Source organism: Streptomyces sp. NPDC001393 (assembly GCF_053597455.1).
The window spans coordinates 1-55,685 of record NZ_JBSFIH010000044.1 but is presented as its reverse complement, the minus strand read 5'-3'; the positions used below and the strand labels follow the sequence as shown (position 1 = coordinate 55,685).

Genomic DNA, 55,685 nt, shown 5'->3' with positions numbered 1-55,685 from the left:
ACCGTGCTCCGCGAAGATCTGCTCCCCCTTCTTCGCCATCCAGGGCAGGTCGAACAGGTAGGCACGCAGCTCGGGGTGGCGTCGCAGGGCCTGCGCCAGGAAGTAGCCGTCACCGCCGCCCAGGTCGGCGATGCTGGAGAAGCGGCCCAGGTTCCACTGGTCGAGCTCCTCCTCGGCGAACTGCTTGGCCCAGTAGGTCTGGAACTCGTCGCAGAAGCGGTCTGCCTCCGGGTTCTGCTCCAGGTGCTCGTTGAACGTGCCGCCGAAGGCCTCCTTGAAGGCCGGCTCGCCGGTCCGGAGGCTGTGCACCATGTACTCGAAGGGGCGCGAGGTGAGTTCCATGTGGTTGTAGCGGACCAACGGGAACACACCATGGGGGTTGTCCTGGGTGAGCGCCTTCGTGACCGGTGTGGAACGGAAGACCCCGGTCGGCCCCTCGGCGAAGATGCCGAGCATCGCGGTGGCCCGCAGCACTCGCTGCAGCGCCTGCTCGTGGGCACCGGCCCGCTCGGCCAGCTCCGCGATGGGCAGCGGGCCGCCTTCGAGGATGTCGGCGACGCCTAGTTCCGCGAGCGCGTTGACGATCTGGAAGAGCCGGCCGCCCGAGGCGAGCAGGACCAACTGCAGACCGTACAGATCGTTCGGCAGGAACTGCTCCGTGGCACTCTTCTCGGCCTCACTCACGACGAAACCTTCTTTCGCTCGTCACCTTTGGAACCTATTACTGCGTTGACCTTTTCGATGACCGCTCGCGGGGTTCTCAGCGCTTCCACGGCGTCATCCGCGAGATCGATGCCGTAGCGGTGCTTGATCTGGCTGAGGATCTCCATCAACGCAACCGAGTCATAGCCGAGGTGGGTGAACAGGACATCGACGATGTCCCCGTCCAGAACGCCTTCTTCGGACTCCCCGGCATGGGCCCGGGTGAGATTCACCAGGTCCTCAAGAGTGAATTCCTGCACTCTTACCTCCCCTCAGCAGATCTGTTCCCTGCTTTTCCGCAGCTCTGCTTCGCACGAGCCTGGCAAGAGCGCCTGAAGAAACCCTCACGGTGCGGTGAAGACCGATGAAGTCCGCAAGGCAGCGGGGCAGATGCCATCCGGCTCAAGGTCCTCGTCGCCCGGCTGCTGGTCGACGAACATGCGGATGAGCTCCAGCAGTCCGTAGCGCGGCGCGGCGCCGTCCTGGCCGGCCTGGATGACGACGAACCGTGCGTCGTACAGCCGGTCCAGCGCGTTCTCGGCATCGCTCTCGGCCAGGTCGAGCAGCCGCGCGATGGTGCCGGCCGTGCAGCCGTCGCCGGGATCGCGGGACAGGGTCCGCAGGACGCGGCGTGCGACGGGGTCGAGGCGCTCGTAGGCGTGCTCCAGGCGTCCGCAGAGGTTGGCGTTGCCGCTCCTGAGCAGCTGCAGCCGCTGGCGCCGGTCCGCCATCCGCTCCGCCGCCCGGTGCAGCGGCAGGCGCGAGGGCAGAGCCAGGAGGGAGCCGACGGCCCGCACAGCGAGCGGCAGGTGCTCGCAGTTGTCGGCGATCGAGCGGGCCATCGTGCGAGCGCGGCTGTCCCAGGAGCAGCCGGAGACACGGGACAACAGCTCCACGGCGTCTGTCGCGGGCAGCGTGCCGACCTCGATGCTCCGGGCACCGGCGAGGTCGTAGAGGGGGGCGCGGCTGGTCACCAGGACGGAGCACCACGGGCCGGCCGGCAGAAGGGGGCGTACCTGCTCCTCGGTGCGGACATCGTCGATCAGGATCAGTACGCGGCGGTCCGCGCACCAGCTGCGGAACAGCTGGCTGCGCCCCGCCAGGTCGTCGGGGATCTGCTGCGGCAGGAAGCCGATACCGCGCAGGAAGGAGCCGATGACCGAGTACGGATCCGGCGGCAGACCGCTGCGCACTGCCAAGCTGCCCTGGAAGCAGGCGAAGAACTGCCCATCGGGGTACCGCTTGCGCATCCGGTGCGCCACGTGCACCGCGAGCGCGGTCTTTCCTGCGCCGGCCATGCCGCTGAGCGCCGCGATGCGTGGACCGGGGCGGCCGGAGGAGGTGAAGATCTGCTCCAGCTGCGCCAGCTCCGCCTGCCGACCGCAGAAGTCACCGACATCGGGCGGAAGCTGGGCCGGCACCACCATCGGTGTCCGATCGGCCGTGCCGCCGATGTGGTCGAGTTCGACGTCTCCGGCGAGCAGCGAGCGGTGGAGGCGCTGGAGCGCGGCACAGGGTTCCAGCCCGAGCTCCCGCGACAATGCCTCCCGCAGCCTCCGGTAGGTCTCCAGGGCTTCGTGGCGTCGGCCCGCCCGGTGCAGGGCGAGCATCAGCCGGCTGTGCAGGCCTTCGTGCAGCGGGTGGTTGACGGCGAGCGCCCGGAGTTCGGGTAACACGTCCATCTCCCGGCCGAGCTCCAGGTAGGCCTCGATGCGCAGCTCGATGGCCTGCATCCGCGCCTCCTCCAGCTGGACGGCGTACGCCTCCAGGAAGGGGCCCTTGGGCACGTCGGCGAGTGCCGTCGTCGAGCGCCAGACGGCCAGCGCCCGGCCGAAGCACTCGATGGCCTGCTCGTGGTCTCCGGCCTTCATGGCCGCCTTGCCCGCATCGAAGCACGACTCGAAGACGTGCACGTCGACGTCCTCCACGGAGCCCTTGAAGGCGTAGCCCGCGGAGTCCGTGGCCAGACATGCGGCGACCGCCTCGCCGCCCATCGCCGCCAGCAGCTTGCGCAGCTGGTAGATATAGGTCTGCATCGTGGCGGAGACCGTGGCCGGCGGCCGGTCCAGCCAGAGTTCCTCGACGAACTGGCTGATGGGCACGGTGTGTCCCCGGGAGATGAGCAACAAAGCAAGTACGGAACGAAGTTTTGGTGCGAGTACCAGCGGTTTACCACGCCCATCAGACGTCGCTTCGAGATTTCCCAGTAACCGGAACTTCACTCGACCACCTCGGCTGTATCACCGGATTTTCGATCTGATGCCGGGACCGCATACTGAGAACACCTCAGATGTGTCGTTCAGCCCCCGTCGTCCCCATGGTGCCGAACGTCGCTATACGAAATTGGTTCAGCGCTATACAACGGCTGGAGACCTTTGGCGGTGCGGGTTATGGGGGACCGTGACTCCGGCCGGCCGGCCGTCTGCCGGCTGCCGCTCCCACCGTCCTACGCGGTACGGAAGTGCAAGGCCCTGGGAAGCGCCGGAGTTTCCGTTCGGTCCCGCCCGGCATGCTGTTCCCTCAGGTACAGGCCCAGGAATCCCGGGACGCTGTACCAGGCGTCGCCCGGCCTGCATCCGGCGGCGAAGTCCAGGGCGTGGACCTCGACCAGGGCCTCCAGCACGTCCTCAGCCGCACGCTCTGGCAAGCGGAGGGCGCGAGCCGCCTCTCGCAGCGAGATACGGGGGCTGCACAGCAGGGCCAGCCGGGTCAGCGTTTGCTGGGACGCCGCTGACAGCTGCGCACAGGCCTCAGCCAGTCTCTGACGCAGATCCAGGTCGCCCACGCACAGCTCGTCGAGCCGGTTGCGGGTGGGATCGGCGAGCCGGGTGGCGAGCCGGCCCAGTGTCCAGTGGGGGCGCGCCGCCAGCCGGGCGCCTGCCGCGCGAACCGCCGCCGGAAGGTACTCGCACAGGGCCACCAGGCGCTGCGCCGCCTCGCGTTCCGCCGCGATCCGGCGCTCGCCGACGATCAGGCCCAGTAGTTCCACCGCCTCCCGGAGGTTGAAGCCGGCGAGGTCGGTGCGGTAGGTGTCACCGAGCGCGGCGAGCCGGGCGCGCGACGTCACGAGGGTCCGCGCGGGCCCCGGTCCCGGCAGCAGCGGCCGCACCTGCGCCTCGTCGGCAGCCGTGTCGATCAGCACCAGGATCCGCCGGCCGGTGAGGGAGGTGCGGTAGACCGCGCTGAGTTCCTCGACGGAGTCGGGCAGCGCTCGTTCCGGGGCGAGTGCCTCGATCAGGCGGCCCAGCGCTGCGCGGACACGTTCCCGGCCCGGGGGCATCATGGTGAGGTCGACGTACAGCCGGCCATCGGGGAAGACGTCCGAGCACCGGTGAGCGAGACGGACCGCCAGCGCGCTCTTGCCCACTCCGACGCCGCCCGAGATCACCAAAGTGCCCGGGCCCGCGGACCGCAGGCGGGCTTCGAGCCGGTCCACCTGGCCCGCGCGGCCCGCGAAGTCCGCGAGGTCGGGGGGCAGGAGACTCGGAGTGCCGACGGGCTGCCGCCCGGTGAGTACGGGGGCGGCCGGCCCGGTCGGCCGTGCCTCGAGGACGGGATCGGCGCGGAGAATGGCATGGAAGACGTGGTCCAGGACAGGTCCGGGGCGTGCTCCCACCGTCAGCAGTTCGTCGCGTCCCGATTGATAGACCTCCAGCGCTTCCGCCTGCCTGCCGCACCGGTACAGTGCCGTCATCAGCTGAGCCCGCAGCCGTTCGCGCAGGGGGTGCTTGTCCACCAACGCGTCCAGCTCCGTGAGGACCTGGCTGTGCCTGCCCTGAGCCAGGTCGGCGGTGATCCGCTCTTCCAGCGCGGCCAGCCGAGCCTCCTCCAGCCGCGGTCGTTCTTCCTCGAGGAAGGTGTCCGTGGTACCCCCGAGTGCGGGGCCGCGCCACATGGCCAGTGCCGCGGCAATGTGGCTGGAGGCGGATGCGTGCCGCTCGAACCGCACGTCCTCATGCCCCATCTGCACGAGTCGGCGGAACTCGGTCAGGTCGAGGGTTCCCGTCGGAGCGCGCAGCGCGTAACCATGACGGGTCCGCAGGACATCGGCGCCGTAGGGGGTGAGCAGTTTGCGCAGCCGGGAGACGTAGGTGTGGATCTGGGCCCGGCGTGTTGTGGGCGGTCTGCTGTCCCACAGCGCGGCGCTGAGCCGGTTCTCGGACACCGGCCGGCCATCGGCGAGGAGCAGGGCTGCCAGGACTGTTCTGGGTTTGCTGCCCCCGATCGGGAGACGCTGTCCGTCGTGTACGACCTCGACCGGCCCGAGCAGCCTGAATTCCATCTCTTACGCTTCCTTGGGGTGGAGACTTGCGATGTGGTGCAGCGGCGCACGGCCGGCGGCGGCTCAGGCCGCGAACAGGTCGAACGTCGACGTGTGCCGTGGCCCGGCGGTGATGTTCAGCGCCGGGTCGGCGGCAAGGACCGCCCGGTGAAGATGTTGCAGTTGCGGCGATGGTTCGACACCCAGCCGGTCCACGAGCAACTGGCGCAGCGTGCGGTAGACGCCGACGGCGGCTGCCGGCCGGCCGGACCGGTACAGGGCGACCATGGCCTGCGCGTGCAGCGCTTCGTGCAGGGGGTGGCGAACGACGAGCCCGGCGAGTTCGGACAGCAACCGGGTGTGCCGCCCCAGGCGCAGGTCCGTGTCGATGCGGCGTTCGAGAACGAGCAGCCGGGCGTCCTCCAGGCGCCGTTGTTCCGCCTGGAGAACGGGACCGCACGGCACATCCTCCAGCGCGGCCCCCGTCCACAGAGTCAGCGCCGCTCGGTACACAGCCGCCGCTTTGTCGTCGTTCCCAGCGGCAAAGGCTCTGTCACCGATGGTGACGAGTCGCTCGTGCTCGTAGACGTCGACCGCGCACAGCGGGGTCTGCAGCATGTAGCCGTCAGGGCAGGTGACAAGGATGTCCTTGCCTCGTCGCCGCGTGTCGCGGCCCAGCGCGATGTCCAACTTCCTGCGCAGCTGCGATATGTAGGTCTGCAGGGTGGTCGGGGCGCTCTGTGGAGGCTCGGCCGACCAGAGCTCCTCGATGAGCGTGGGTACCGGGACCGGCTGCCCGGCGTTGAGAGTCAACACAGCCAGGATCTGCCGGGGTTTGGCCGCCGTCGGCATGAACGATGTCCTGTTCGCTTCGGCGCTGAAGGGACCCAAGACACGGATCCTCATGCTGTCCTCCCGTTCTGACTACTACCAGCAGTACGTGGTTCGGTTCTGGGCGGTAACCGGCAGTGCGTTCGCCCCGCTCTCAAGAGCGCCCTTCGAGCAGGCGTGCATCGGTCTCCCGGACCTGCGGAGGGTACGAGCATCAGCCGATGCCCCGTACGATGTGCGCCTCGTCGTCGTCCTCATCGGTCCCCGCGAGGTGCATCGCGGGAGCTCCTTCTGCAGCGGTTCCGCGACGACTGCGGTCCGCCTGAGACGGGTGGTCGGCATCGAGCCCGGTGAGCAGCGCCCCGATTTCCTCGGCGGCTGCGCGGCCGTACGTCTGGTCGATGCGGGCCAGAAGGTCGGCCTGCACCAGCTTGTACTCCTGCGGGCCCGGGGATTCCAGGGCCAGGGTCGCCAGCGCGCAGCCGAGGCGCGCCGCGCTCTCGGGTGCGAGTCCGTTGACGACTCCGGCGAGGAAGCCCGCCCGGAAGGCATCGCCGGCGCCGGTCGGGTCGGCGATCATTCCGGATGGCACCGCCGGAATGTGCAGGCTGTCCGACCCGGCGGAATCGATCGTCACGCCCTCGCTTCCCCGCGTGGTGACCCAGGCCCCGACCCGACGCAGGAGCTCGCGCCTGCTCCAGCCGGTGCGTTCCTGAAGCAGCCCGGATTCGTATGTGTTGGTGAACAGCCAACGGGCCCTGTCGACGAGAGCTCTGGTCTGCCCGGTGCCGAGGACCGCGAGTTGCTGGGACGGGTCGGCTGCGACATCGATGTCGAGAGCGTGAGCGGTCGTCGTATGACGGACCATGGCCTGCGGATCGTCGGCGCCGACGATCACGAGGTCCAGTCCTCCGGTGGCCCGCTCCACGTCGGCGAGGTCGATCCTCCTGGCCTCGGACATGGCGCCCGCATAGAAGGTGGCGATCTGGTTTTGCTCGCTGTCCGTGGTGCACACGAAGCGAGCGGTGTACTGGGTGTCGCTGATGCTCACCCAGGTGGTGTCCACACCGGCGCCGCGCAGCAGTGCACCGTACTCCCCGAAGTCGAGGCCGGCGGCGCCCACGAGCACCGGTCGCAGACCGAGTCTGCCGAGGCCGACGGCGACATTGGCGCCGACGCCTCCGCGCCGGATGTCAAGCCGGTCGGCCAGGAAGGACAGGGAGACCTGATCGAGCCGGTTGGCCAGGAATTGCTCCGAGAAGCGTCCGGAAAAGGCCATTAAATGATCTGTCGCGATCGAGCCTGTGACAGCGATACGCATGATCTCTCCTTGAACCCTCGGTCGCAGTGGCGGACCGGTGACGGTTGCACAGTCGCGGGGCGGCGGTTCCACGCCTTCCCGTAACGGCAGTCACAGTGACGTGCGCGGCTGAGGAGTCTCTGGAGAGTTCCTGTCGTTCCCGGTGGGCTTGGTGGCTCGCGTCACCACCTGGATGACCGGCATGCGGATGATCCGCTCCGGCGATGCGGGCCGCCGGGGCTGATCGCGAGCGTGCAGCGCGTGAGGATTGCGCCGGCGGGCCCTGTTGAGGAGAACCCTCGTTCGTTCAACCTCGACACGTGGGAACTGTTCGAGCCGGAGAGCAGGCTGGAGCGCCGGAGCTTTCGGAGCCGGGTCGAAGCCTCTCCATGACGTCCTTCATGGGCGGGGCAGCGCTCGACCAGTATGGTCAGTTCGGCCTTGATGCGTGGGTCGAACGCCCTCGGTCTCATCTCTTCCGGGTCTTTGATCTCGGCCTCCAGGCGTCGTCCCGCCTGGACGCCGACAGGCGCGGCCCCGCGCCGGAGGGCAAGTGCCTCGCGCAGGCACCGTGCGGCTTTCCGGCAGTCACCGGCGTCCAGGGCCTGGCGTCCCGGGCCCGGCAGTGGTCCGGACGTGCGGACATCGCTGGTGCCGAGCGCCGTTCGCGGCCTTCCGGCTTCTCAGGTGCCGTGGTGGTCAGTCCACGGAACGTGAGGACGCATCGGTGTGTACGTACCGCGAGGAGTGCGAGAGCCTGCGGTGCCGCGGGCGCCGTAGGCGAGGCCGATAACGGTCCCGGAATGCCACTGCGCACTTCATGTCCCCCAGTCATAGATGGCTCCTGGGTGCCCGATGAACACAAGCCCCAGTGATCACACCATCGAAAGATAGTCAGAACACTCTGTCAACCTGCTTACTCTTCGGTTGACAGCAGTATTCAGACATCCGTTTGCCACGGTGGATGCGGATATACCCGGACAAGACCTTGCCGAAGACCGTCAACTCCTCGGCGAACGGGGCTTGATGCTCGTCCTGCCCGGGTGGCCGGCGTTGCCGTCATCAGAGGTGACGCCCCGGGGTGTGGTCGGTTGCCCCACCTGGGGTGGTGCCGTTAGCGTTCCACTCAGGTGCATCAGACGCCGTTCAGAGGCACCCGAGTGCCGGCGTCCGCGTTCGGGGCGGTGTCGTGCTCGTCGGCCGTCCGCAGCTTGCACTCGGGATGAAGGTAGGGCGCTTCGGCTTGGCGGCCGGGTCTGTCGCGGGGGTGTTCCAGCTGATCACGCAGGGGCGTTTCCACAGGGGCCCAGCCACTGCCGCTCCGCTGCTCCTGCGGTACCGGGACCGGGCGGCGCGGCCCGCACATCCCCCGGAACACCTGGGACGACAGGTTCGAGAAGGTCTCAGTCGGTGCTCCCCGCAAGTGGCGCCACCGCACGGAGCGGCTCCGCATTCCAGACCACCCCGTCATTCCACGACAGATCCTGCCGGCCCCATGGTTCCCGCGCTGAACGCCACGGGAGTGTTCCGATGATCGAGGCGATCCTGCCCGCCGTGGTGGCCGTTGAGGAGACGTTCACCGACCCGCCCGGTGTGACGCTGTTTCCTGCGGAGGAGGCGGTCATCGCCAAGGCCGTCGAGGGGCGGCGCCGCGAGTTCACGACCGCCCGGGCCTGCGCGCGGGCCGCGCTGGCCCGGATCGGGCTGCCGCCGACCCCGATCGTGCCCGGCGCGCGCGGCGCCCCCCAGTGGCCGGCCGGCGTGGTCGGGAGCATGACGCACTGTGCCGGTTACCGCGCGTGCGCCGTGGCGCGCCGCCAGGAGATCGCCGCCATCGGCCTGGACGCCGAACCTCACGACAAGCTCTCCGACGCAGTCCTCAGCTCGGTCGCCTCGGCCGATGAGCAACACCGGCTGGCGGCGCTGGCCGCGTTGGTGCCGGGGCGGCATTGGGACCGGATCCTGTTCAGCGCCAAGGAGTCGGTGTACAAGGCGTGGTTCCCACTGACCCGGCGCAGGCTCACGTTCAAGGACGCCTCGATCACCATTGATCCCGCCAATGGCACCTTCATCGCGAAACTGCTCGTCGACGCGCCGCAGGTGAACGGGGCCGCGCTCACCGAGTTTGATGGCCGCTGGCTGGTCGACGGCGGCTTCATCGCTACGGCTGTCGCCCTTCCCACCGCAGCTGTTGACTGAGCAGAGCTGCACACGTGATCGGTGTGTTGCCGGTCGGCGGTGTGGGTGGACCAGACGGCGGCGCCATCACGCGGGCGGTACGGGATGACATGGCCCGCCGCGACCGGCACCTTGTGACGTCGCCGGACCTGGTCGCCGGTCGGGACCGTCCGCCCCTTCCCGGCGCGCTCTACGCCGCTCCGGCGTTGTCCCGCTCCAGTGCCGCACGCAGCCAGTCGTCCGCGGAGCCCGGGGTCGGCTCCGGCCGGCCGCCCGGCGGCGTGAGCACTACGGCTGTCAGCTCCCAGTACCGGTCCAGGCGGGGCCCGGCCGCGAGCCGCGCGGCCAGCAGGCGGCGGAACTCCCGGGTGTCCCCTCTGCCGTACGCGCTCGCGTACGCGGCCACATAGGCGTCCAGCGCCTCACCCGGGTACGGATGCCGTGCCCGGCGCAGTTGCGGGCCCGCGAGCTCGTACGCCTCAGCGAGGCCCGCGTACAGCTTGGCCGCCCCGCGGGCCCCGGCCACCCCATGCACCTCCGGCTGGGGCTGCCGGCCGCCCGGGCAGGGAGCCGTCGTCATCGCGTGCAGCCGGGCGAAGGCGAGCGCCTGCTCCGGGTCCGGGTCGTCGGGCGGTTGCGGAACGGCCACCTCCAAGAACGCCGACCTGGCCCGGGCCGGCATCCGCGGCGGCAGCCAGGCACGCCAGAACCGGGCCAGCGGAGCCGTGTTCGGCGGGATGCTCACCGCGCCGATCAGCCGCAGCCGGTCTGCCTGTTCCGCGGGCGGGCAGTCCCGCACCAGCCGCAGCGCCGCCTCCCGCCAGCGCAACGCCTTCAGTTCACCGCCGAGCTCACGCAGGCGGCCCGCGACGGCGTCCTGCAGCACACGTCCCGCTGCGGGCTCGTCGTCCTCGATGACCCGCCGCACTTCGGCCAGCGGGAGGTCGAGGACGCGCAGGGAGCGGATCAGCCGCAGCCGCTCCAACGCCTCGGGGCCGTAACGGCGGTGCCCGCCGCTGCTGCGGGAGGCCTCAGGCAGCAGGCCCTGGTCGGAGTAGAAGCGGACGGTTTTCACGGTGGCCCCGGCGCGCTCGGCGAGCTCGCCGATGCTCCAGACAACCTCGTGCGACGACAGTTGAACCTCCCTGTGGGGGAGTTCCTACGGTACCGGCACGCGCAGGCCGGGACACACCTCCGGTCCGCGGACCGCGGCGTACGCGACCGGTGTGACGCCATGTGACGGAACGAGGAGAGAGCAATGACCGTGTTCATCATGGTGGCGGGCGTGTTCACCGGCGCCCATGTGTGGCAGGAGACGGCCGCGTGCCTGACAGCGGCGGGCGCCGAGGTGCATGCGGTGCGGCTCACCGGAGTCGATACGGGCCGTCCCGCCGCATCAGCCCCCGTCGATCTGGAGACGCACATCGCGGACGTGATCGCGGTGATCGACGCAGTGGGCGCGGTGCCCGGCAGACAGATCGTGCTCGTCGGTCACGAGTACGGCATCCATCCGGTGCTCGGCGCGGCTGACCGGCGGTCACAGCGCGTCGCCCGCGTCGTGTACCTGGACTGCGGTATGCCGCAGAACGGGGTCCCGGCTCTGGCCGTGCTACCGGACCAGGCCCTGCGCGCGCAGCTGGCCGATCGGGTCCAAGATGAGCCAGACGAGGGCGAGTTGGCGCCGCCCACCCGTGACGAGTGGCAGCGCTGGGGCAGTACCGAAGGCGTCTGTGACGCGGCGCTGGACCGGCTCACCACCCTTGCGGCGCCGCAGCCGCTGGGCACCCTGCTGCAGCCGCTGCGGCTGACCGGAGCGGCCAGCACCGTGCCCACCACAGGGGTGTTGTGCACCCGTAACGGCGTCAGCATCGACCTGGTGCAACGGCTCATCGACCTCGGTGACCCCGCCTTGGCGATCCTGACGCGACCTCAGGTCACCTGTTTCGAACTGCCCACCGGTCACTGGCCGATGCTGTCCTGCCCCGCCGCGCTGGCGGACGTCCTGCTGCGCGCCGCGGCCGGCGAGGGGCGCCGCCTGCGACCGGCCGGCCTCGGCACACCGCCCGCCCACCTGCGCCCGTTCCCGCTGGACGTACCCGAGCTACCCCGGTCCCGCAGGGGGCATGTCGACCTGTACTTCCCCGACGTCGAGGGCCCGCGACCGGCCGTGGTCTTCGTGCACGGCGGCCCGGTGCCGGTCGGGGCCCGGCCGACCCCGCGCGACTGGCCGACGCTGGTGGGGTACGCCCGCCTGGCGGCAGCGGAGGGGGTGGTCGGCGTGACCCTCGACCACCGGCTGCACGACGTCGCCGACTACGAGCGCGCGGCGGCGGACGTCACCGCCGCCGTGGAACTGGTGCGAGCCGATCCCCGGGTGGACGCCGGCCGGGTCGCCCTGTGGTTCTTCTCCGGTGGCGGCCTGCTCACCGCGGACTGGCTGAGACAGCCTCCGGCCTGGCTGCGCTGCCTGGTTGCCTCCTACCCGATCCTGGCACCGCTGCCCAACTGGGGGCTGAGCGACGGACGGTTCCACCCGCTCCGGGCGGTCGCGCACGCGGGCGACCTGCCCCTCGTCCTTCTCCGCGCGGGGCGAGAGACACCCGAGATCGCCGCCACCGTGGAGGCGTTTGTGACCGCGGCCGAGGACTGCGGGGCGCACCTGGAAGTGGTCGACGTCCCGAACGGCCACCATGGCTTCGAGACCGTCGATGCACCTGAGGAGATCCGTCCGGCCCTGCGCCACGCGATGGGTTCGGTGGTGGCCCACCTGACCGGCTGACGAGGCGCGCGCCGGGCCGCGCCCCGTCGACAAAGGCCCCGAGGGCGTCGAGCACGTCCCCGTGGCAGGCCGAGGAATCAGGCCGCTTCCAGCTTCAGGGGCAGGATCTGACGGGTTTCCAAGGCGAGCCGGTCACGCCGCGGTGAGCTGGCCGGTGGCCACCGAGAACAGGGCCGTTTACAGCCAGCCGCGTTGGGCGGCCTTGAGGCCTGCCTCGAAGCGGCTGCTGGCGCCGAGACGTTCCATGAGGGTGGCCATCTGGCGGCGGACGGTGCGCAGTCCGATGCCGAGTCGTTTGGCGGCGGCTTCGTCGGTCATACCGCGAGCCAGGAGAGTGAGAAGTTCGCGTTCGGCGGGTGTCAGGCCAGTGTGGGTGTCGCGGGTGGTTGCGGCACCAAGGGGGACCGCGGTTGCCCAGGCCTGTTCGTAGACGGCGACGAGGGAGGCGACGATCCCCGGCTCGCGGGTGCACAGCGCACCGGCCTTCGTGTCCGTGGGATCGATCGGGACGATCGCGATCTCGCGGTCGAAGATCAGCATCCGAGGCGGCAGCAGCGGCGCGGTGCGGACCTCTCCGCCGCTCTCGGTCAGCCAGTGCGCGTAGTCGTGGGTGGCCTGGTCGTTGCGGACGCTGTCCTGGTAGAGCGTGAGGATCGCGATGCCTCGGCCAAGCGCGTCGGCGTCCAGCGGGCGTGAGGCGTCCAGGCTGGCCTGCGACTGGGCACCGCCCGGCATCACCGACAGGCACTCGCGCCGCAACTCCTTGGCGAGGATCTCCAGTCTGCCTTCGATGGCGTCCATCCCGACCAAGCGTTCCGCTCCGTCCACTGGCGTGTTGGGGGCGAGGGTCCCGAACGCCGCGACGGCCTCGGCGGCTGCGACCTTGCTTGCGGCCAGTTCCTGGGCCCGTCGCGCCAGGTCTGCTTCTTGCCGGCGGACCATCAGATCGAGGGCCACCTGCGGACTGACGACACGCAAGCCCCCTGGGATGTCCCGCGAGGGGCGCAGGAATGCGCGGTCGGCCAGGTCGTCAAGGGCTGCCCGTACTTGTTGTTCCGTCATGTCTGTGACGGCCTGGAGGTCGGAAAGGGTCGACTGCGGGTGCCGCAGCAAGGCCGAGTAGACCGTCTCGACCACCGGTTCCAGCCCCAGAACACCGAGCACCATGATTGCCGCACCCCCCGTGCGTCGTGACGCCTGCAGACCACCGTGCAGCCGATGATCCTCTCAGTGCCAGGCCTGCCGCGCAACGCCTGGCGGGTGAACGGCTTCGGGTGCCGGGGCGGGCACCAAGGTGCCCGGCACGTTGGTGCCGCTCTGAAGGAATTCCCGGCGGCCTGGCGCGGGCGGCATTGTCTTCTCAGGACGCCGGCGGCAACCAAACCGCCTGGCGGATAGACCAGAAGGTGAATTCCATTCACTTCCTCTAACCGTTTCGGGGGCTGCCATGTCGAAGATGACCCGCACTGCCGCTGCCGCGCTGCTGCTGGCCCTGTCCGCGTTCGCCACCGCGACCGGCGTGACGACAGGCCTCCTGGCCGACGGCATCGGTCGGGACCACGCTCCGGCGGCCGCGGTAGCGGCGGCCGCAGAGGCGACGACTGTGGCCGACGGCGCGGGCCTGGCCAACGGCATCGGCTGGGACTGAGCGATATGCACCTGGTTCACCTGGTCCTGACCAGCCCTGAGACGCCGCAGCCGGCACCCGGTGACGCCGAGCGGATCCTCGACATCTTGTGGGCCCGCATGGACCCGGGGCTCGGCATCGAGCACATGCGCGCCCGCTCCGGGCCGGCCTGGATCGATCTCGGACTGTTCTTCCGCAGCGACGTGTCCGACTGCCAAGACCAGGTGGCCACTGCGCTCGAACACCTGCTGCCCTGCATTCCCGAATGGACTCCCAAAGTCCCCGGCTGAGATCGCGGAATTCCGCCTCGGCCCCGGCTTTCGCGTTACGCCAATCCTCTCAATCGCCCAGAGATTGCGCGGCCCGACTTTCCCATCGGTTGGCGGGGTCCTTCGATCGCGCGGCTCCCGAGCGCCCCCTGGCGAGGCAGCTGTTCCTGCAGGACAGCTGACGCCGCAGCCCTGTCGCACAGTACGAGCCTTCACCCCCAGAACCCTCGAAAGGGACTACTTGCCATGCCGACGCTTCGCCGACGCGCCCTGGCCATCACGGCCGTACCCGTCATCGCGGCCGCCGCCTTCGCCGCCGCACACCTCAGTTCAGCGGCCGCCGCGACCGCACCCGCCGCCACCGGGCCCGTCCACGCCGCCCCCGCCGCACTCGCGCCCAGAGGCGCCACGAGCAGCACGGCTTCCCCGGGCGCGCACCCCGTCGTGCCCCCGCCCGCCCCCGCAGCCGGGCCGACGACGAGCACCGCCGCACGGCCCGCGGCCCCGCTGGCCGCCGCGCAGCTGCCCGACAACGCCAAGGCACTGTGGAAACCGATCGGCGCGCCGGTATCGCGCCCGACCGGCCACCGCGTCGGCCTCAACGAGTGCGCCGCCATCAGCGGCACCACCGCCTGGCTCCAGCAGGGCTGGGCCAGCGCCGCGAACACCCCCGCCATCCAGGACACGTTCACCTTCGCCACCCCCGCCGACGCCGCCCACGCCCTCCAGCAGGCCGAAACCGGCCTCCAGTCCTGCCAGACCCCGTTGCGCGCCCTGCAGACCCAGCACGGCCTGCGCCCGGACGCGACCGTCACCCGCACCGCAACCGGCAGCGACGCCACCGCCTGGCAGTACCAGTGGAACGCCGTCCCCGGCATGTCGGCCCCGGGCCGGCAGACCCACCACGTCTACCTCTCCGCGTACGGCAACGAGCTGACGGTCCTGCAGTACACCGACCTCGCCTCAGCCGGCCAGACCGAGTCGGCCACCCCGAACAGTGATCAGAAGGTGCTGGCCACCTTGGCCACCCACCTGCGCGCCGCCCGATAGCCCACAGTCCCCGCGCAACCCCGGCATCTCCAGCACCACCACGCACATTCCCGAACTCAGTCACCATTCAAGGAGCCCGCCATGGCCCGCACCAAGCGCAGAGCCCTCGCATCCCTCGCATCCCTCGCCGCCCTGACCGCCGCCACGACCGTGACCGGTGTGGCCGCCTCGACCAGCGCGTCCGCGACGAGCTCCGTCGGAGGCGCGATCACCCCGGGCGAGATGATGTCCCGGGCCCAGTTCTGGGTGGCCAACCACGTCCCCTACAACCAGAGCGCCTACACCGCCGACCCGGAGGGCACCACCTACCGCGAGGACTGCTCCGGGTTCGTGTCCATGGCCTGGCACCTGGGCACCAGCCTCGTCGTCACCGACGGCGGCCCGTCCTTCACCAACTCCGACGGCAGCCCCAACACCGCCTACGACACCGGGGTCGGCGCGTTCACCAACCTGCAGCAGGGCGACGCGATGGCCTACCCCCACGACCACATATTCCTGTTCGACAACTGGACCAACAAGGCCACCGGCGACTTCACCTACTACGCGGAGAGCAACCCGAGCGACCCCACGCACGGCCCGACCCCGGCCAACATCAACAACTCCACCCTGGAGGGCTGGGCGACCAGCGGCTACGTCGGCCTGCGCTACAAGAACGTCGACACCACCCCCGTCACGATCAACAGCGGCAACACCTCGGACAGCACCTGGTCGGTCTACAACCCCGACACCAAGACCATGACCTTGTTCGGCCTCGGCGGCGGCGGTCACCTCGGCTTCACCAAGAGCACGAACGGCGGAGCCAGCTGGTCAAACTGGGCCGAGGCCAACGCTTACTGGACACTGCAAGGAAACCCGAACGCGATCTACGACCCGGACACCAAGACGACCATGCTCTTCGCCCGCGGCTCGGCCAACGGCGCCATGGGCATCAGCACCAGCAACAACAACGGCGCCAGCTGGTCGAACTGGACCCAGGTCAACGCCTACTGGAGCAACTTCAAGGGCGACGCCTCCGCGGTGTACAACCCCGACACCAAGAAGGTCACCGTGTTCGCCCGCGGCGGCGACGGCAAGATCGGCTACACCCAGAGCAGCAACGGCGGGGCCAGCTGGAGCAACTGGGCCGAAGTCAACGCCTACTGGAACAACTTCGCCGGCGACCCCCACGCGATCTACAACCCCAACACCAAGCAGATCACCGTGTTCGCCCGCGGCGGCGACGGCAAGATCGGCTACACCCAGAGCGCCAACGACGGAGCCAGCTGGAGCAACTGGGCCGAAGTCAACGCCTACTGGAACAATTTCGCCGGCGACCCCCACATTCTCCTCAATCCCGACACCAAGCAGATCACCGTCTTCGCCCGCGGCGGCGACGGCAAGATCGGCTACACCCAGAGCAGCAACGACGGAGCCAGCTGGAGCAACTGGGCCGAAGTCAACGCCTACTGGAACAACTTCGCCGGCGACCCCCACCCGGTCTACAACGCCGCCACGAAGACGATCTCGCTGCTCGCGCGCGGCGGCGACGGCAGGATCGGCTACACCCAGAGCGGCAACGGCGGGGCCAGCTGGAGCAACTGGGCCGAAGTCAACGCCTACTGGAACAACTTCGCCTCCGACCCCGTCGAGACCTACGACCCGGACACCAGCCAGAACACGGCCTTCGCCCTCGGCGGTGGCGGCCACATGGGCTACACCCAGAGCAACGGAAGCGGCTGGACGAACTGGTCCGAAGTCAACGCCTACTGGACTCTGGTCAACCCCTGATCGAACCACGGCGGCCATACGACCTTCCGCGTGAATGCAAGCCCCCTCCGGTGTCCTGTGGCTCCCGAACCGGGAGCCACAGGACACGCGTTTCTACAGCTCATCCCTGCGACGGGCGAGGAACTCTCACTGCGCCGGATGACCCAGAAGACCCACCGAAGCAGCGGCGGCGTCCCCCTGGGCGCCCGTCGTCCCCGGCCTACGCGGGCAACGCCAGCGCTCTCGGACGGCCCGCTCGTGCCGGTCCCACCATGCCGCGTCTCCCGGCCATGCACCCCTGCCTCGGCCCCCGACCCAAGCACACCGGGTGTCGGCAAACGAAAGGCGCCCTCAAGTGATCAACACACCACTTTCGGATGATCATGTGATCATGGAGGCACAGGTGCGTGACTACGGGTTTTCGCCGGCTCAGCAGGACGAGATCTGGAGACGCTGGCGTGAGGGTGAGTCGTTCAGCTTGATCGGGCGGGCACTCGGGGCGCCAATGCAGCCCGCCCGTCGCTTCCTGTACCAGAGCGGCGGGGTCCGCCTCACCCCCGCAAACGCGGTCAGAGCGGCATCTGAGTGGCAGCGAGCGCGAGGAGATATCCCGCGGCATCGCCGCTGGGGAATCGGCCCGGCAGCTGGCCAAGCGGCTGGGCCGATCCCCTTCGACCGTCTCCCGCGAGATCGCCCGCAACGGCGGCCGGGACCGCTACCGAGCCGCCTCGGACGATGCAGCCGCCTACGCGCGTGGGCGCCGCCCCAAGCAGGCCAAGCTCGCCCAACGGCCTGCCCTGCGCGCCCTGGTGGAAGCCGAGCTGGCACTGTGCTGGTCACCCGAGCAGATCGCGGGATGGCTGAGACGGCAGTTCCCTGGTGACGCCTCCATGCAGATCTCGCACGAAGCGATCTACCTGTCGCTATACGACCCTCGCCGGCGTCAGGCGATCGACCGCAGCCTCACCCAGCGGCTGCGGTCAGGCAGGCCCATGCGCCGTCCGAAGGTCGCCCGCCGGCCCACCGGGTGGGGCATCATCCGCGGCATGGTGTCCATCACCGCCCGCCCCGCCGAGGCCGAGGAAGTGGCGGGCCCGCGCGCCCCAGTCGTGATCCGTCGTACCGAAGTGCTGCAGGACGTCCAGCAGCTGATGCGCCTCCGTCAGCGTGAACAGCGGCAGGCGCGGCTCGTACGGCTCCGGCATGCGAACGTCAGTGCGGTGCGCAAGGGGCGGAGAGGGCAGGATTCGAACCTGCGTGGACCCCCAAAGGGGTCCGACCTTGAGGCGTGCTCGCTGGTCCCCGATCAACCACTCCGGGCACCTCTCCTCGTTCCCGGCCTCGGTAGTGTCCCGTGCCGTTCACGTGAAAGAGAGTGACAGGCGGCCCTGACAGGGGACTGATGTGTCCCTGACGGGGTTTGCTGCGACCGACGCCCACGACGATCGGACCCAGCCGCGATGCTCTGAGTGCTTCGCTACGACGCGGGAGCGGCCGGCTCGCTGGACGGGCCGGACACGCTGGCCAATTGTCGCTCAAAGTGACGGCGTGGTATCACGTTGGCTGACATCATCAACTCCACTCGCGGCAGCTGGCGACGACAGGTGGGCAGCGAGAGGGCTGAGCGCTGGTGTGACACGTGCCGAGAGGGAGGCATCTTGGCATCCGCATGTCCGAGGCGGTCCGGCCTGTCCGTGGAACGTCTTGGGGGCGGCTGTCGATGAGTTGGCTTCACCACACCTGGCTGGCTGTCTACGCCTTACCTGCTGCCGTGAGCGCGGCCATCGCGTGGGTGGGTCTGGCCCGCGAGTTCTCCGGCAAGGGTCGACTGCTGGGCAGCTGGGCGTCGTCCTCCCTGATGCTGCTCGTGCTGGCGCTGATGGGCGGGGTGGCGGCCGGCGCGGTGGTGCTGCTGCCGCACGCGGCGTCGATTCCTCCGGTGATCGCGGGCGCCGCGACGGGGGCGACCGCGCTGCCCCGACGCAAACAGGACGAGACGGCACAGCCGTACATCAAGTTCATGACCCTGGGCATCGCCCTGGTCAGGGAGCGGCTGGTGCAGCGTGTGCACCTGGACGCCTGTACCTGGGCCGACCGTTTTCTCGCCGGTATCGACACCTCCGCCCAGCTCAGGGTGTTCGTCCACGACCTCAAGCTGTACCTGCTGGAACGGCATCCCCTCACCGCCGAGACCAAGACGATCAACGCCATCTACACGGAGGTGGAGGCGGCGATCGACACGGCGCTGGACGTGGCGACAAGCATCGACGAGGCGTGCCGCCAGGCCGAGCGCGAGCCGACCGATGACGAACTCGTCGCCCGCCGCCAGGCGTTCGGCACCGCCCTCGCCCAGTGCGGACACCTGCTGCGCTTCGCCTACGCCCACGGCCGCCGCAGTGATGGCGAAGAGCTCAAGTCCCTGCGGGCGAAGGCGGCGTCCAACGACGCGTTCCACCATCCGGCTCTGCCGCCACAGCGCCGCTGGTTCGAGCGCTGGCTCACCCGCTGACAACAGAGGGGTGAGCCCTGGGGCGGGACGACTGAGCGGCACACTGCCGAGCCCGAGGCTCAGTGACGGGCCGACAGCCCACTGCTCCTGACGCGCGACGCGTCCGTGCCGGCACAGGCCTTGGCGTCCGCCGACTGCCCTCTTGGGCAGAACGTGATCTGGACGTCGGCATCCAGCGCCTCCGCCACGGCGGCCAGGGTGCGCACGGTCAGGTTCGCATCGCCGGACATGATCTGACTGACCCGGCCCGGGCTGACACCCATGGCCGCCGCCAGGTCGGAGCGGGTCTTGCCCTGCCCCGCCAGCACGCCGGCCAGGGAGGCCGTCGCCTGTCGCGCTATCCGGGAAGCCGCTGAGGTCGTCCGGCTCTCGTCACGGGCAAAAATGCCCATGATTCACCCCCAACTCATGGAGAGACAACACTCGTTGCCACTCCATCAGCATGCCACCTTTAGCTAGGGCTAAAAACTCAGTTGGTGAAGAATCTACGCCTGCTACTCCCCATCCAGGGGGCTGACCTGCAGTGGTCCACCACGAAACTGATCCAAAGTCACCCGATTGGGGCAAGGGTCGACGCATGCCACAACTGGGTTGGTGAGCGCCGGCGGAGGCGGGTGGCCGACGGCGCGGCAGGAACTGGGGTCGCGGGCCAGGCTGTTCCCTGGAGAGCGGTGACAGGTGAAAACGCGAGCCCATCAGTACAAGACGGTCGTCCTACTGTTGGCGGATGCGCGCACACCGTGTCGACCGCCCGGCCGATCTCGACGTGGTCCGTGAGTCCTATGACCGTGTGGCCGACAACTACGCCCACTGCGTGCGCCGCGTGTGCCGGGACCGTTTGCGGCAGGCGGGAGAGCAGTACGTTGCCGAGGCAGGACGTTCGACGCCGACCGTCCACGACGTTCCGCACTCCGGCAGCTGGCCGTCACACCGGCCTGCACCGCCTCGGTCCTCGCCCGCGCCCGCCGCATCCGCCGCCAGTGCCTGGACCGGCAGGCAGACGCGCGGAACACCGCCGTCGCCATCGCTGACGGCATGAGCGGACCACCGCACCCGCGGCACAACCGCGGCCCCGCGTCGTCGTTCGCGAAGGGCGACCGGCCGCAGCCGGGGAACACCGTCCCTGCCCATGCGGCCACCGTGGGGAGCGAAGAGGCCCAGGGAATCCCTCATCGCACTGGCGATCAACTGTCCCCAGTGTCATGTACGGACAGTGGCCTCGCCATCCTGGTCAGGCGAGATCTGTCAGGTCCTCCGCGAACACCTGAGACAGAGGCTGCGGTCCCACGTACTGCTGGCAGTTGCACTGACCAGCCTCGTAACGCAGCGGCTTCTTGTTCTCATCCCAGGCCACTGGCACCTCGACGCGCTCGTGGCACCGGCCCTGCTTGTCGTGTTTGGCGAGATGGTGCGTGCATCCGCACACCGGCTCCGGGGGCTTGTTCGCTGCTTCGACGGCCAAGCGCTCCTGTCTCGCCGCCTCCAGCAACTGCAACTTGCGCTCATGCCGATTACGCAGTGCGGTGCGGACGTTGTCAGCTGCCCACGCGAAGCCACCCGTCCAAAAGACGATGAGAACCCACCAGAACCAGTCCATCCGCTATCCCCCCTGTGATGCTGTGGACCAGCATAGATGGCTCATCGGAAGGGCGTTCGCATCCGCCTGCGGGTGGCAAAACCCACGCCTCACGCTCGCGGACAGGACGTTCCACTGCACCGACTGCACCCTCACGATCGACCGGGGCCCTGACGCCGCACGCAACATCGCGGCTCACGCCGGCAGATCGGCGCGCTGGTGATCGAGCGGGCCTGGGAAAATCCGGCCGCCGGCGCGCCGCTGCGGGAGCTTCTCTGCACCAACCGATTGCAGAGGTGTCTGCAACCGGGGCAGCAGCCGGCCCAAATCGGCTTGTGCCATCAAACCGAATCACCCCAAGGTGAGATCACTTCGACGAGACATTCCCCAGAAGCACGCCGCAGAGCGGGAACGTCCCACCTCTCTGAGGTGCCGGAGGGGCGGCAGCACTCTTTGTCGACCCTTCCCTTCGGAGTCTCCTTCATGAACGTCGGTATCGGCCTGCCCATCGCCGACCCTGCCATCTTGCTCACCTGGGCCCAGCGCGCCGACGACGGGCCTTTCAGCACGCTCGGCCTGCTCGACCGGCTCGTCTACCACAACCCCGAACCCCTGGTCGCACTCGCCATCCTCGCGGGCGCCACCTCCCGCATCCGCGTCCAGACCGAGGTGCTGCTCGCTCCCCTGCGCGACACCGCCCTCCTCGCCAAGCAGACCGCCACCTTGGATCGTATGACCGGAGGCCGCCTGATCCTCGGCCTGGGCGTCGGCGGCCGGGACGACGACCACCAGGTCACAGGCATCGACATGCGCACCCGAGGCCGACGCCTCGACGAGCAGATCGAGGTGATGCGCCGCCTGTGGTCCGGCGAGCCGTATGGAGACAGCATCGGCCCGATCGGGCCTGCGCCTGCCCGGCCCGGCGGCCCCGAGGTGCTCTTCGGCGGCTTCAAGCCCGCTGCAATCGAACGCGTCGCACGCTGGGGTGACGGCTTCCTCGCAGCCGCGGCGCCCTCCTGGGCAGGCGGCCTGTTCGACACCGCCCGCAGGTTCTGGAAGGAGTACGACCGCGACGGCGAACCGCGCATTGTCGCGCAGGCCAACGTCGCGCTCAGCCCTGAAGACGTGGTCCACAACGCCCAAGCCAACATGCATGCGTACTACGCATTCACCGGCATGGCCGACCGGATGGTGGCCGGAATGCTCACCACGCCGACCGAGATCCGCAGTGCGATCGCCGACTTCGCGAACCTCGGTGCCGACGAGGTCATGCTCTACTGCTATGGCCTTGACCCGAACCAGGTGGACCGCCTCGCCGAGGTCTTGTGACGCGGCATTCATATGACCGCGATGCCCACGCTCAGACAGCACTGCTGTCATTGCGCTTCTGATCACCCGTCCGTGATCTGTGGCTTTCTGACGAAGGGATAGCAGGAATCCCCAGGGCCACGGGGCTGTTCCGCTCGAACCGTCGGGCCTGTTCCCGCTTGCTGCGCAGGAACGTCAGGGTGAGGCCGAGTCCTTCGGCCTCACCCCGCCAGCCCTCTTCGAAGACATGGCTATGTATGCGACTGTCTCATCTTCCCCGATCCCCGCTGTGTTGGCCAAGCTGGCCCCTTTCCACCCGATCGATGTGCCTGACCTGCGCGTCTTCCTGGAAACGGTTCCCGATCCGCGCTCCCGGCGGGGCCGCTGGTACTCGCTGGCCTCGATCCTGCTGGTCTGCGCAGCAGCCGCGGCAAAGCCTGGTGAAGAGCACGTGTCCGAAGGCGCCGCATTCCCCGCCGAATGGTGATCAGCACCGTTGTCGACTGGGCATACGGGCAGGATCGCGCACTATGCGGTCGCAACGCCCAGGAAGCGCAGCACCGCCAGGACGCGGCGGTGGTCGGCGTCGGCCTTGGGCAGGTCGAGCTTGGTGAAGATGCTGTTGATGTGCTTGGCGACCGCGCTCTCGCTCACGACCAGCTCGGCGGCGATGCCGGAGTTGGACCGGCCGCCCGCCATCAGCTCCAGCACCTCCCGCTCGCGCGGCGTCAGCCGGTCGAGCGGATCGCTGTGCCGGCGCACCAGCAGCTGCGCGACGACCTGCGGGTCGAGCGCGGTGCCGCCGGCCGCCACCCGGCGTACCGCCTCGGCGAACTCCTCGACGTCGGCGACGCGTTGCTTGAGCAGATAACCGACGCCCGAGGTGTTGGCGGCGAGCAGATCGGCGGCGTACCGCTCCTCCACGTACTGCGACAGCAGGAGCACGGCGGTACGCGGGTACTGGCGGCGGATCACCAGCGCGGCGCGTACTCCCTCGTCGGTGAAGCCGGGCGGCATGCGCACGTCGACCACGGCGATGTCGGGCCGGTGCTCCTCGACGGCTGCCAGCAGCCCTTCTGCGTCGGCGACCTGCGCGCACATCTCGAAGCCGGCCGCCTCCAGCACCTTGACCACGCCGATGCGCAGCAAGAGGGAATCCTCGGCGATCACGGCGCGCACGGCAGCTCCACGGTGATGACGGTCGGGCCCCCGGCGGGGCTGCGGCAGGAGAACGTGCCGTCGACGGACGCGACGCGCTTGGCGAGCCCGGCGAGCCCGGTGCCATCGCCGGCCGCCGCGAGATCCGCGCCGCCCGCGCCGTCGTCAGCGACGACCACCAGCAGTGTCTCCCCGATCCGCTCCACGGTCACGTCCGCCCGGGTCGCCTGGGCGTGTTTGACCACGTTCGTCAGGGCTTCGGAGACCACGAAGTACGCGACGGCCTCGACCGTGGGTGAGGGGCGCTGCGGCAGGTCCACCGCCACGCGCACCGGGATCGGGAGGCGGGCGGCGACCCCGGACAGCGCGGCGTCGAGGCCGCGGTCCTCAAGGACGGCCGGATGCAGGCCGCGCACCAGGTTGTTCAGCTCGGCGATCGCCTCCTTCGCCTCGCGGTGCGCCTCGTCGATCACCTTGCGGGCATCCGCCGGCAGGTCGCCGAGGGTGGCCCTGGCCAGGCCCAGGTTGACGGCGAGTGAGACGAGGCGCTGCTGCGCGCCGTCGTGCAGGTCGCGCTCGATCCGCCGCCGCTCGGCGTCGGCGGCGTCGAGCACACCGGCCCGGCTCTCGGCGAGGTCGGCGACCCGGCGGGCCAGCTTCTCCGTGCGGCTGGGGCCGAGCAGGACCTCGGCCGCCCGGGTCTCCAGCCGCACCAGAGCGCCGGTCAGCCGGGGCCCGAGGAACAGCAGGGCGAGGCCGCCGGCGGTGATGTACGCGGCCTGCGTGGTGTGCCCGAGGTCGGTGACCCGCCATTGCGGGGGCAGCGCCCAGATCCACACGTAGATGGAGGCGGCCACGAGAGCGGCGGCCCAGACGGCGAGGACGGCGAGGTCCAGGACGGCGAGCAGCGGACCCGCCACGGCGTGGTAGCAGACCTGCCGCCACAAGGCCCGCGTGGTCAGCCGGCGCACCGCCGACTTCCAGTTGCGTCCCGGCCCGGGTACGGCGGGGCGCGGGAGGTCCTTGCCGGCGAGCGCCCGGTAGCGCCGCCGCTGCCCGACGGTCAGCAGGGGTGTCACCACGAGCGTGAGCAGCACGGGCAGCGGAGTCACGGCCGGCACCAACGCCGCCATCGTGCCGAGCAGCCAGAGCCACAGTGGCACCACGGCGAGGTGGAGCGGCAGGCCGGCGGCGACGAGCGCGGTCCGGTGTCCCGCCCTGCGGAACGGCCGGCCCAGCACCAGCTGCAGCCACGTCGTGAGTTGCATGCGTCAAACGGTAAAGCCGCAGGCCATCCCCGTGCCATGACGCTCCCGCCCGGTTCGGGGGTGCACTTGTCTCCACCCCGGGTCGGAACCCTGCGTGACTGACGGCGCCCTGGTGTGCGGCGGAGGGTGGAGCACGTGAAGGGGAGAGCCGGCGGGGAGCGGGGGAAGACGATGCGTCAACTGGCCTTGTGTGATGAGGAAGTGGCCGGTGCCGAGGGCTTCGACCGCGCCGAGGTCATCCCGCTCCACGAAGCGGCGGAGGAGCCGCGCCCGGCGCGGGGCATGCGGCGGGCCGGGTGGCTGCTGGTCGCCTGCGGGCTCGCCCTGCTGCCGTGGCTGTACGTGCTGGCCACCGGCCTGCCGGCCACCGCGACCGCGGCGCACTGGTCGGTTGCCTGGGCCGGGCTCGACGCGCTGGAGGCGCTCGGCCTGATCGCCACCGGCCTCCTCGCCGCCCGCAGCGACCGGCGGCACGCCCTGGCAGCCGCCGCGACCGCGACGCTGCTTGTGGTGGACGCCTGGTTCGACACCACGACCGCGGCCCCGGGCGGCGACTTCGCCACCGCGGTCGCCATGGCGCTCGGCGCCGAGCTGCCGCTCGCCGCGCTGTGCGGCCGGCTGGCGCTGCGGACGCTGAGCCGGCCCGCGTGACGCCGACCGCCCGACTACGTACCACGGACCGAATCGATCCACCGGAGAACACCATGCACCGCATCACCACCGCCCCCGTCGCCCCGATCCCGGCCCGGACCCGCTGGGCGGTCGCCGCCGGCGCGGGCGCCGCGTTGGCCGCCGCCTGGTGGCTGGGCGACACCGCGCCCTATCCGTACGCCCAACGCGGCCTGCTCGACGTGCCGTTGCCGTTCCTGACCGCCGGCCGGATGGACGCCGTACTGCAACCGCGGCCGGGGGAGCGGATGCTGGAGATCGGCCCGGGGACCGGACTGCAGTCGCTGCACGTCGCCCCGCAGCTCGGGCCGGAGGGACGGCTCGATGTGCTCGACATCCAGCAGGAGATGCTCGACCACGTGATGTGCCGCGCCGAGCGCGACGGCCTGGCGACGATCACGCCCACCCGCTCGGACGCACGTGAACTGCCTTACGCCGACGGGACATTCGACGCCGTATACGCCGTGACCGCGCTCGGCGAGATCCCGGAGCCGGATCGGGTACTGCGCGAGGCGGCACGGGTGCTGGCACCAGGCGGGCGACTGGTGATCGGCGAGTTCTTCGACCGGCACTGGATCCCCTTCGGCCGGCTGCACCGGCTCGCCGACGCCGCCGGCCTCCATCTGACCGAGCGCCGCGGCCCAAGCCCGGCATACCTCGCCCGCTTCCGACCCTGCGGAGCCCACGCGCCCGTTCGCCAGGGCGAGCACCTCGCCGACGGCGACCGGGAAAGCGACGACGGGAAAGCGTGAGCACCACACCCAGGGACCGCGATCACCGAGCTGAACAACCTGGTGCGCGGTAGGCCAGGGATTGATCAAGTTCCGTTGGGGTCGGGCGGAGAACAAGGTGCACCGCTGAGCCCGGGCACGGGTGGAACACGTGCTGTCCCGGTTGAAGAACTGGAAGATCCTTCGTGACTGCCGCCTTAAAGGCGATGGCATCCATCAGGCCATGCTGGGCATCGCCCGCCTGCATAACCTCGCCGTCACCGGCTGACGCATACCCATCAAAGTGGCTGCCGACCGAAATCTCGCGGCGGTTGACCGCTGACTATTACGGGGCGTCACGGTCCCGCAGGGCGCTGACGCCGTTGACATCAGCGAAATGTTGATAGGCATGAGCCTGGCGGCGTGCATCGCGAAGCCCGCGGGTAGCTGCCGCTTCGATCCGATGCGCTTCGGGATTGAGCGGTATGCGCCGGCGTTCTCGGCGTACAAGCACGGTCATCGGGACGGCCAGAATTGCCACCACGGCCGTCAGCGCCACTACCACGTAACCCATCTTTCCCCCTTTCCCCACAATCGCCTTATACCACCAACATGATCGGCGGACCGGCTGCGCTCATCGAGGACCGTCGGAACAACGTAGCCGCCTGGTTGCCCGACGTGAACGGCATGTTCCGGCATCAGACTCGGCCGATCTCTGCCGCCTTCCGGCAACGAGCAGCCGAACGACCCTGTTTCGCTCGTGGTGCGGGCGCCGAGCTGACGGGTCAGCCTTTAGGGGGTTTGTTTCGCATCGCGCTGGTGCATGGCCACGTGTCGGCCGAAGGACTCGGCGGACGGGGAGATCGCGGGCAGCGGCGCGGCGCCTTCGGGACGCAGTCCGTGCAGGTAGACCGCCACATGTCGGACGGCCAGCGCCGCGCTCACTTCGCCGGGCAGGTGGGGCATGGGGCGGCACGCCATGGCGGCGGCGGTGATCAGGTCTTCCGGGGTGACGTCGGAGCGTACGACCCCGGCGGCCCGGCCGGCCGCGAGGATCTCCTCCACGCCGTCGCGGATGGCGTGCTGGAGTTCCTGGACCTGCGGGTCACGCAGGACCGGTCCGCCGGTCAGGGGGAGTACGAGGCGTTCACGCTGTTCCACCACGCGCCCGAAAAGCCGCTCCAACGCGCGTGCAGGATCGGCCAGTTCCCGCTGGGCGGCCCGTACCGCCGCCAGGCAGATCTCGAAGCCGTCCACGATGACCTGGCGGATCAGCGCGTCGCGGTCGGGGAACCGGCGGTAGAGGGTACCGGCGCCCACGCCGGCGCGGCGCGCGATGTCGTCGAGGGCCACAGCGGTGCCCCGCTCCTGAAAGAGCTCGCGCGCGGCGGCGAGGATGCGGTCGCGGTTGCGCTGGGCGTCGGCGCGCAGGGGCGGCTCGGGGGTCATGGGGTGATCGTAAGCGGTCACCGGATAACTGGAGAATTTTCTCCGGTTAGTGGGTAGGGTGAGAGCTGTCCATCGGGATCACCTGACCGGTAGGAAGGGATCACTCATGTCCGCTGACCGTTTCGTTCTGCTGGAGCCCGGACAGACCCGGCCGACCCGGGCCCCGCTACCGCCCGGCTTCGGCGTCAAGGTCTCCACCGCTGACAGTGAAGGCCGGCTCGCCGTCCTGGAGAACCGCCTGGACGTCGACATCCCGCTCCATGTGCACGAGCTCATGGACGAGTTCGTCTATGTCCTGGAAGGCGAGATGGAGATCGACTTCCAAGGGCAGACCTACCGCTTGACCCCCGGGATGTGCGCGCTGCTGCCTCACGGCATCCCCCACGCCATGCGCAACGCCTCCCAGCCTCCGGCGCGAGCACTGCAGGTCTCCACACCGGGCGGTTGGGACAACTTCCTGGAGGACCTCTTCGCGGCCGGCCCCGCGACCAGGGCCGCGGACGGCGCGATGGACCTGGAGAAGGTCAACGTGATCGGCGAGAAGTACGGCATGCGCTACACCCACGGCACGATGACCTTGGACTAGGGCCCGTCCGACGGGTCGCAAGAATCTCGTGCCAGCTCCGCGGCTCGCTCGCCCGTGATCGAGCGGTGGCGGAGGTACTTCGGTACCGCCTCGTATTCCGGCCGGAGGCCCCAGGCGGCCGTGACAGGGTGGCGATCGACGTGGCAGAACATGGAGCGTTCTGATGGGTGGAGCAGGGCGAGAGGTGGTGGTCAGCGGTGGCGGCACCGGCATCGGGCTGGCTGTCGCCACGCGGGGTCCGCGCGGCGGCGCCGGACGCAGCCGGCGGTAGTGGGGGGCCCGGGAGCGGCCCAGCCGGCAGGCCGCCGTGATACCGAGCTTGCCCTCGATGCCGGTGAACGCGTCGTCGACCACCGGGTCGACGGCAGCGTTCAGTCCGCGCCCTCGGAGATCATTCCCACGAGCGCGGAAGCTTTTCCCATGACCCCCAACGCGGCCTTGTTCCGGGCCAGTTCCTTCTCCAGCCGGTCCACCTGACGGCGCAGGATCACGCCCTTCTCGTTCTTGGGCGCGGCGTCGTATTCGGCCACGATCCGCAGCTTCTACTCGGGACTGAAGGTGCGGCGCTTCGGCCCGTGAGCCGGATCGGATCCGGCGGGGGTGGTGCTGGTCATAAGGGGGTGGTGCTCCTGTCGTGCCCTCTCTGGCTGACCCGACGAAGCGGGACGTCTCACCCAAGGCGCGGCACCTGCGGGCTCAGCTCAGCAGCGTTCAGATGGGTGACTGCTGTCGCTGTACCCACTGCCGAAGTTGTGATAGTTGCCGTGGAAATCGTGGTTGGTCAGGCACTTGGGGTACACGAATGGCGGAAAATGCAGTACGCCATGTGCCCAGGACAGATACACGTGCGGCATCGAGTAGCTGTAGCCGGGGCCGTCGATCGGAACCAGGTCGGAGGTCCAGAAGTCTCCGCTGATTTGCTGGTAGGGGCTGCTGTAATACCTCTTTCCAGGCTGCTTGCGATTGGCGTCTTCGATGCGCCGGCGCCGCGCCCAGCAGAACCTTCGCCATCCAGGCGGGCTTGCGAACGAGATGGCAGGGGTCGAACTTACGTTGGAAGCTGTGCCGGGTTTCATCGGAAACCCTTTCAGTAAAGGGTTGGAGAGGAATAGAGGCCGACGCGAATCTGGTGTCTGTTTTGTGGGCCGCGCCGTAGTGACCGGTAACCGTGCGTACGCGGGCTCGGCTTGAGGCAGGCGGTATCGAGACACCTGGATCCACGCAGATACGCAGCGATCACTCCCGTTCGCCTGGGCTGCTCATCACTTGGGTCCGGCTACCTCCCCTGGTCGCCTCAAGCGCGGACTGTGAAAGCACGCTCCGCACGCATTGCCCGCCTACTGATCTTCGGCGAGCCCCGCTACGGCGACGATATGGACACGCGTTCGTCGGCCGTCCTAGATTCGTCCTAGTGCCAGGTCAGCGAGGTGACCAACGCTGATCATGAAGTACCTGGGGGGAAGATGAGATTCGGCGTACTGGGGCCGTTACATGCCCAGATCACCGGACGAGAGGTCCGATTAGACGGACCGCGGCAGGCCAAGATGCTGGCCGCGCTTCTGATCGACGCCAACAACATCGTCGCCATGGAACGGCTCTTGGCCGTGATGTGGGACGGGAAACCGCCAGCCACTGCGGTCCGTCAGGTCCAGGACGCCGTCTCCGGGCTGCGCCGCAACCTCGCTGCGTGCGGAGCACCAGGCTCCCTGATCAGTACGCGGCGCGGCGGTTACGAGATCCACCTGTCCCCGGATCAGCTCGACCTGCTGGAGTTCGACCACGAGCGGCGCCTCGCCGAACGGCACACGGACCCGTCCGAGACAGCTGTAGCACTTCGGAGGGCGCTGGCCTGCTGGCGCGGGCATGCCCTGACCGACATCTCCAGCCGGGTCCTGGAGCTCGATGCGGCACGGCTGAACGAGAAACGCGCGGACACACTCAAACAGTGTCTGGTCATCGAACTCGGTCTGGGGCGTCATCGAGAGGTCATTGACGAGCTGACCGCCCTGCTCCGCGCGCACCCCTACGACGAGCATGTCGCCGAACACCTGATAGTCGCTCTCTGCCGGTGCCGGCGACAAGGCGAGGCGCTGCACGTGTACGAGCGGCTGCGCCGCACACTGGCCGACGAACTCGGCGTCGACCCCACCCCGCCGCTCCAGGCGCTGCACCAACGCATACTCACCGCGGATCCCACCTTGACGGCCCCGGTCGCAGCCAGCAGGCCCTTGGACATACCACCGCAGAGCCCTGACGCGGCGGCCGCCGGGCCGGCCATGGCGATGCCGGTGCGTCAACTACCCTTTGACATACCGGACTTCGTGGGCCGGGCCGAGGCACTGGCCGAGATTGCCGGACTGCTCGTCGGGCCGGCGCCGAACCGGGCCCGGGTGGCCGTCATCGTGGGCGGTCCCGGCGTCGGCAAGTCCTGCCTGGTGACGCACGCTGCGCGGCTGGCGAGCGGCGCCTTCCCCGACGGCCAGCTCTACCTCAACCTCGCGGCGACGTCCGATGAGCCGCGGGACCCGGGGCTGATGCTGGCCGAGGCACTGCGCGCGCTTTCGATCGCCGGCAGTGCGATCCCGAAGGGCCTGGCCGAGCGGGCTGCGCTCTACCGGTCGTTGCTGGCGGACCGTCGCATGCTGGTGGTGCTGGACGATGCCGGTCACGCCGATCAGGTGCTGCCCTTGCTGCCCGCTGCCAACGGCTGTGCCGTGTTGATCACCAGCCGCACTCTGCTGACGCAGCTTCCCGGCGCTCTGCACCTCGACCTGGACGTGCTGAGCCCGGCAGAGGCGCGGGAGTTGTTCACGGGAATCGTCGGGCGGTGGCGGGTCGAGCGGGAACCGGAGGAGGCCGACGCGATCCTCGACTGCTGCGGCAATCTGCCGCTGGCGATCCGGATCGCAAGCGGCAAGCTCACGGGCCGTCCGGCCTGGTCGCTGCGGGTGCTGCGGGAACGGATCGAGGACGAGTCCCGGCGGCTGGCCGAGCTGAGGATCGGGGACCTCAGTGTGCGAGCCAGCGTCGAACTGAGCTTACGGCTGCTGCCCGCCGACGCGGTGCGCGCGCTGAGCCTGCTGGGTCTGCTCGGCGCCTACACCCTGCCCGGCTGGGTGGTCGGCCCGCTGCTGGACCGCTCGGACGCAGAGGAGGTGCTGGACACCCTCGTCGACGCCAGCCTGGTGCGGCTGACCGCCACCGACGCCATCGGCCAGCCGCGCTACCGGCTGCACGATCTGATCAGGACCTGTGCCGTGGAGATCGCCGCCCCGCTGCCCACGGCGGACAAGAGGGACGCGATCATCCGAGTGCTGTCCGTTTGGCTCGACCTGATCGGGCGCGGCACCGATCGGCTGCCGGCGGCGGGGCTGCTGGCAGCCCCGCCCGGTGCGGCACCGCGCCGATCGCTGCCTGATGCGGTCGTGGACCGGCTGATGGCCGACCCGGTCGGCTGGTTCGACGCGGAACGCGACAACCTGCTCGGCGCGGTGAAAATGGCCGTGGACTGGGGCCTGGACGAATTGGCCTGGGAGCTGGCGGCCGGCGCAACAACCTACTACGACCACCGGTGTCTCTATCAGGACTGGCAGCACGGGCACCGGCTCGCGCTGGACGCGGCCGAGGCCGCCGGCAACGTGCGCGGCGCATCGGTGCTGCTACGCGGTCTTGGCCAACTGCACATCTACCAGGACGAGTTCGATCGGGCCACCCGGGCCCTGGAGTCCTCCCTCGGGCTGTGCCGGGACGGTGGGGACAAGCGCGGCGAGGCGTTGTCGCTGGCGATGCTGGGTACGGTCAGCCGGGTGCAGGACCGTGACGACGAAGCCCTCGAACGTGTCGAGCAGGCGCTGAGCATCGCGGTCGGTGAGGGCGACCGGCACATCGAAGCGCAGCTGTCCTGCTCCATGGCCGTGATGAAGCTCATGCAGGGCAAGCTCGGCGAGGCGGAGTTCTGGTTCGACGAGGCCTTGAGTCTCGCCAGGGCCGTGGGCGACGGGCATCGCGTGGCCGTGGTGCTGCGACGGTTCAGCCGGCTGCACGATCGGCGCGGTGAGCCGGACGAGGCGCTGCGCTGCCTGTGGCAGGCGTTGGCCACCTTCGAGGAACTGGCCGACGAGCGGTGCGCCGCGTACACGCTTCTGGAAGTCGGCCGCGTGTACGCCGGCCAGCACGACCGGGACCGGGCAAGCCCGGCGTTGGAGCGCGCGGCGCACCTGTTCCAGCGGCACGGCGACCGTCAGGACGAGGCCACGTGCTGGCAACTGATCGGCGACCTGGACGCCGCCGCCGGCGTCCACCACCTGGCGCACCAACACCGCGGGCGGGCACAGCGGTTATGGCAGACGATCGGCGACATGAACCAGACGAAATCCCCAGCGCGACCATCGTCGCCTTGACCGACTGACGCTGCGCATGCGCAAGCAGTGCGAGGAGCGAGCCGCCCTCGACACGGACACGGGGATGGGACCCGATACGTTTGTCGGGTAGCCCCGGTCCAGCAATGGACCGGGGCTACCCGACAAACGGGCCTGGATGCCCATGCTCGCGCTGACCGACACCGCCCGCAGGTGGGAACCCCGCCGCATGCGATTGCGAGTGTCCTCCGCCATCGCCCAGCTCGTGACGACCGGCCGCCACCGCATCCTCCGCCTCGCCAGACACTGGCCCTGGACCGACGTGGTCACAGACGCCCTGACACGACTCGAAGCCCTCCCCAACCCCGGCTGACCAGGAACTTCCCGCTCCCACGAGCAGCCTCATCCCCACCGGAGCCGTGGAACCCAGCCGAGCCACCAACCTGCCCGAACACCGAAACCACAACACCAAAAACCCGAAGAGGAGCCGTCAGCAAGCCGACGACCCCTCGCGAAAGATCGAGGCCTAGGACGAATCCAGGACGGACCAAGGACTCGTGACCGTAGCGTCACGGTCCGGCAGTCGGGGGCAATAGCCCGAAGCCGAGGCCGACGACATCCGCCGCGAGTCCGGACGTCCCACTAGCACGAGAGAACGACCAACTGCCCCGGTCAGGGGCACCAACGACAGGGGAGACCTCGCCCAAATGCCGCGGACAGGCTGGTTGTGCCGCTCAGCGGGGCCGGCCCCAGCCGCGGCTCGACTCGGATCCACTTCACAGTCAGGAATCACCATGCGTCTTCGCGCCATCGCCGCCGCCACCGCGGCCGCTTCCGCCCTCGCGTTGGCCGCCGCCGGCACCTCCCAGGCGGCCAACGCGGCGAGGCACCACACGCCCATCAGTAACACCAGCAGCCACACGAGCGTCACCTACAACACCGCCGGGCGGGCGATCCTGCGCTCGGGCATCAAGGGCATGCACACCAACGCCGCAGCGTCCTGCGGCCTGGAGAACATCGGCGCCCCCGGCAGCTTCGGCTACCAGGGCACCTACGCGGGCCAGGTCGAGCAGATGTGGGACACCTGCTCGGGTCGGGTGGTCGCGCACTGGCAGTTCGCGGACGGGTTCATCAACTCCGGCTACAACGGGACACCCGTCTCCCTGGCGGTCGGCGACCCCTACGGCAGTACGTTCTGGGCGGACAACGCGGGCTACGCGATCTCCTCGGAGAAGGACGTCTACTTCTGGGGACCGAAGTGGAACATCTACAGCCCGGATGCCTGGCGCGTGGGTGCTGAGGTGAACGACTGCCAGTGGATCTCCTGGGGCACCCTGCACAACTACGCGGGCTACGACCAGAACGGCCCGGTCGTTACCAGCGGGCAGGGAACCTTCCCGGCTGCCCCGTTCTGATGAACTGAACCGCCGCTGCCGCAGCTGCTCGGCATCCGCCCGGGCGTCGGCAGACTGGTCCTCGGGTTCGCAGTTCGTGGCCGGGAAAGCGTCTTGGGCGTGCGACGGGTTCGCGGACCGGCAGCGGCAACTCCTGGCGGGAGGCGTCAGCGTTCGCTGACGCCTCCCGCCACGGCTGGAATTGGTCCTGTTGCGCCTAACGTGCGCGTTTCGTCTGCGGCGGTGTCCGGATCATGATCGGGAACGCGAAAGTGCCTTCTGAACTGGGATGATGAGGCTTGTCTAAGGTCTCTGTCAGCCCAGCAGGAAGGCACTTTCTACGTGCACACTACCGGGTCACGTCCCCGGCTCGTCGTCTCGACCGACGGGCGGGGGGCAACCATGCAGGGTCGCGGCTGCTGGCCGATCTCGCCGACGCGACCGGCCTCACGTACGCCTTCGGCGATGCCCTGCGCCGCCTGCGTCCGCGGGGCACCGGCCACGATCCAGGCCGGATCGTGGTCGACCTGGCGGTGATGCACGCTGTCGGCGGCGAGGCGATCGCCGACCTGGCCCTCCTGCGAGACCAGCCCGAGGTATTCGGGGCGGTCGCCTCCACTCCCACCGCCTGGCGGCTGCTGTCCGGCATCGACCCGGCCGCGCTCGGCGCCCTGCGCGCGGCCCGTGCCGCCGCCCGCGATCCTGGCTACAGGCCGACCAGACCCGGGACGGCCGGCCTCGCGCGCGGGCGGATGTGAACTGCCCGGCCTGGTCCTGGACATCGACGTGTGGCGCAACGGCCCCTTGAGGAAATGGCACGTCGGGCGCCGCTACCTACATCCGGCGGCCCGGGTTCGCCGAGTCGTCGTCGGTGGTCACGAGCCGCAGCCGGGGGCACTCCCCCTGCCTATGCCTCCACCCTCCGACTGGCGCGGGTGGCTGCCGACCACCCGATGACCTCAGCGAAGCGGGTCTCAGCGTGCACCACGGGAAGGCCCGACGAGCGTCGCGGTCAGCGGGTGCCGGCCTCGGCGCGCGCGTAGAACGCGGCGAGCTCGTGGGGGTTCTTGGTGTAGACGTCGACCTTGCGCACCATGCCGTCCTCGACCTGGTGGATCTCAACCATGGTCAGCGGGAACCTCTCACCGGTGGTGTGTGCCGTGAGCATTCCAGTGAGCGTTCCGATAACGCCGGCCGGGCCCTCGAACACCTCGGCGTCAGTGATAGCAACGTCGGCGTAGCCCATCATCGCGCCCAGGATCGACTGCACGAACACCTCGCGGCCCTGGTGCACGCCGCCGTAGGGGAGATGGTTCGGCTCGTCGACGATCACCTCGGGGGCGAGCCTGGCCAGGACACCCGGCAGGTCGCCCTTGCTCAGCGCGTCATACAGCCCTCGCACGACATCCGCGGGGCTCTCCGTCACCGTCTCGATCTGGTTGCTCATTTTGTGTGTCCTGTCAGTGCTCAGGTGCTGCCGACCGGGGCGCGTACGTCCTCGCACCGGTCGGGCTCCGGGGATCGGGGCACGCACCATGCATCGGGAGACGGCCGCAACGAGGGAGTCTTTGCTGTGAGGGGTACTGGCATGGCCCCTCCCCCATCGCGCCGCCTGCCTGCCCTGTCCTCATGGACAACCGGGAAGCAGTCAGGGCATTCCTCCGCTCCCGACGCGACAAGATCACCCCAGAGCAGGCCGGTCTGCTGACGTATGGTCAGCGACGGGGGCCCGGACTGCGCTGGTCCGCGCCGCCCTCTACAGCGAGGACGTCGATCCCGCGTTCCGTCGCCTCGTCGAGAACGCCGCCCGCGCCGAGGTGGGCAGCGTCCCTGATGCAGCGGACCAAGGCGAAGGGGTCCGGACCGCAGCAGAGTTCGTCAGGGCGGTCGAGGACGTCCTCGACGCGGGCGACCAGTCCCGTCCTCGCGACCCCCGATTGATCTGGCCTTCCAACGCCTGAAGAGCTTCGTCGCCGACTACACCGCCTGGGCTCACGCAGCACGCACGGTGTGACACCCCCCGACTTGCCGCAACGGAGCCGGACACGAGGGCGGGCCGCACAAGTTGGTGCGGCCCGCCCTCGTTCGTCGTGCCGGGGGATTGCAGGCAGCAGCGGAGAAGGTCCGGGTCATCGAAGCAGCAGGGTCGAAAATCAGCCATCCTCTACGGTCGACCTATGCCATCGCCTCAGCCGCACACACAGAAAGTCCACAGAAAGTGCAGAGGATTTCCATGATAGTGGAGGGTTGAGGAGCTCGCCGACGGGTGAGCAGTGGAAGCTTTCAGGCCAGCGTCCTGCGGCGCCCCGAAGCGAACGTCTATGCGGGCCGATCTGTGTATGCCTAAGGTGTCGCCGCGCATGACCGGCACCTGACCAGTCCGTCTCTGCGCGCGTCCATCAGCGACCGGGGGAACACCGTCGCTCACGGGGAAGGGTTGCTTCACCATGCCGTCGTACCTGCCGTCGAGGCGTACTGCGCGCCCGTAGGCGTTGATTCGTACGTGCTGCAGCCATCCTGACACGCTGCCGGCAGCAACGTTCGGGCTGCTGCTCCCTGTTCTTCGGCGTTCTTACGGCCAGTCACCCCCCATGCATGAAGAAAGGGATGCACCTTGCACCCCAGATCATGGTTTCGCCTGCCCGGATCACGAAGATCACGGAAGTTCACCGCTGCCGTCACCTCGGTGGCCGCGCTGTCCGTCCTGGCAGGTCTGGCGGTTCAGCCAGGCCTGAGCAGCCTCGGTGGCGATCCGGTCGATGATTCCTACCCCTGGTACAAGGACACCGCCGCAGAGCAGTTGCGCCAGGACCAGTGCCTGATGGCCGACGTGCTGCGCCTGGGCGGTCCGTCGATGGCCGCGACCGCGCAGGACGGTCTCAACCAGAGCGCGGACAAGCTGCATACCCTGGCCAACCGGGACCACTGGGATCAGACGCCGCTCGCCGGCGCGTACCAGAAGGACCGGGATGCGGCGAGCAAGGACCTCGACGCCCTTTCCACGCTCCTGCAGGGGTGGGAAAAGCCCCTGGAGGGCCTCAATACCCCGGCCGGGTTCACCGATACGGACTTCCACTGGCCGCCCGGTACCAGCAACAACGGCCAGAAGACCTTCTATGAACAGACCGGCCTGACGCCCTGGGTCGCCGATCGGTTCTGGAAGAACGACGGCGACTTCTACCAGGACGACACTCCGAAGACGGACGACAAGATGCTCAGGGCCGTCGACGACATAGGCACCTCCCACTACGGCAAGGACCCCGACCCGTCCGGGACCACTCAGCAGGAGTTCAACCGGGCGCTCGCCGAGCACAACGCGTTTGAGTGGATGCACGGCGTGCCCGGGAGCAACGCGGGCGCCGACGACGCGCGTATCTTCCTCTCCTCCGGCGGCTTCCCGCGCACGGCCCCGCAGCCGGACACACCGGAGTTCCGCATCGCGGTGGAGGATGTGAAGTCCCGTTTCGCGGCGTGTGGTTGGCGTGATCCGCTCGACCCGGACAATGTGCTGGGCGATGTCACCTCCACCGCGGCTGGCGAGTGGCAGCAGGAGATATCCTCCCAGGCCGCCCAGCGCAACCAGATCCTGGACGCAAACAGGACCGCGGTCGACGCGCTCACCAAGGGCGCGAAGGCCCTGGGCGAGATGCTGGGGCACTCCTGGATCGCCGACCACCTCACGCGCTGGCAGGACTACTGGCAGCCGGGCGGCATCGGCTGGGTCGGCGACTCCGCCCTGGTCATGCACGTCGAGGCCGCGCAGGGCAAGTGCCTTGACGTACAGGGCAGCGGGACGGCCAACGGCACCCCGGTGCAGATCTACACCTGCAACAACAGCGCCGCCCAGGAGTGGAAGCTCGGGGGCCTGTACGACGGCGGCTACGCCCTGTACAACACCAACGCGCGCAAGTGCCTCGATGTGAGCAGCGGCGACAACGCCAACGGTACGAAGATCCAGCTGTGGTCGTGCAACGGCAGCTCGGCGCAGCAGTGGCAGTTCGACCTCCGCACCGCTGGTGAGCTGCGCAATGCCGCCACGAACAAGTGCCTTGACCTGCACACGTTCACCAACGGCAACGACGCCCAGCTCTACACGTGCAACGGCACCGACGCGCAGAAGATCCGTATCATCCCTCAGGGACATGACGGCGCGGGCCAGCTGTCCTACCCGGACAAAGCCCAGTTCACCAAGGCTTCGGCCGGCATCACCGCGGCCCAGGCCGGGGCGAAGAAGCAACTGGCTGTTCTCCAGACGCAGCTGGCGGCCGTGCAGAAAGCCGCGACCGCCTCGGACACGGCGCTCCAGGCCGCGTACGGCATCGCAGACGCCAACGGCGCACCGCGCGGCCGCGGTCTTCTGGTGGGTCAGCAGAAGGCGCAGGTGACCCGGGGTGCCGTCGCCGCGCTCGCGGCGATGGAGAAGGCCGGCGAGACGGCCGAGGCCGCCACCCGTGCCTCCGCCGGGGACAGCGCGACCATCGCCCAGCGCGCGCTCGCGCAGGCCGCGCAGGTCAAGGCCGAGTTCCGCAAGGAGGCCGCGAAGGCCGCCGAGGAGCAGGCCAAGGCCGCAGCTGACGCGGCGAAGGTGCACCGGGACAACGCCAAGGCGGACAAGGAGACCGCGGAGGCCAAGCTCGCCGACGCGCTGAAGGCCGAGGGCGATGCGAAGGCGGCTGCCGCCGACGCCCACGCCAAGCGGCTCGCGGCCGAGGCCGAGGAGACGACGGCCAAGGCCGAGAAGGAGACCGCCGCCGCCAAGCAGGCCGAGGCCGCCCAGGATCAGAAAGACGCCGACGCCCAGGCGACCAAGGCCAAGGACGCCAAGGACAAGGCCGACACCGCCGAGCAGAACGCCCAGGGCAAGCGGGACGCGGCGGTCAAGGCCAGCGACCACGCCAAGGCCATGCGCGACGACGCCTGGGACGCCGAGCAGAAGGCCGATGCGGCCCGCGCCAAGGCCGACGCCAAGGACGCCTACGCCGACTCCCTGGACTCCGGCGACGCGGCGACCGCCGCCCGCGCCGACGCGAACGACGCGGACAAGGCCGCCGACGACGCCGAAGCCGCCGCCACCAAGGACCGCGCAGACGCGGACGCCGCCACCCAGGCGGCAGCCGACGCCGACGCCGCGGCCACCCGCGCCGAAGCCGCGGCCAAGCGGGCCCGCTCCGACGCGGACGTCGCACAGGCGGACAAGGTGACAGCGGACGCGGCGGTCAAGACCGCCACCAGCGACGCCGCCGACGCTATCAAGGCCTCCCAGGACGCCGCCGACCAGGCCAAGATGGCCGTCAAACTCGCGGACGAGGCCGAAGGGCACGCCAAGGACGCCAAGGCCCAGGCCGACACGGCGAACACGGAGGCCGGCAAAGCCCTGGCGGCCTCGGCGAAGGCTGCCGGCTACGCCCACGTCACCGCCCAGGCCGCCGTGGACGCGGGCAAGGCGGCCAAGCAGGTCGCCGACCCCGCCAACGACGCCGTCCAGCTCGGCGCCCGGTACGTCGACACCGACTCCGCCGCCGGCTTGGTGGTGCTGACCGGGCAGGCGTCGAAGTCCATCGCCGACCAGCAGCAGGCCGTCGCCGACGCCCACGCCAAGAACGCCCAGGCAGAGGCCGACGCCGCCAAGAACCTCGCCGACCAGGCCAAGGGAGATGCCAAGGAGGCCTACCAGCACGCGGCCAACGCCGCCCAGTACGCGGCGGATGCCCGCACCTACTCCAAGCAGGCCCTCGGCTACGCCGCGGACGCCGCCAAGGCCGCAGCAGCCGCCTCAGCGTCCCTGGCCCGCACCATCGACTATGACAAACAGGCCTCCGACGACGCCACAGCCGCTGACACCGCGGCCGGCAATGCCGAAGGCTACGCCAAGGACGCCCGCAACTCGGCCGACGCTGCCGCACTCGACGCCGACGCCGCCCGCGCCGCAGCCGCCCAGGCCGAACAGGACGCCAAGGACGCCCGCGCCGCCGCCAACCGCGCCGATGCGGCCGCGACCGAAGCCGAACAGGACGCCAAGGACGCCGACAAATATGCCAAGGAGGCCCAGGACGCGGCCGACAAGGCCGAAAAGGCGGAGGCCAATAAGCAACGCTCCGAGGGGGCCGGGACGGGCATTCCCGGTGTGTTCGCCGTCCCGGACGAGTCCACCGTCGAGATCGTCAGCTCCAAGCAGATCGGCACATGCCCGGGCATGCCGGAGGCGGCCATCCAGGGCTGCAACGCGATGTACGACCTGGTCGTCACCTACCAGGCCGACTTCTACCTGTGCGCCGACGACCAGGCCCAGGCCACGGCCGACGGGTGCCCGAAGGCGGCGTGGCAGTTCCTTAAGCGGGCGACGCTGAAGAACATCGAGATTGACGGCTGGACGCACAAGTCCTCCGGCAAGGACATCGTCCGCGCCGGATGGCAGAGCCTCTTCGGCGATGTGGCCGGATCGATCCTATTCTCCTTCTTCGCCGAAGACCTGATGGACTGCTTGCACGGCAACAAGACCGCGTGCGCCTGGAGCATCGCCACGTATCTGCCGCTCGAGAAGCCTCTGGCTGCGCTCGCCGACGCGGTCAAAGCAGTGGACGCCTCCATGCGTACCGGCATCGGAGTCGCCGACGCGCTGAAGGCGCTGCGCACGCTGAACGTCGACGCGGAGGCGCTGGCAGGTGTCGAGCGGTCGGCGAGGCTCTCGGAGGAGATGCGGACCGCCTGCGAAACCAACAGTTTCCCCGGCACCACCGAGGTGCTCATGGCAGACGGCTCACACCGGCCCATCAGCCAGGTGGGTGTGGGGGACCTCGTCAGGTCCATGAATCCGGCCACCGGCCAGTTGCAGACCCGGCAGGTCACCGACACCTTCAAGCATGACACCCAGCGGCTGGTGGACATCACCGTTGCCGACGGGGGGAGGCTGACCAGCACCGCCGGCCACAGGTTCTACGTGGTGGACCGCGGGTGGACGCTGGTTTCCGACCTGCACGTCGGCGACCGCCTGCGCACCCCGGACGGTTCCGTCCGCCCGGTGACCGCCCTCCTCGACCGCTCGGGCCTGTCTCCGCGTACGGTTTACGACCTCACGGTCGGCGATCTGCACACGTTCTTCGTGCTCGCGGGCGCCACCCCGATTCTTGTCCACAACTGCAAGGTCGCCTTGGGGTGGCAGAACAACGGGAAGCTCGACGAGTGGGCCGGGCTTCCCGAGAATAAGTTCACCACCTTCTCCAACGTGTCCCCGAAGGACTTCGGGCGGTTGGCGGAAATGGCCATCGCCGACCCGAGCGTGGAGCTGCACGTCAACATGACGGGGCTGGACAAACTCGGAGGCTTCATGGATGCTGCCGAGCGCGGCCTGAAGGCTGGTGAGGCCGGACATGCCACGGACTACGAAATGTCCATGATCGCGAGAGCAGTCGCCAATGGTCAACGCCCGTGGAGTTCGGTGAAGTTCTATTCCCCGTCGGGTCCTGATGGCGCCATGCGGCTGGACCCACCGACCGATATGCCGGATCTGTCGAAGCTGGGGAAACTTGCCCCCGTGAAGGGCTCGGTCATCGGATACTGTCACTGTTGAGGGAACCAACGAGTATGAACACCCCTGGGAAGGACCTGTACCCGGACGTGACCGCATTGGGTGGCCTGGCGCCAGCCATGAGAGAGACAGCGAAGTCGCGCGGATGCGACATCGGGCTTGGGCCCTGGGCCGCCGACGTCGTCAGTATCGAAACAGCGAGGGGTTTCCTGTCGGTCGATATTGCGACCGAGGAACGTCTCTTCCGGTTGAGTGTCCACATTCCCGGGTTCGCCTGGGAGATCGGCTCGACGAGGGATCTCGGATTGCTCGTCGAGGCCGTCGCTGCATGGCGAGAAGGCACACCGCTCGAAGAGTTGGAGGAGAGATTCGAGTTCATGGAGCTCGACGAGTTCGCCAGGGCGCTCGAAAATGGAGAACCGACCTCCTCTCAGTGGTCCGACCTTCTGTCGTCCGAATTCCACCGGCGACAATGGAACCTTCTGCGCCGCCTCCGTGCGGATGAGGTACTGCGGAACATGTTCCCGACGATCACGCACGGTGCCGTGCGCCTGCGCGTTGATCCATTGGACGGAACGAGCCGCCAGGTTCTGGTGCACGAGGTGGACGGGGAACGATATGAGGTCCTGCGCGTCGGGATGTCCGAGGCCGCCTGGGCCGAGGTTCCGACCGGTGATCTGATCGCTTACCTGCGAGCTGCCTTGAACGAAGAGTGATCTCGGCAGACCAATGAGGTCGAACCCCGCCAGGTGATCCCTGGCGGGGTTTCGTCGTGTGAGCTGCCTCGCGAGGGTGGCTGCCCGCCGGACTACGGGCAGCGTTCGCTGCAGGGAGGTTGGGCCCGCTCAGCTGTCAGGAAACTCGGTACTCGGACGGCACGACTGATTCAGTCGCGGGGCCATTGGCCCAAAGCGGCAGGCCGACCCGGTAAAGCCATCCGGCCTTCTCGAACTGCTGACGGTGGAGTCGTCCCTGAATGACCTGGCCATCAGACAGCAGCACCTTGACGGGTACCGGGGTCAGGTCACCAGAGGGCATGCCGCCACGGGAGGCGGCTCGTGGGTCGGCGTAGGCCTGGCCCGACTCGGCTGCCCGGAGTCGTAGCCGCTTCTTCGACGCCCCGCCCGTCCGCCTCACGGTGGCGCCATGTTCTACGGAAGCCAGGACACTCCGGCGGCCGACGGAACATCGTCGTAGCCCTGGCCGGTCCACACCGCCCCGGTGACGGTGGTATCGGGGTCGGCCAGAACTGGCCGGCAGGACTCGTACGACGCTCCGGGCCGGAAGTGCTTGGTTTTGGCCAGCGAGTCGCACTTGTCGAAGGCGCCGATGACATCGAGCCCGTTGGCCTCTGTGCCGTCCTCTAGGAGTCCGGTTGGCGGATCGATGGGGGCGTGGGAGAGGTCGGTTGTGCCGACGTTCTTGATGACGGAGTGCACGTAATACGGTGTGGCCTTGAGCGCGTCCTTGCTCAGCCCAGACAAAACCTTCAGGTCTACCTGGCTTCCCTTCTCTGCGGGTGACCGTCACCTGAAGGGTGCCCTTCATGTCACCGGTGTCGTACTTGAGCAGCGCCGCTTGCCCCAGTTTCACCTTGGTCCCGCCCTTGAGCGTGCCGTCCGCGCTGGTACTCGAAGTCGGTGATGGAGAAGCGGACGAGGGAGCAGCTCCCCCCGTCTTCGTCGGGGAACTGGGGCTGTCGTCGGATCCGCATGCCGCGAGGGTGGCGACGAGGCCTATGGAAAGGGCGAACACGGCCGTGCGGCGCTTGTGAGACATCAAATCCCGTCCTACTGCGGTGGTTTTAAGGAGTTGTTGACAAGCACCATCGCTCGCATCCATGATCACCCATCCGGTGATCACCGCAGCCAGAGGACGCCGCGATCACCTCCGCACCGGTCCGACGATCCGGCCTATGTGCCCGGCCCATGCGAGACGGCGCCCGCCGTCTGAGTCAACGGCGGAGGACGCTGACGACTCGTTCCCTGCCCAGGACGGGAGCATCCTCGCAGCCGGCGGGGGTGACGAGGTAGGGGCCGACCCACTTGCGGGAGTAGCCCGTCGGGTCGGTTGCGTCGGGGTAGGTGTGGCGGTGCGGCCGGACGAACCACTGGTGCCGGTAGATGCGGCCGGCGGTCTCGCGTGCTCCGTGGCCGTCTTCCGGGGCGGGGCGGACGGACTGCCGGAGGGTGATGTAGCAGACCGGTGCGTCGGGGTGCTGGGCGCCTACCCGGCGCAGGCGGCCGCTCGCCGAGGCGCTGCTGCGCTCCGCTGCCCCGGCCGCACAGCTCACACGGGCTGCGCACGGGCCCGAACGGATCACCATGGGGTATACGGCGGAAATCATCGTCACCCCGGCCGTGCGGGAGGTACGCCTCCGACGCTTTGACGCGGAGGTGGGAACGCTGCATCTGGCCTGGAACGAACCGCGCGCTCCTCGCAGGCCATTGACGCATCAGGGAGTTGGTTCCCAGCTCGTACACCCTGTGGTCGGCAGTCGTCAGTTCTTGCGCGTGGGACTGCTGTCGGGGTGGAGCCTGCCGGCTTCATCGAGGTTGTTGAGTACCGCGGGCAGGCCGACGCGCAGCATCTTGCGCCGGACGTGGCCCAGGATCTGGGTCATGAAGAAGCCGCCGGCTCCTTGGAAGCCGGTGTGGTCGTAGGTGAAGCGCGTGCCTGCGGCATGAGGCTCGATCCGGTAGGTGACCTCGGTGGTTTCGCCGCCGCCGTGGTCGGTCCAGGAGTAGCGCAGCAGCCGCGGCTCGTCCGCCTCCAGCACGACGCAGTCGACGATGCCGCTCCAGCCCGGCTTCGGCTTCGCGATGAACTGGAACTCGGTGCCGACGGTGGTGGCGAATCCTTCCGGTCGTGCCCCGGCTCCGGTCGCCGTCCACAGGGGAATGAGCGCCGGGTCGGTGACGGCGCGCCAGACCTTCGTCGCGGAGTGCGGGTAGTCGTGGACGATGTGGATGGCGCTCATGGGCCCCCCAAGGGCGGTGCGGACGTCTCATCCGAGAAGAAAATTACAGCAACTGAAAACATATAGTAACAGTAATAATCTTGTCACTGGACTAGGCTGTCCTGCGTGAGCACGGTGGACTGGACGGGTTGGCGCAGGCAGGCCGGGGAGCCGGCGGCCGAGGGATTGCGGGAGCGGAAGAAGCGTCTGATGCGGCAACGCCTGACGGACACCGCGACCGAGATGTTCCTGGAGCGCGGCTTCGACGGCGTTCGCGTAGCGGAGATCGCCCAGGCGTGCGGAGTCTCGGAGAAGACGGTTTTCAACTACTTCCCCACCAAGGAATCGCTCATCCTGGACCTCGGTGAGACCACGATGGCCGCCCTGCGCACCAGCCTGGCCGAGCCTGGCCGCTGCCCGGTCGAGGCGGTGCTGCGGGTCCTGTCCGACGAGTTGCACGGCATGACGTCCTGGATCGCCGCACAGGACGACCCGGACAAGGCCGCCGCCGTGATCAGGCGCTTTCGGGAACTGACCCGCTCCACGCCCTCACTGCGGGCCTACCACCGCGAGATGACCGACCGGCTCATCGGCGTCGCGGCCGAGGCGCTGGCCCAGCGCACCGGGATGAGCCCGGATGATCCCGAGCCGCAGATCGCGGCAACGGCTCTGCTCGGGCTGTGGCCCATCCAGTTCCGGAGCCTGGGAAAACACCTGCAGAGCGCTCGCACACCTGAGCAGATGCACAAGGCGGTGACCGCCGACGTCCGCCGCGCAGCCAAGGTCATCGAGGCCGGCCTGGCCTCCTGCAAGGCCCTGAGAAAACCGCCGATACACATGCCTTCAACGCACTCTGTACAAGAGCAAGGCGAAGGCATACCGACTCGTTGACACGCGCAGCCACGCCCCCGCCCAGGAGGCTGAGGAACGAACGCAAGCATCTTTGGCAATCCCCGAGCAAGAGGCGAAGCCGGCCGACGGGCCGGTCGTCTTCCCGCGCACCTCATGCGAGCGTCGAGGGTGTCATGTCTTGCGTGCCGATGACGGAGAGCAGGCTCAGTTGGGCCTCGCCCTCTGTGCCGGGTGGGGCACTGAACCACAGCAGGCGCTGGCGTCCGTCCTCGCTGAACAGGCTGTGGCAATCGAGCTCGATGACGCCCAGGGCGGGATGGACGATGCGTTTGTGATCCGTTCGCCGCAGGGCGACGTCGTGGGTGTCCCAGAGGGTGGCGAACTCCTGGCTGTGTCCGCGCAGCGCGGCCACCATTCGGCTCACCTCTCTGTCGCTGCCGCGCCGGGCGGAAACTGCCTGGAGATCGGCAACGAAGACCCGGGAGTGGTGGGGGTGGTCCTCGGGCGGATACAGGCTCCGGGCCGTGGGATCGGTGAACCAGCGGTAGACGAAGCTCGCCTCAGGACCGCGCGGCGCCGGGTGCCGGCCGATGAGGGCGGCGGCCAGCTGATTTTGAACGAGGGTTTCGTGCAGGTCGGTGATGACCTGGGCAGGGGTTGCAGTGAGCTGGTCCAGCAGGCCGAGCAGACCGGGCTGGACATGTGCGGTGGTGCCGTGCGCCGCCGGGGGAAGGGGCCGGTCGGCGAGGTGGAACAGATGGTCGCGTTCGTCGCCGTTCAGCCGCAGCGCCCGGGCCAGCGCGGCCAGGACCTGGGCCGAGGGCTGGGCGCCGCGTCCGCGCTCCGGCTCGGTGTAGTAATCCGCGGACAGCCCGGCCAGGTGGGCGACCTCCTCGCGCCGCAGACCAGGCACCCGGCGCCGCGGGCCGGTAGGCAGGCCGACGTCCAACGGACGGATCCGGTCGCGCCGGGACTTGAGGAACGCAGCGAGTGCGGATTGGTTCACGTCTCCTATCGTCGCGCGCACCGGTGGACGCAAGCCAGGGGATGGCAACCCCTGGGTGGGGACAGCCCTGGCTGGGGCGCGCACACCGAACCACTCTGGAGCCACGAACGGGGCACCGCACCGGCGCCCCCTGGCCGTGATCCATCCGTCGTGGCCTCGAACTGGTACCTATAGCAGGAGTGTTCATGTCTGCCCAGGGATCCGCGGACCACCACACCACCTCCGCACCCCCACCGAGCGACCACGCGTCGCCGTGGTCACGGGCGGCTCCCGCGAGATCGGCCGCGAGACGGCGCGCAGGCTCGCGGCCGACCAATTCGCCGTCCTGATCGGCTGCTGCGCGGCCAACCGTGAACTGGCCGGGGCCGCCGTCAAAACCGTCACCTCCGCCGGCAGCAGAGCGATTGCCGTCCAGGCCGACGTCGCCAACGAGCAACGGGTCACCGCACTGTTCGCCACCACGGGCGTCCGAGTTCGGGGGCGTCGACGTCGTCGTCCATGCCGCCGGGCGGGCTCTGCCGCGGGACCTTCCTCGTCGCCCAGCAAGCCGCGCGGAAGATCTGCAGCCCTGGCGCGTTCGTCACCTTTCCACCTCCGTGGTGGGCCTGGCCTTCCCCGGATACGCTGCCTACAGCGTCGGCAAGGCAGCGTCGAAGCACTCAGCTGATCCTCGCGCGGGAGCTGCGCGGCCGGCACATCACCGTCAACGCCGTGGCCCCCGGCCCCCGCCAACGCTCTGTTCCGCGAGGGCAACGACGAACAGACCAATCGCCCGACTGGGCGGCCCAGCCCCCAACTGGAACGCCTCGGAAACTCCGCCGACATCGCCGAAGTCGTCCAACGGCTGCGGCTCGGCGCCCGGTGCCGACACCCACCGCTACGCCCCCCACAGACATCAGCCCCGACGGCGGTGAAGTCCTCTGCGCGCTGGCCGCCGATGTCCGCGCCGAGTTCTTCCGCCGTGTCGGGCTGGACGACCTGCTCACCGCAGGCAGCTTCCCGTAACCACAGATCGAAAGAGATCCATCATGCCGTTCGCGAACTTCAAGGTCCCTGCCGGAAGCCTCGACGAGAAGCAGAAGGAGATGATCGTCACCCGTACCACCGAGCTGTATGTCGAGATCTACGGCGAACGCGCCCGCGCGAACACCATGGTCCTGGTCGAGGAGGTCATCGACGGCGGCTGGGGCATAGGCGGCAACGTCCTGACGTTGGCCATGCTCCAGCAGCCCACCGGAGACTGACGACTTGTCGATGAATTAGGAGCTGTCCGGTCGATCACCTGACTGTGCACTGAAGAGTGATCAGGGAACCCTGGATCTCGGTCGGACGGCTCGTCGTAGGCTGCGCCCTATGAGTTCGTGGGACGTCTTGCCGGACAGCGAACGGCAACAGTGGACGTTCGATCCGTTCGTGAGCGTGGGTCCACTGCGGTTCGGAATGGGTTCGGGCGAGACCTCTGCTGTGCTCGGCGGCATCCGCGCGACCGTGCGCCACCACGACCCGCATTGGAACATCGCGTGCCACAGCTACCCCAAGGTGATGGCAATTTCACGGCTGTCGCGGCCTGGAGTTCGACGCGAACGTCGTCGTCGCCCCGGAGGAGATCGCCGCAGCCCGCCCCGGCGGTGAGCGCGACCTGTATGTCGCCCTCACACGTGCAACCAAGAGACTGTGCACGATCGCCGTGAATACGGCGTCACAGAACCCCTCATGACGCCTGTGATGGACGCTCGGAGCGGGTACCTCGAGGGGCTGATATGGCGGGACATCCCCACGCCCCGCTGACGCCAGAAGGGCGTCGCCGGTTATGTGAGCGCGTGGACGCCGGGCGTCCGGTCGCGCACGTCGCGGCGGAGGCCGGGCCGGGCCGGTGGGACGGCGTGCTGCCGAGGTGCGGCTGCTGGCCGAGTGGCCCGACGGCGAGGGTGAACCGACCCGCTTCTGGCTGTCCGACCTGCCCGATGACACCCCGATCCCGGACCTGGCCCGCCTGGCGAAGATCCGCTGGCGCATCGAGCACGACTACCGCGAACTCAAGCACGGCCTGGACCACTTCGAAGGCCGCTCCTGGAACGGCTGGCACCGGCCACGTCCGACGCCGTGCATCGGCGGCAGGCTGAATCATGTGCCCCCGACTTGGGAGGGAGATCAGCGCTCAGGCGTAGGTGCAGGCACGTCGTCGCTCTGAGGGATCGGCGATGACCCCTGTGCGGCTGCGGCGAGACCCTGCCGTAGGTGTGTGAGGCGTGTGATCTCTGCGTCCAGGGCCGCAAGGCGATCGGCCACGACGTCACTGAACTCGCCGGGGCGGCCACCGCAGGAGGCAGACGGCTGTTCCCGGACGAGGAGGTCCAGTCGGTGGGCGCGGCGGCGGATGTCCTCCAGGGTCAGGCCCAGCCCCAGGAGGCTGCGGATGACGCGGATGCGGGCCACCTCGGCGACGCCGTATTCGCGCTGGCCGGACGGGGTGCGTGGCGGAGGCGGAAGCAGACCGCGGGCCTCGTACAGGCGCAGAGCGCGCGGGGTGGTTCCGGCGGCTTCCGCTGCCTCGCCGATCCGCATGTCCGCTCCCGTCCCGTCCTGTCTTACAACTCCACGATGGACGCCCCGAAGGAGCGGCCGGCGATCAGTTCGGGCAACGCGCCCGGGGTGCGCTCCATTCCGCGGACCGCCGTGTACGGGAAGTGGATGTCGCCCGCCCGCAGCCAGTCCCCGAAGCGGGTCTCCCACTCGTCCTCGACGTCCGGGTGGTCCACACCGTTGTAGCCGGCGATCGTGATGCCCCTGGTCAGTAGACGGTAGGTGTCGAGCACGGCAGGTGCACTCCCACCCCTTCGGTCCGGGGACAGCTGACCGGCCAACGCACCCACCAGGGCGATCCGGGCGCCGCGGTTTGCTGCCTGGACGGCGGCCGTCAGCAATTCGCCGCCCACGGTGTCCAGGACGACGTCGATGCCGTCCGGCGCCACCTGGGCCAGTCGCCTGCTGACCGGGACTGCGCCGCGTAACACGGAGGCGTCATAGCCGAGTTCCCGCTCCAGCCGCCGGGCCTTGTGCGGTGAGCCGGTGCTGCCGATCACCCGGGTGGCGCCCAGCAGCCGGGCGATCTGGCCGGCCATGGTGCCCACGGCTCCGGCGGCGCCGGTCACGAACACGGTGTCTCCCTCCTGGACCCCGGCCAGCCGGGTCAGCGCGCCGTACGCTGCGGAGCCCTGGGCGAGATGGCCCACCGGGTCGGGCAGGGCGCCGTCCAGCAGTCGGCACTCGGTGGCGGCAGGCGTCGCGTACTCCCGCCAGCCCTGAAGGTGCAGTACCAGCCGCCCCTTCTCCAGCGGCCCGTCGACCACCTCGCCGATCGCGGGGCCGAACAGGGTGTCGCCAGGGTGCAGGGGCGGCAGCGGGACATCGCGTGTCTCGCCCCCGATGAGGGTGCGCAAGCCCGGGAAGACGAGAAAATGGGTGTTGCGGACGAGTACCTGGCCGTCCTCAGGACGGGATATGGGCGCTTGTACCAGGGTGAAGTCGTCCGGAGTCGGCAATCCATCGGGGCGGCGGACCAGGCGTACGAGACGGTGAGTCGCATTCATGGTCGGACGCTAAGCCCTGCCCCATGGGGCAGGGGCAAGGCCCAGCGCCACGAGGTTTCCGAACACCGGCCACACAGCTCTACTGCCGGTCTGTGTTCCAAAACCCCTGTGCACCGCGGATGTGACCAGAGGGAATGGAGATACCGCCCCGCGATCGAACCTCGGAGGTCAAAACTCAAGCTGGGGCGTGATGTGAAAGTGCTGGTCACAGCGTCTCGTTGAGGACTTTGACCAGCACGGTCGCCTCTATGGCGGCGAGTGGCTGGTCAGTGCACCAGCAGGTCGATCACGCCCGTCAGGTCCTCCTCGCCGCTGCCCTCGGCCAGGCGGCGACGCATCAGCTCGAAGTAGGGGCTGAGCAGTTCCGGGCTGACACCCTGCTGCTCGGCGGTGCTCAGGAAGGTCGGCGTGCCGGCCACCTGCATGGCGAGGTTGGAGACGACACCCTTGGTGTAGTCGCCGCTCCGCAGCTGGTCGGCAGTCTGGTGAACCGCCGGGGCCATCGCGACGAGCCAGTCGGCGAGCAGTGGGGCGAGCGCCGCGGGGTCGATGTCCTCCCTGCGGATCAGGGCGAAGGCGTGCGCGGCACCGGCGAACATCCCGTACATGGCGCTGAGCAGGGCCACGTCGTGCAGGGCCGCGAAGCCCGCGTCCTCGCCGACGTAGGTGGTGCCCGCCGGGACGGCCAGGGTCTCCTGGTGCCGCTCGTACAGCTCCCGCGAGCCGCTGTAGAAGACGTAGCCGCCGGCCTCCGGGACGCCGATCATCGGCGGGACGGCCATGATCCCGCCGTCCAGGCAGCGGGCGCCGCGCTCGCGGGCCCACTCGGCGCGGGCGCGGGCCTGGGCAGGGGTGCCGGTGGTCAGGTTGACCAGGTCCCGGCCGGCCAGGTCTGTGCCGGCCAGCACCTCCTCGACCGAGGCGTCGTCCAACAGACAAACGATGACCAGGGGGTTCGCCGCGACCGCCTCAGCGGCGCTGTCCGCGACCCGTGCCCCCTCGGCGGCGAGTGCCGCGGCGCGGGCCGGGGTGCGGTTCCACACGGTGAGCGGGTGGCCGGCGGCAAGCCAGGTACGGGCCAGCGCGCTGCCCATCGCGCCGAGGCCCAGCAGCGTGACGGAAGGCTTCTCAACAGTGTTGTGTGCCATGCGGATTAGGCTGGTCACAGGCCCGCAAGTGATCAAGTACGCACTTCGGAGTGGGTGGTTACCCCGGGGTGAGCGAGCACGTCGGAAGGGTGGGGCATGACGACGCTGAACCGACCGAGCGCACCAGACGGACACGTCTGCGGGATCGACACCGCAATGGAGGTGATCGGCGGCAAGTGGAAGGTGCTGATCCTCTGGGCGCTCCACGAGCACCCCTACCGCCGCTTCGGCGAGCTGCGCCGGCTGCTTCCCGGAATCACCGAGAAGGTGCTGGCCTCTCACCTACGGGAGCTGGAAGCGGACGGCGTCGTGCGCCGCGTCGCCTACGACGAGGTGCCGCCCCGCGTCGAGTACTCGCTGACCGAGGACGGTATGCGCCTCAACGACGCACTCCAGCCGCTGGCCGCCTGGGGACGCGAGCGGCCGACCACTCGAGGGCTGGAGGAGAAGGCGGGCCAGGCTCTGTTGTGAACGTGCTGGTCACAGCCATTCGTTGATGGCCGTGACCAGCACGGTCGCCTCGTAGCGGACCGCGAGTTTGATGCCCCTACGGATGTCAAGCTGCCAGGACCTGGTCCCGGGGCTGAGCATGCGCTTGCATGATGATCGCGTAGAGCTCTCGGGCGACGCAGCGTTTCAGGCAACCGCCGAGACGGTACCGCCATCCTCGCAGTCGTATCGCGTGGCCACCGCCCGGTGGCGTTTCAGCCGGTTGATGTTCCAGGATCCGCTTCCATGTTCCGTTGCCCTGCCGTCGCCGGGACAGGTCGTACACCCGGTCCCACGGGCCGTATCGCTCGGGCACGTCCCGCCAGGGCGTTCCGGCGCGGGTGCGCCACCGTATGCCTCGATCAGCTGCTGCCTGTGTCCAGGTATTCGTCTGAGTGCACCACCGAGTACGAAGCCGGCCCGTGCGCCGAAACCCTCAACGCCCGGCCCTGGACGACCACTTGGCTCCAAGAGCTGCATCACGCGGCTTGCCGGCCCGTGCGTAATGGTGATTCATCCGTCGAGGTTCCGTGAATATCTCATGAAGATGGTCACGTTGCCTTCACGTCTTTCACCGCATTAGCGTCGCACCCGACCACTTATTTTTGTTTTACATCTGTGCAGGGGGGACCGCAGATGTTGTTCCGTCATGCCGTCGCCCGTGCCTGGAAAGGAATTCGGGTGACTCCTCGTATGCGCAGGATGCTCCCGGTCGCGGGGGTTGCTGCCGTCCTGGCGCTCGCCGGCACGCCGATGCTCGCGTCCGCCGACCCGCAGCCGACCGGGGGAACTGCCGGGGCCACGCCGCCGTCCGCGGTGGAGGACTACGCCTACCCGAACGCGGATCAGATCCAGCGGGACAAGGGCATCAAGCTGATCAAGGGCGATGGACACATCACCCTCGCCGCGTGCGACGACTCCGCTCAGCAGATCAAGGTTCTGACCGTGCAGGGACAGAGCGGGGATGCTCAGGGCGCGTACTGCTTCAAGGCTTCCGCGAAGTCGGGGTATCTGACGCTGGAACTGCCGCGGGTGTTCGCGCTGGAGACCGCCGACCACCCCATCAGCGCCGACTTGCGGCCGCAGGCGGATCCCTCGGCGCCGGTGAAGACGGTGACCGTGGACAAGAACGGCTACCAGAGCGTGGGTGAGGGCGCGGCCGGTGGTGCGCCGTCCGTGCTGCTGGAGTTGCGGGTCACCGGCTGACCGGCCCGCCTTCCGCTGCCTCTTTCACCCCTTCTCGCACGACAGCAAGGAATATGTTCATGTCTGGCTTTCGTCCGCGCACCGCGTGGACCGGCGGCCTGATCGCCGCCACCTCGCTGGCCGCCGCCGCTCTGAGCGCCGCACCCGCCACCGCCGTGTCCGGCCCGACCGCTTCTGCCACGGTCTCGGCCGCCACCGCCCGCCTCGATGTCGGCGGCCAGCACGGCTGTTCGGCCACCCTCGTCGCCCCGCAGTGGCTGCTGACCGCCGCGAGCTGCTTCACCGACACCCCCGGCGGCGCCCTCGCCTCGGGTGCGCCGAAGCTGAAGACGACCGCCACCATCGGTGGCAGTGCCCAGCAGGTGGTGAACCTGGTGCCGCGCACGGACCGGGACGTGGTGATGGCCCAACTGGCCAAGCCCGTCAGCGGTATCACCCCGATCCCGGTAGCGGCGGCTGCGCCTGCCGCCGGGGACGAGGTCCAGGCCGCGGGGCTGGGGCGTACCCGGGACGAGTGGGTGCCCGACCAGGTCCACGCGGCCGCGTTCACCGTCCAGAACGGCGCCGCCGCCACGCTCGATCTGGCCGCAAAGTCGGACGGTGCGGCGATCTGCAAGGGGGACACCGGCGGTGGGGTGCTGAGCACCACCGGAGCGCTCGTGGGTGTCAGCAGCCGGTCCTGGCAGGGCGGTTGTCTGGGCACCGACCCGGCCGAGACCCGCACCGGCGCGGTGGCCGCCCGGGTCGACGATCTGGCCTCCTGGGTGCAGCAGGTCGCCTACGCTCCCGTCTTCGCGGCCGCCCCGTGGAAGCACGCCGTGCAGATCACGGCCGGCTACTACGCGGGCGACTCCGCGAACGGCACCCGCCACATGGACCTGATCGTCGTCTGGGACGACGGCAAGGTCACCCTCTACCAGGGCGGCTACGGCAACGACCCCGCCCGCCCCTTCGCCGCCGAACACCAGCTCATGCCCACGAAGAGCATCTGGACCCACGCCGTCAATGTGACCGGCACCAACACCGGCGGCGGCACCGACGGAGTCGTGGTGCGCTGGTCCGACGGTGAGATGACCCTCTACACCACGGTCGATGCCAAGGGCTTCCACGGCGAGAAGCAGCTCGCCCCGCCCCACACCGCCGAATGGCAGAACGATGCCCAGCAGCTGACCGCCGGCCGCTTCACCGCCAACGGCCTGCGTGACGACCTGCTGGTGACCTGGAAGGACGGCCACGTCTCCGTCTTTGACGACCTGGCGGCCAACGGGCTGAAGAAGCAGACCCAAACGGTCGCCAAGAACAACACCTGGCCCTACGCCGAAAAACTCGCCACCGGCTCCTTCACCGGCAAGACCACCGATGACGTGCTGGTGCGCTGGATCGACGGCGAGACCACCATCTACCCCGGCATGACCGGCAAGGCCCTGCCCGGCGAGATCAGGATCCGGCCCGCCAAGTCGGAGTGGAAGGACGCCGCCGTCGTCACCGCGGGCGCCTTCAGCGCCAACACCACCGCCAACGACATCCTCGTCCGCTGGAACGACGGCCACGTCAGCCTCTTCACCGGCGTCGACGCCAAGGGCCTCCACGACCAAGTGCAGCTCGCACCCGCCGGCTGACGTGCCCGACGGCCTTTGACGAGGCGGCCCCGGTACGACCCGCGGGCCGCCCCTCAGGCATCCCACTGCGCAGCGGCCGACGACCCATGACCACGGTCACGGCCAGGCCTGTGCGCCCCCCGACAACCGAAGACACGAATCGAGTCCGCTGTGACACATCCACGACGCCCACGGCGCGTGGCAGCAGGAGCCCAGCGCGTGACCCGCGTGCTGTGTCTGGCCCTGCTGCCCAGCGCGCTGGTACTGGGCCTGCTGGGACCCGCACCCTCCCCGGCCAGAGCCGACGGCACCACCCCCACGGACACCGGTATCTCCGGTGCGCTCCCGGACACCGACCGCGCCAAGGTCGTCCGCCTGTGGGAGACCGGCGGCCCCGGTGTGCGGGCCGCCGCCGAGGTCGCTCTCGTCGGCAGTGACGACGACGTCAAGAACTTCCTCTCCCAGGCCTCCGACATCGCTGTCCAGGACGAGCGGGTGGCCGTCGCCCAGTACGCCAGCGTCGGCGGACTGAGCCTTCAGGACGCCGCCCGCAAGGCGCTCGACGGATCGCCGGACGATTTGAAGGCGTTCTTGAAGGACGGCTGGAAGGCGCCGCTGGAGCAGGACCAGCGGGTCCGCGTCGCCCAGATCATCGACGCGGGCGGCCCCGAGGTGCAGAAGGCCGGCCGCGCCGCGCTCAACGGCACCCCCGAGGACATCAAGACCTTCCTCGACAACGACCAGTACAGCGACCGGGAGCAGGACGAGCGGGTCGAGGTCGCCCAGATCATCGCGGCCGGCGGGCCGAACGTCCAGGCGGCCGGCCGTATCGCGATCAACGGCACCGCTGACGACATCCACGAGTTCCTCCAGGTCGGCCAGTACGTGTCCCGTGCCCACGACCAGGAGCACGCCACGATCGCGCAGCTCGCCGACCAGGCGGCCAAGGCGGGCAAGCTGGCCGGGCAGCAGACCCGGGCAGCCAAGGACGCCTCCGCCCGGGCGGTGACCGCGGCCAAGCTCGCCAAGCAGGCGGCGCAGAAGGCCGAGGCCGAGACCGAGGCCGCGCACAAGGACACCCAGCACGCGGCCGCCGCCGCTGCCCGGGCGGCGAGCGCGGCGAAGCAGGCCGCCGACGCGGCGCAGACGGCGATCGACGCGGCCAACGCCGCCACCGACGCGGCGCGAGTCGCTGCCAACGCCGCCTCCGCGGCCGCCGCGGCAGCCGACGGTGCGGCCCAGGCCGCCTCCCAGGCCCGGGACGCCGCCGCGAACGCGGCCGTCGACGCCGGCCAGGCAGGCGCCGCCCGCAAGGCGGCCCAGCAGGCCCGGGACGCCGCCGCAGGCGCCCGTGCCGCCGCGCAGGCCGCCGACTCGGCCCACACCGCGGCCGCTCAGGCCGCCGACGCGGCCAAGGCGGCCAGCGGTGCGGGCAGCGATGCCACCGATGCTGCGAACGCGGCCGACCAGGCCAACACCCTGGCCGACGAGGCCGGCGCCCACTCTGACGAGGCCGCGAACGCCGCGGCCAGCGCGCACCGGCACGCCCGGGAAGCGGCGCGTGCCGCCGACGCCGCCGAATCG

General features: G+C 69.3%; 52 protein-coding genes and 9 pseudogenes (1 of these 61 running past the window's edge). 32 read left to right on the top strand and 29 right to left on the bottom strand.

The genetic code is table 11. The features are described 5' to 3' along the window. The 7 genes from ACWC2T_RS34020 to ACWC2T_RS33990 all read right to left on the bottom strand — a co-directional run. On the bottom strand, positions 1 to 684 hold the 5' portion of the coding sequence (locus ACWC2T_RS34020) for a methyltransferase (protein ID WP_450674181.1). The gene continues 366 nt to the left of window position 1, outside the view; 684 of the gene's 1,050 nt are visible here — the first part of the coding sequence; the start codon lies at positions 682 to 684; the stop codon falls past the left edge of the window. Continuing rightward, positions 681 to 962, bottom strand: coding sequence for an acyl carrier protein (locus ACWC2T_RS34015; protein WP_450674180.1), 282 nt, complete (start codon positions 960 to 962; stop codon positions 681 to 683). The genes ACWC2T_RS34020 and ACWC2T_RS34015 overlap by 4 nt, the downstream gene beginning before the upstream one ends. Before the next feature lie 84 nt (positions 963 to 1,046). Further along, the gene (locus ACWC2T_RS34010) at positions 1,047 to 2,924 is read right to left on the bottom strand and encodes a BTAD domain-containing putative transcriptional regulator (protein ID WP_450674179.1); all 1,878 of its coding nucleotides are present in this window, start codon (positions 2,922 to 2,924) and stop codon (positions 1,047 to 1,049) included. 224 nt (positions 2,925 to 3,148) lie between these two features. Beyond that, positions 3,149 to 4,984 carry a BTAD domain-containing putative transcriptional regulator gene (locus ACWC2T_RS34005; protein ID WP_450674178.1) on the bottom strand — a complete coding sequence of 612 codons (1,836 nt, stop codon included), beginning with the start codon at positions 4,982 to 4,984 and terminating at the stop codon, positions 3,149 to 3,151. Positions 4,985 to 5,047: 63 nt separating this feature from the next. Next, positions 5,048 to 5,869: an AfsR/SARP family transcriptional regulator gene (locus tag ACWC2T_RS34000; protein WP_450674177.1), complete on the bottom strand. Its 822-nt coding sequence runs from the start codon at positions 5,867 to 5,869 to the stop codon at positions 5,048 to 5,050. A gap of 139 nt (positions 5,870 to 6,008) precedes the next feature. After that, a complete protein-coding gene (locus tag ACWC2T_RS33995) occupies positions 6,009 to 7,115 on the bottom strand; it encodes a carbohydrate kinase family protein (RefSeq protein ID WP_450674176.1) in 1,107 nt (368 codons plus the stop codon). 161 nt (positions 7,116 to 7,276) lie between these two features. Then, positions 7,277 to 7,696: a BTAD domain-containing putative transcriptional regulator gene (locus ACWC2T_RS33990; RefSeq protein WP_450674209.1), complete on the bottom strand. Its 420-nt coding sequence runs from the start codon at positions 7,694 to 7,696 to the stop codon at positions 7,277 to 7,279. Between the two features lie 928 nt (positions 7,697 to 8,624). Between ACWC2T_RS33990 and ACWC2T_RS33985 the strand changes: the two genes are divergently transcribed. After that, the gene (locus tag ACWC2T_RS33985) at positions 8,625 to 9,293 is read left to right on the top strand and encodes a 4'-phosphopantetheinyl transferase family protein (RefSeq protein WP_450674175.1); all 669 of its coding nucleotides are present in this window, start codon (positions 8,625 to 8,627) and stop codon (positions 9,291 to 9,293) included. A 169-nt stretch (positions 9,294 to 9,462) separates the two neighbouring features. Here the strand turns inward: ACWC2T_RS33985 and ACWC2T_RS33980 are convergent, their stop codons facing one another. Further along, on the bottom strand, positions 9,463 to 10,407 hold the full coding sequence (locus tag ACWC2T_RS33980) for a MerR family transcriptional regulator (RefSeq protein WP_450674208.1): 945 nt from the start codon (positions 10,405 to 10,407) through the stop codon (positions 9,463 to 9,465). Between the two features lie 123 nt (positions 10,408 to 10,530). On the opposite strand from ACWC2T_RS33980, the gene ACWC2T_RS33975 reads away from it, so the two are divergent. Continuing rightward, complete coding sequence (locus ACWC2T_RS33975) at positions 10,531 to 12,051, top strand: alpha/beta hydrolase (protein WP_450674174.1); 1,521 nt, start codon at positions 10,531 to 10,533, stop codon at positions 12,049 to 12,051. A gap of 177 nt (positions 12,052 to 12,228) precedes the next feature. On the opposite strand, the gene ACWC2T_RS33970 is transcribed toward ACWC2T_RS33975, so the two are convergent. Next, on the bottom strand, positions 12,229 to 13,218 hold the full coding sequence (locus ACWC2T_RS33970; protein ID WP_450674173.1) for a LuxR C-terminal-related transcriptional regulator: 990 nt from the start codon (positions 13,216 to 13,218) through the stop codon (positions 12,229 to 12,231). Between the two features lie 289 nt (positions 13,219 to 13,507). Between ACWC2T_RS33970 and ACWC2T_RS33965 the strand changes: the two genes are divergently transcribed. The 5 genes and pseudogenes from ACWC2T_RS33965 to ACWC2T_RS33945 all read left to right on the top strand — a co-directional run. Continuing rightward, positions 13,508 to 13,699: a hypothetical protein gene (locus ACWC2T_RS33965; RefSeq protein ID WP_450674172.1), complete on the top strand. Its 192-nt coding sequence runs from the start codon at positions 13,508 to 13,510 to the stop codon at positions 13,697 to 13,699. Between the two features lie 5 nt (positions 13,700 to 13,704). Further along, a complete protein-coding gene (locus ACWC2T_RS33960; RefSeq protein ID WP_450674171.1) occupies positions 13,705 to 13,968 on the top strand; it encodes a hypothetical protein in 264 nt (87 codons plus the stop codon). Between the two features lie 225 nt (positions 13,969 to 14,193). Next, positions 14,194 to 14,997: a hypothetical protein gene (locus tag ACWC2T_RS33955; RefSeq protein WP_450674170.1), complete on the top strand. Its 804-nt coding sequence runs from the start codon at positions 14,194 to 14,196 to the stop codon at positions 14,995 to 14,997. Between the two features lie 81 nt (positions 14,998 to 15,078). After that, positions 15,079 to 16,764 carry a hypothetical protein gene (locus ACWC2T_RS33950; RefSeq protein WP_450674169.1) on the top strand — a complete coding sequence of 562 codons (1,686 nt, stop codon included), beginning with the start codon at positions 15,079 to 15,081 and terminating at the stop codon, positions 16,762 to 16,764. Between the two features lie 382 nt (positions 16,765 to 17,146). Beyond that, positions 17,147 to 17,828: pseudogene (locus tag ACWC2T_RS33945) on the top strand (transposase); the annotation flags it as partial. On the opposite strand, the gene ACWC2T_RS33940 reads toward ACWC2T_RS33945, so the two are convergent. Further along, on the bottom strand, positions 17,724 to 17,948 hold the full coding sequence (locus ACWC2T_RS33940; RefSeq protein ID WP_450674168.1) for a hypothetical protein: 225 nt from the start codon (positions 17,946 to 17,948) through the stop codon (positions 17,724 to 17,726). The pseudogene ACWC2T_RS33945 and the gene ACWC2T_RS33940 sit on opposite strands and share 105 nt — an antisense overlap. 27 nt (positions 17,949 to 17,975) lie before the next feature. Then, positions 17,976 to 18,072 (bottom strand): annotated as a pseudogene (locus ACWC2T_RS33935). A 442-nt stretch (positions 18,073 to 18,514) separates the two neighbouring features. Between ACWC2T_RS33935 and ACWC2T_RS33930 the strand changes: the two are divergent. Next, on the top strand, positions 18,515 to 19,252 hold the full coding sequence (locus tag ACWC2T_RS33930) for a hypothetical protein (protein ID WP_450674167.1): 738 nt from the start codon (positions 18,515 to 18,517) through the stop codon (positions 19,250 to 19,252). Between the two features lie 59 nt (positions 19,253 to 19,311). Here the strand turns inward: ACWC2T_RS33930 and ACWC2T_RS33925 are convergent, their stop codons facing one another. Together ACWC2T_RS33925 and ACWC2T_RS33920 are read right to left on the bottom strand one after the other, a co-directional pair. After that, complete coding sequence (locus ACWC2T_RS33925) at positions 19,312 to 19,644, bottom strand: helix-turn-helix domain-containing protein (RefSeq protein WP_450674166.1); 333 nt, start codon at positions 19,642 to 19,644, stop codon at positions 19,312 to 19,314. Between the two features lie 839 nt (positions 19,645 to 20,483). Further along, the gene (locus ACWC2T_RS33920) at positions 20,484 to 20,849 is read right to left on the bottom strand and encodes a hypothetical protein (protein WP_450674165.1); all 366 of its coding nucleotides are present in this window, start codon (positions 20,847 to 20,849) and stop codon (positions 20,484 to 20,486) included. Between the two features lie 462 nt (positions 20,850 to 21,311). Here ACWC2T_RS33920 and ACWC2T_RS33915 point away from each other — a divergent pair, with 462 nt between their 5' ends. Continuing rightward, positions 21,312 to 22,157 (top strand): LLM class flavin-dependent oxidoreductase, encoded by an 846-nt coding sequence (locus ACWC2T_RS33915; RefSeq protein WP_450674207.1) that lies wholly within the window; start codon positions 21,312 to 21,314, stop codon positions 22,155 to 22,157. Positions 22,158 to 22,428: 271 nt separating this feature from the next. Further along, entirely contained in the window at positions 22,429 to 22,623 is a 195-nt protein-coding gene (locus tag ACWC2T_RS33910; protein ID WP_450674164.1) for a hypothetical protein, read from the top strand. A 41-nt stretch (positions 22,624 to 22,664) separates the two neighbouring features. Here ACWC2T_RS33910 and ACWC2T_RS33905 read toward each other — a convergent pair whose 3' ends face one another. Together ACWC2T_RS33905 and ACWC2T_RS33900 are read right to left on the bottom strand one after the other, a co-directional pair. After that, on the bottom strand, positions 22,665 to 23,315 hold the full coding sequence (locus ACWC2T_RS33905; protein WP_089100675.1) for a response regulator transcription factor: 651 nt from the start codon (positions 23,313 to 23,315) through the stop codon (positions 22,665 to 22,667). After that, complete coding sequence (locus tag ACWC2T_RS33900; protein WP_450674163.1) at positions 23,303 to 24,562, bottom strand: sensor histidine kinase; 1,260 nt, start codon at positions 24,560 to 24,562, stop codon at positions 23,303 to 23,305. The genes ACWC2T_RS33905 and ACWC2T_RS33900 overlap by 13 nt, the downstream gene beginning before the upstream one ends. Positions 24,563 to 24,697: 135 nt before the next feature. Between ACWC2T_RS33900 and ACWC2T_RS33895 the strand changes: the two genes are divergently transcribed. From ACWC2T_RS33895 to ACWC2T_RS33885, 3 genes and pseudogenes are all read left to right on the top strand, one after another. Beyond that, positions 24,698 to 25,213, top strand: coding sequence for a hypothetical protein (locus tag ACWC2T_RS33895; protein WP_450674162.1), 516 nt, complete (start codon positions 24,698 to 24,700; stop codon positions 25,211 to 25,213). Between the two features lie 53 nt (positions 25,214 to 25,266). Then, positions 25,267 to 25,983: a class I SAM-dependent methyltransferase gene (locus tag ACWC2T_RS33890; protein WP_450674161.1), complete on the top strand. Its 717-nt coding sequence runs from the start codon at positions 25,267 to 25,269 to the stop codon at positions 25,981 to 25,983. A gap of 100 nt (positions 25,984 to 26,083) precedes the next feature. Then, positions 26,084 to 26,230, top strand: a pseudogene (locus ACWC2T_RS33885) (transposase); the annotation flags it as partial. Positions 26,231 to 26,287: 57 nt separating this feature from the next. Here the strand turns inward: ACWC2T_RS33885 and ACWC2T_RS33880 are convergent. Beyond that, positions 26,288 to 26,515: a hypothetical protein gene (locus ACWC2T_RS33880; RefSeq protein ID WP_450674160.1), complete on the bottom strand. Its 228-nt coding sequence runs from the start codon at positions 26,513 to 26,515 to the stop codon at positions 26,288 to 26,290. A 218-nt stretch (positions 26,516 to 26,733) separates the two neighbouring features. After that, positions 26,734 to 27,390, bottom strand: coding sequence for a TetR/AcrR family transcriptional regulator (locus ACWC2T_RS33875; RefSeq protein WP_450674159.1), 657 nt, complete (start codon positions 27,388 to 27,390; stop codon positions 26,734 to 26,736). 106 nt (positions 27,391 to 27,496) lie between these two features. Between ACWC2T_RS33875 and ACWC2T_RS33870 the strand changes: the two genes are divergently transcribed. Further along, entirely contained in the window at positions 27,497 to 27,976 is a 480-nt protein-coding gene (locus ACWC2T_RS33870) for a cupin domain-containing protein (protein WP_450674158.1), read from the top strand. Between the two features lie 371 nt (positions 27,977 to 28,347). Here the strand turns inward: ACWC2T_RS33870 and ACWC2T_RS33865 are convergent, their stop codons facing one another. Together ACWC2T_RS33865 and ACWC2T_RS33860 are read right to left on the bottom strand one after the other, a co-directional pair. Further along, on the bottom strand, positions 28,348 to 28,506 hold the full coding sequence (locus ACWC2T_RS33865; RefSeq protein WP_450674157.1) for a hypothetical protein: 159 nt from the start codon (positions 28,504 to 28,506) through the stop codon (positions 28,348 to 28,350). A gap of 171 nt (positions 28,507 to 28,677) precedes the next feature. Then, positions 28,678 to 29,052 (bottom strand): hypothetical protein, encoded by a 375-nt coding sequence (locus ACWC2T_RS33860; protein ID WP_450674156.1) that lies wholly within the window; start codon positions 29,050 to 29,052, stop codon positions 28,678 to 28,680. A gap of 387 nt (positions 29,053 to 29,439) precedes the next feature. Here ACWC2T_RS33860 and ACWC2T_RS33855 point away from each other — a divergent pair, with 387 nt between their 5' ends. The 4 genes and pseudogenes from ACWC2T_RS33855 to ACWC2T_RS33840 all read left to right on the top strand — a co-directional run bounded on the left by ACWC2T_RS33855 (position 29,440) and on the right by ACWC2T_RS33840 (position 34,486). Then, positions 29,440 to 32,376 (top strand): BTAD domain-containing putative transcriptional regulator, encoded by a 2,937-nt coding sequence (locus tag ACWC2T_RS33855; RefSeq protein ID WP_450674155.1) that lies wholly within the window; start codon positions 29,440 to 29,442, stop codon positions 32,374 to 32,376. A 121-nt stretch (positions 32,377 to 32,497) separates the two neighbouring features. Next, positions 32,498 to 32,707, top strand: a pseudogene (locus ACWC2T_RS33850) (transposase); the annotation flags it as partial. 421 nt (positions 32,708 to 33,128) lie between these two features. Beyond that, complete coding sequence (locus tag ACWC2T_RS33845) at positions 33,129 to 33,749, top strand: hypothetical protein (protein WP_450674154.1); 621 nt, start codon at positions 33,129 to 33,131, stop codon at positions 33,747 to 33,749. Positions 33,750 to 34,027: 278 nt separating this feature from the next. Beyond that, positions 34,028 to 34,486: a hypothetical protein gene (locus ACWC2T_RS33840; RefSeq protein ID WP_450674153.1), complete on the top strand. Its 459-nt coding sequence runs from the start codon at positions 34,028 to 34,030 to the stop codon at positions 34,484 to 34,486. A 254-nt stretch (positions 34,487 to 34,740) separates the two neighbouring features. On the opposite strand, the gene ACWC2T_RS33835 is transcribed toward ACWC2T_RS33840, so the two are convergent. Next, positions 34,741 to 35,175: a nuclear transport factor 2 family protein gene (locus ACWC2T_RS33835; protein WP_450674152.1), complete on the bottom strand. Its 435-nt coding sequence runs from the start codon at positions 35,173 to 35,175 to the stop codon at positions 34,741 to 34,743. Positions 35,176 to 36,549: 1,374 nt separating this feature from the next. On the opposite strand from ACWC2T_RS33835, the gene ACWC2T_RS33830 reads away from it, so the two are divergent. Together ACWC2T_RS33830 and ACWC2T_RS33825 are read left to right on the top strand one after the other, a co-directional pair. Then, the gene (locus ACWC2T_RS33830) at positions 36,550 to 41,295 is read left to right on the top strand and encodes an RICIN domain-containing protein (RefSeq protein WP_450674206.1); all 4,746 of its coding nucleotides are present in this window, start codon (positions 36,550 to 36,552) and stop codon (positions 41,293 to 41,295) included. A 14-nt stretch (positions 41,296 to 41,309) separates the two neighbouring features. Then, positions 41,310 to 41,969, top strand: coding sequence for a hypothetical protein (locus ACWC2T_RS33825; protein WP_450674151.1), 660 nt, complete (start codon positions 41,310 to 41,312; stop codon positions 41,967 to 41,969). Positions 41,970 to 42,105: 136 nt separating this feature from the next. Here ACWC2T_RS33825 and ACWC2T_RS33820 read toward each other — a convergent pair whose 3' ends face one another. The 4 genes from ACWC2T_RS33820 to ACWC2T_RS33805 form a co-directional block, all read right to left on the bottom strand. Continuing rightward, complete coding sequence (locus tag ACWC2T_RS33820) at positions 42,106 to 42,291, bottom strand: hypothetical protein (RefSeq protein ID WP_450674150.1); 186 nt, start codon at positions 42,289 to 42,291, stop codon at positions 42,106 to 42,108. 113 nt (positions 42,292 to 42,404) lie between these two features. After that, entirely contained in the window at positions 42,405 to 42,737 is a 333-nt protein-coding gene (locus ACWC2T_RS33815; RefSeq protein WP_450674149.1) for a hypothetical protein, read from the bottom strand. Positions 42,738 to 43,207: 470 nt separating this feature from the next. Beyond that, positions 43,208 to 43,579, bottom strand: a complete 372-nt coding sequence (locus ACWC2T_RS33810; protein ID WP_450674148.1) for a hypothetical protein — start codon at positions 43,577 to 43,579, stop codon at positions 43,208 to 43,210. Between the two features lie 174 nt (positions 43,580 to 43,753). After that, positions 43,754 to 44,233, bottom strand: coding sequence for an SRPBCC family protein (locus ACWC2T_RS33805; RefSeq protein ID WP_450674147.1), 480 nt, complete (start codon positions 44,231 to 44,233; stop codon positions 43,754 to 43,756). A 189-nt stretch (positions 44,234 to 44,422) separates the two neighbouring features. Between ACWC2T_RS33805 and ACWC2T_RS33800 the strand changes: the two genes are divergently transcribed. Beyond that, positions 44,423 to 45,103, top strand: coding sequence for a CerR family C-terminal domain-containing protein (locus tag ACWC2T_RS33800; protein ID WP_450674146.1), 681 nt, complete (start codon positions 44,423 to 44,425; stop codon positions 45,101 to 45,103). A gap of 112 nt (positions 45,104 to 45,215) precedes the next feature. Here ACWC2T_RS33800 and ACWC2T_RS33795 read toward each other — a convergent pair whose 3' ends face one another. Next, positions 45,216 to 46,070: a helix-turn-helix transcriptional regulator gene (locus tag ACWC2T_RS33795; protein WP_450674145.1), complete on the bottom strand. Its 855-nt coding sequence runs from the start codon at positions 46,068 to 46,070 to the stop codon at positions 45,216 to 45,218. A gap of 199 nt (positions 46,071 to 46,269) precedes the next feature. Between ACWC2T_RS33795 and ACWC2T_RS33790 the strand changes: the two are divergent. The 7 genes and pseudogenes from ACWC2T_RS33790 to ACWC2T_RS33760 all read left to right on the top strand — a co-directional run. Beyond that, a pseudogene (locus tag ACWC2T_RS33790) lies at positions 46,270 to 46,908 on the top strand (SDR family oxidoreductase); the annotation flags it as partial. A 23-nt stretch (positions 46,909 to 46,931) separates the two neighbouring features. Further along, complete coding sequence (locus ACWC2T_RS33785) at positions 46,932 to 47,075, top strand: short-chain dehydrogenase/reductase (RefSeq protein ID WP_450674144.1); 144 nt, start codon at positions 46,932 to 46,934, stop codon at positions 47,073 to 47,075. Between the two features lie 23 nt (positions 47,076 to 47,098). Beyond that, positions 47,099 to 47,314 carry a tautomerase family protein gene (locus ACWC2T_RS33780; protein ID WP_450674143.1) on the top strand — a complete coding sequence of 72 codons (216 nt, stop codon included), beginning with the start codon at positions 47,099 to 47,101 and terminating at the stop codon, positions 47,312 to 47,314. A 109-nt stretch (positions 47,315 to 47,423) separates the two neighbouring features. After that, positions 47,424 to 47,702 (top strand): hypothetical protein, encoded by a 279-nt coding sequence (locus ACWC2T_RS33775; protein ID WP_450674142.1) that lies wholly within the window; start codon positions 47,424 to 47,426, stop codon positions 47,700 to 47,702. Beyond that, positions 47,632 to 47,787 (top strand): annotated as a pseudogene (locus tag ACWC2T_RS33770) (hypothetical protein); the annotation flags it as partial. The gene ACWC2T_RS33775 and the pseudogene ACWC2T_RS33770, both read left to right, overlap by 71 nt. Positions 47,788 to 47,830: 43 nt before the next feature. After that, a pseudogene (locus ACWC2T_RS33765) lies at positions 47,831 to 47,944 on the top strand (IS481 family transposase); the annotation flags it as partial. Next, positions 47,942 to 48,156 (top strand): annotated as a pseudogene (locus ACWC2T_RS33760) (IS701 family transposase); the annotation flags it as partial. The pseudogenes ACWC2T_RS33765 and ACWC2T_RS33760, both read left to right, overlap by 3 nt. 65 nt (positions 48,157 to 48,221) lie before the next feature. Here the strand turns inward: ACWC2T_RS33760 and ACWC2T_RS33755 are convergent. The 3 genes from ACWC2T_RS33755 to ACWC2T_RS33745 all read right to left on the bottom strand — a co-directional run bounded on the left by ACWC2T_RS33755 (position 48,222) and on the right by ACWC2T_RS33745 (position 50,808). Then, positions 48,222 to 48,635: a MerR family transcriptional regulator gene (locus ACWC2T_RS33755; RefSeq protein ID WP_450674141.1), complete on the bottom strand. Its 414-nt coding sequence runs from the start codon at positions 48,633 to 48,635 to the stop codon at positions 48,222 to 48,224. A gap of 23 nt (positions 48,636 to 48,658) precedes the next feature. Next, entirely contained in the window at positions 48,659 to 49,660 is a 1,002-nt protein-coding gene (locus ACWC2T_RS33750; protein WP_450674140.1) for an MDR family NADP-dependent oxidoreductase, read from the bottom strand. Positions 49,661 to 49,926: 266 nt separating this feature from the next. Further along, positions 49,927 to 50,808 carry an NAD(P)-dependent oxidoreductase gene (locus tag ACWC2T_RS33745; RefSeq protein WP_450674139.1) on the bottom strand — a complete coding sequence of 294 codons (882 nt, stop codon included), beginning with the start codon at positions 50,806 to 50,808 and terminating at the stop codon, positions 49,927 to 49,929. 96 nt (positions 50,809 to 50,904) lie between these two features. Between ACWC2T_RS33745 and ACWC2T_RS33740 the strand changes: the two genes are divergently transcribed. Further along, positions 50,905 to 51,279 (top strand): winged helix-turn-helix transcriptional regulator, encoded by a 375-nt coding sequence (locus tag ACWC2T_RS33740; protein ID WP_450674138.1) that lies wholly within the window; start codon positions 50,905 to 50,907, stop codon positions 51,277 to 51,279. A gap of 85 nt (positions 51,280 to 51,364) precedes the next feature. On the opposite strand, the pseudogene ACWC2T_RS33735 reads toward ACWC2T_RS33740, so the two are convergent. Then, positions 51,365 to 51,655 (bottom strand): annotated as a pseudogene (locus tag ACWC2T_RS33735) (transposase); the annotation flags it as partial. 323 nt (positions 51,656 to 51,978) lie between these two features. Between ACWC2T_RS33735 and ACWC2T_RS33730 the strand changes: the two are divergent. The 3 genes from ACWC2T_RS33730 to ACWC2T_RS33720 form a co-directional block, all read left to right on the top strand. Further along, positions 51,979 to 52,503: a hypothetical protein gene (locus tag ACWC2T_RS33730; RefSeq protein WP_450674137.1), complete on the top strand. Its 525-nt coding sequence runs from the start codon at positions 51,979 to 51,981 to the stop codon at positions 52,501 to 52,503. Between the two features lie 59 nt (positions 52,504 to 52,562). After that, entirely contained in the window at positions 52,563 to 54,122 is a 1,560-nt protein-coding gene (locus ACWC2T_RS33725; RefSeq protein ID WP_450674136.1) for a trypsin-like serine protease, read from the top strand. Between the two features lie 198 nt (positions 54,123 to 54,320). Beyond that, on the top strand, positions 54,321 to 55,685 hold a 1,365-nt coding region (locus ACWC2T_RS33720), incomplete at its 3' end, for an ALF repeat-containing protein (RefSeq protein ID WP_450674135.1).

Coding starts and splice junctions, on each gene's coding strand:
- ACWC2T_RS34005 (WP_450674178.1), bottom strand. CDS start 4,984: ATGGAATTCAGGCTGCTCGGGCCGGTCGAGGTCGTACACGACGGACAG.
- ACWC2T_RS34000 (WP_450674177.1), bottom strand. CDS start 5,869: ATGAGGATCCGTGTCTTGGGTCCCTTCAGCGCCGAAGCGAACAGGACA.
- ACWC2T_RS33995 (WP_450674176.1), bottom strand. CDS start 7,115: ATGCGTATCGCTGTCACAGGCTCGATCGCGACAGATCATTTAATGGCC.
- ACWC2T_RS33985 (WP_450674175.1), top strand. CDS start 8,625: ATGATCGAGGCGATCCTGCCCGCCGTGGTGGCCGTTGAGGAGACGTTC.
- ACWC2T_RS33975 (WP_450674174.1), top strand. CDS start 10,531: ATGACCGTGTTCATCATGGTGGCGGGCGTGTTCACCGGCGCCCATGTG.
- ACWC2T_RS33970 (WP_450674173.1), bottom strand. CDS start 13,218: ATGGTGCTCGGTGTTCTGGGGCTGGAACCGGTGGTCGAGACGGTCTAC.
- ACWC2T_RS33965 (WP_450674172.1), top strand. CDS start 13,508: ATGACCCGCACTGCCGCTGCCGCGCTGCTGCTGGCCCTGTCCGCGTTC.
- ACWC2T_RS33960 (WP_450674171.1), top strand. CDS start 13,705: ATGCACCTGGTTCACCTGGTCCTGACCAGCCCTGAGACGCCGCAGCCG.
- ACWC2T_RS33955 (WP_450674170.1), top strand. CDS start 14,194: ATGCCGACGCTTCGCCGACGCGCCCTGGCCATCACGGCCGTACCCGTC.
- ACWC2T_RS33950 (WP_450674169.1), top strand. CDS start 15,079: ATGGCCCGCACCAAGCGCAGAGCCCTCGCATCCCTCGCATCCCTCGCC.
- ACWC2T_RS33940 (WP_450674168.1), bottom strand. CDS start 17,948: ATGCCGGAGCCGTACGAGCCGCGCCTGCCGCTGTTCACGCTGACGGAG.
- ACWC2T_RS33925 (WP_450674166.1), bottom strand. CDS start 19,644: ATGGGCATTTTTGCCCGTGACGAGAGCCGGACGACCTCAGCGGCTTCC.
- ACWC2T_RS33920 (WP_450674165.1), bottom strand. CDS start 20,849: ATGGACTGGTTCTGGTGGGTTCTCATCGTCTTTTGGACGGGTGGCTTC.
- ACWC2T_RS33915 (WP_450674207.1), top strand. CDS start 21,312: ATGAACGTCGGTATCGGCCTGCCCATCGCCGACCCTGCCATCTTGCTC.
- ACWC2T_RS33900 (WP_450674163.1), bottom strand. CDS start 24,562: ATGCAACTCACGACGTGGCTGCAGCTGGTGCTGGGCCGGCCGTTCCGC.
- ACWC2T_RS33890 (WP_450674161.1), top strand. CDS start 25,267: ATGCACCGCATCACCACCGCCCCCGTCGCCCCGATCCCGGCCCGGACC.
- ACWC2T_RS33880 (WP_450674160.1), bottom strand. CDS start 26,515: ATGGGTTACGTGGTAGTGGCGCTGACGGCCGTGGTGGCAATTCTGGCC.
- ACWC2T_RS33875 (WP_450674159.1), bottom strand. CDS start 27,390: ATGACCCCCGAGCCGCCCCTGCGCGCCGACGCCCAGCGCAACCGCGAC.
- ACWC2T_RS33870 (WP_450674158.1), top strand. CDS start 27,497: ATGTCCGCTGACCGTTTCGTTCTGCTGGAGCCCGGACAGACCCGGCCG.
- ACWC2T_RS33860 (WP_450674156.1), bottom strand. CDS start 29,052: ATGAAACCCGGCACAGCTTCCAACGTAAGTTCGACCCCTGCCATCTCG.
- ACWC2T_RS33855 (WP_450674155.1), top strand. CDS start 29,440: ATGAGATTCGGCGTACTGGGGCCGTTACATGCCCAGATCACCGGACGA.
- ACWC2T_RS33845 (WP_450674154.1), top strand. CDS start 33,129: ATGCGTCTTCGCGCCATCGCCGCCGCCACCGCGGCCGCTTCCGCCCTC.
- ACWC2T_RS33835 (WP_450674152.1), bottom strand. CDS start 35,175: ATGAGCAACCAGATCGAGACGGTGACGGAGAGCCCCGCGGATGTCGTG.
- ACWC2T_RS33830 (WP_450674206.1), top strand. CDS start 36,550: ATGGCCGACGTGCTGCGCCTGGGCGGTCCGTCGATGGCCGCGACCGCG.
- ACWC2T_RS33825 (WP_450674151.1), top strand. CDS start 41,310: ATGAACACCCCTGGGAAGGACCTGTACCCGGACGTGACCGCATTGGGT.
- ACWC2T_RS33820 (WP_450674150.1), bottom strand. CDS start 42,291: ATGCCCTCTGGTGACCTGACCCCGGTACCCGTCAAGGTGCTGCTGTCT.
- ACWC2T_RS33810 (WP_450674148.1), bottom strand. CDS start 43,579: ATGGTGATCCGTTCGGGCCCGTGCGCAGCCCGTGTGAGCTGTGCGGCC.
- ACWC2T_RS33805 (WP_450674147.1), bottom strand. CDS start 44,233: ATGAGCGCCATCCACATCGTCCACGACTACCCGCACTCCGCGACGAAG.
- ACWC2T_RS33800 (WP_450674146.1), top strand. CDS start 44,423: ATGCGGCAACGCCTGACGGACACCGCGACCGAGATGTTCCTGGAGCGC.
- ACWC2T_RS33780 (WP_450674143.1), top strand. CDS start 47,099: ATGCCGTTCGCGAACTTCAAGGTCCCTGCCGGAAGCCTCGACGAGAAG.
- ACWC2T_RS33775 (WP_450674142.1), top strand. CDS start 47,424: ATGAGTTCGTGGGACGTCTTGCCGGACAGCGAACGGCAACAGTGGACG.
- ACWC2T_RS33755 (WP_450674141.1), bottom strand. CDS start 48,635: ATGCGGATCGGCGAGGCAGCGGAAGCCGCCGGAACCACCCCGCGCGCT.
- ACWC2T_RS33750 (WP_450674140.1), bottom strand. CDS start 49,660: ATGAATGCGACTCACCGTCTCGTACGCCTGGTCCGCCGCCCCGATGGA.
- ACWC2T_RS33745 (WP_450674139.1), bottom strand. CDS start 50,808: ATGGCACACAACACTGTTGAGAAGCCTTCCGTCACGCTGCTGGGCCTC.
- ACWC2T_RS33740 (WP_450674138.1), top strand. CDS start 50,905: ATGACGACGCTGAACCGACCGAGCGCACCAGACGGACACGTCTGCGGG.
- ACWC2T_RS33725 (WP_450674136.1), top strand. CDS start 52,563: ATGTCTGGCTTTCGTCCGCGCACCGCGTGGACCGGCGGCCTGATCGCC.